We start from the raw sequence: 55,740 nt of genomic DNA on the forward strand, positions 1-55,740 counted from the left end.
TCGACGTGACGAGGAACGTGCCCATCGGCATCGCCGTCCAGCCCGACATGATGGTGATGACCTTGTAGGGAAAGGGCGTAACCCCCGCGATCAGCACCGCCCAGAACCCCACGCCGTTGAACTTGACGTTGAACGCCTCCATCGCCTCGGCCTTGCCGAGCGCGCTCAGGATCGGTGCGCCGATGGTCTCGTAAAAGAAATACCCGATGCCGTAGCCCAGAACGCCGCCCAGCACGGACGCGGCTGTCGCCACCAGCGCGATGAGCCACGCCCGCGACGGGCGCGCGAGGATCATCGGGATCATCAGCACATCTGGCGGTATTGGAAAGACCGAGCTTTCAACGAACGCGACCGCCGCCAGCACCCAGAGCGCACGCGGATGATCCGCCAGCGCCATGGTCCAATCGTAGAGGTTTCTGAGCATCCGGTCCCCGCAAGAAGCAGCACGGCTAGAGCATGCAGGCCCCGATCGGTCAAGGCCAAGCGAAGATTTCGGGATTTTTTACGCTGGACGCGCCCGAAGCGCTTGGATAGGAAAAGCCCGTGGCCCAAGTGGCGGAATGGTAGACGCAGGGGATTCAAAATCCCCCGCCTTTACGGGCGTGTGAGTTCGAGTCTCACCTTGGGCACCACCTTCGCTTTCATCAGTATCTCATCCAGGTTGCGCGAAATTTCCGGCGGGAACTGCTCTTGCTCATCGTCGTTCTTCGAGCATGGCAGGGAGCGCAGGATGATCGAAGGTCAGGGGCAACATGCAAAACAGCCCGATAGCGGCGCAAATCACCCCTCCGCGTGCCGCGTCCGCATCGCGATTGTCGATCCTTGCAGCGCATCGGCGTATGATCTTCCCTCGCTGGGCCAAGGCGGTCTTGGTGGCACCGAGGCCACGATCCTGCGCATGGCCCGCGCGCTTGGCTCGCATTGCGACATCACCCATTTCCAAGGCGGGCGCGCGCAGCCCGGCCGGAGCGCTGCCGGGAGGTTGATGCCCCTGAAGGACGGGCTCGGGGTGCTGGGCTGCGATATCGCCATTGTCATCAATCGCTGGAAGGTTGCGCTGAGGCTGCGCAAACGCAATCCCTCTCTTCCAATCCTGCTTTGGCTGCATGTCTATCCGGGCCGGCACAATCGCAAGATGGGCGCTGCACTGAAGGCGGCGGGTGTTCCTGTGATCTGCGTCTCGCACACCCATGCGCGCACTCTCTCGGCGTTTCTGGGGCGTCGGGACACACCGCCGCTGCGTGTGATCTACAACCCGATCGACGACGATCTGGCGCCCGACGAAACGCCCCGCGACTGCAATCGGCTGCTGTTCGCAAGTTCTCCCCACAAGGGGCTTGCCGAGGTGTTCGCGCAGTTCGAAACGCTGCGCAGCGCGCTGCCCGATCTTGAATTGGCGGTCGCCGATCCCGGTTACCTCGCATGGAGGACCGGGGCGGTGCCGAAGGGCGTCCGCTTTCTGGGCGAGCTGCCTCATCCCGACCTGATCGCCGAGATGCGTCGGTCACTATGTCTGTTCTACCCTCAGACCAGCTTCGCAGAAACCTTCGGGCTGGTGCTCGCCGAAGCGAATGCGGTCGGCATACCCGCGCTCGTTCACGCGGGTCTTGGCGCGAATTCCGAAATTTTGGATGATCCCAAGCAATGTGTGAACGGACACGAGCCTGCGCAGCTTCTGGACAGGGTGCGCGAATGGAGGGAAACACCGCCGCGCATCACCGGGCGGGACGAGTTCCGCCTAAGCCGCGTCGCCGAAAAGTGGCTCGACATGCTTTGCGCGTCGGTGCCAGCGCGAGCGCGTGAGCCCTGAACCCGGCGGAGGTTTACGATTTCCTCACGAATTGGCGGCACTTTAGCGGCATGGCTATGTTTCTTCTCTCCCTGCTCGCTGCGGCGCTTTGTTTGTCTTCGGGCCTTTTTCCCGCCGGGGCCTTTCCATCGCCCGCGGGCGTGATAGCTCACGCGCATGGTTCTGGACGTTCGCGATCTCCAAAAATCCTTCCCGGGCGCCGAGGGCGATGTTCCGGTGCTGCGCGGCATCGATCTGTCGATGCGCGAGGGCGAGACCCTTGCGCTTACCGGAGAATCGGGATCGGGGAAAAGCACTCTGTTGCATCTGATCGGCGGGTTGGACACGCCCGATGCGGGGCGGATCCGCCTAGCCGGTCAGGATATCACCGGCATGAACGATGCCGCGCGTGCCGCGTTGCGCCGCTCGGTCGTCAGCGTGATCTTCCAGCAATTCAATCTCATTCCGTCGCTCACGGTGGGCGCGAATATCGCGTTTCAGGCGCGACTGGCCGGCAGGCTGGACCCTGCGCATGCGGATCGGCTGGCGAACGTTCTCGGTCTCTCGGCGCATCTGGACAAATATCCCGAGGCGCTGTCGGGCGGGCAGCAACAGCGCGTTGCCATCGCGAGGACACTGGCTGCGCGGCCGCAGCTCGTTCTGGCCGATGAGCCGACCGGCAATCTCGATGAGGCGACGGCGGCGAATGTGCTGGATCAGATGCTGGCGCTCGTCACGGAAACCGGGGCCGCGCTTCTTGTCGTGACCCATTCGGAAACGCTGGCATCCCGGATGGAGCGGCGCGCGCACCTCAGCCGGGGGCGGCTTGCATGAGGCGCGCGGCGATGACGGCGCTCCTGTCGCATTGGCGGCGCGCCAAGCTGCAGTTCTTTGCGCTGGTCAGCGGGCTCGCGCTCGCCACCGCGCTCTGGTCTGGCGTTCAGGCGATCAACGCCGAAGCGCGCGCAAGCTACGATGCGGCCGCCGCAAGCGTTGGCGAAGCGCAGTTCGATCAGCTCGTTCCGCGTGCGGGCGACACGGTCGGGCAGGATGTCTTTCTGGCGCTGCGCCTTTCGGGATGGCAGGTGTCACCGGTTCTGGAGGGGCGCATCGGAACGCCGGCGGGTGCGGTGCGCATCCTCGGCCTCGAGCCATTGACGGCGCCCGGCGCGCTTGCGCCGGTGGGCATGACGGATGGAAGCGGGTTGCAAGATTTCCTGACGCCCGGCGTGTTCTTTGCCAGCGCCGAAGTTGCAAATCGCCTTGCGGGCGCGGTCGAGCAGCGTGTCGTCATCGATACCGATATCGCGCCCGGCCTCGCGATCACCGATATCGGAATTGCACAACGGGCGCTGGACCAGCCGGATCGGATAAGCCGTCTGATCGTTGCGCGCGATCAGCCTATGGGCCTTCCACCGATCGATACCATCGCGCCCGATCTGGTCCGGCAAACGGCGCGCGATGCCGGGGCGGGCCGGCTGACCGACAGTTTCCACCTCAACCTGACGGCGTTCGGACTGCTCAGCTTCGCGGTCGGAATTTTCATCGTTCACGGCGCAATCGGCCTCGCCTTCGAGCAACGCCGGAGCCTCGTTCGCACGCTGCGCGCGCTGGGCGTGCCGCTTCGGACACTGGTCGGGCTGATGATCGCTGAACTTGTCGTTCTCGCTCTTGTCGCTGGAGGTATCGGGATCGGACTGGGGTATCTTGTCGCCGCGTTGCTCCTGCCGAACGTCGCGGCGACGCTTCAAGGGCTATACGGCGCGTCGGTGCCGGGTGCCTTGCAGCTGCGCGCGGAATGGGTGCTGTCGGGACTCGCGATCGCGCTCGCCGGCTCCGGGATCGCGGCCTTCGCCGCGCTTTGGAAAATCGCGAGGATGCCGCTTCTCGCGGCCGCGCGGCCGCGGGCTTGGTCTGTCGCCACCGGGCAGGCGGCGTGGCGGTTGGCGGCGCTCTCTGCCGTCCTTCTGGTCACGGCCGGGGGGATCGCCATCTGGGGGCAGGGGCTGATTCTCGGTTTCGCGCTTCTGGCCTGCCTGCTGATCGGTGCGGCGCTCTTCCTGCCGCTCCTGCTGCACGGTGCCGCCCGGACAGGTTCGGCCCTGTCGCGCAGCGCGCTTTGGCAGTGGTTCTGGGCCGACACGCGTCAACAGGTGCCGGGGCTGAGCCTCGCGCTCATGGCGCTGCTTCTGGCGACGGCGGCCAATGTCGGCGTGTCGACCATGGTTTCCAGCTTTCGGCTCACCTTCGTCGAATTTCTCGATCAACGCCTCGCGCCGGAGCTTTATGTCGAGACCGAAGCGGATCGAAGCGCCGAGCTCGAGGCGTTCCTGCAAAGCAGGGCGCGGGAGACACTGCCGCTTCTTTCTATCGAAACCGACATCGCGGGTGTGCCGTCGGAGCTATACGGCGTGCGTGTCGGGCCGACCTATCGCGAGGACTGGCGCCTTCTGGACGGGGGAGCGCAGGCGTGGGACCGTGTCGCGGACGGTTCGGCCGCCGTGGTGAGCGAACAATTCGCGCGGCGCGCCGGATTATGGCTTGGCGATCCCGTGCCGATCGCGCCGGGACAAAGCCCCGTGATCGCAGGGATCGTGGCCGATTACGGCAACCCGCTCGGCCAGATCGTCCTATCCGAGCCGCTGTTCGAAACGCTCTTCCCCGGCGAGGTGCCGACCCGCTTCGGTATCCGCACGAGCACCCCCGAAACCCTGCGACAAGCGCTGATCGACGAGTTCGGCCTGCCGCCGGGCGCGATCACGGACCAGACCCGGATCAAGGCGTTTTCGCTCGATGTGTTCGAGCGGACCTTCGCGGTCACCGGGGCGCTCAACGTGCTGACCCTCGCGGTCGCGGCCTTTGCGATCCTGATGAGCCTGCTTACACTGGCCGCGCTGCGCGTGCCGCAGCTGGCGCCGGCCTGGGCGCTGGGCGTGACGCGCACGGCGCTGGGGCAGCTTGAGTTGCTGCGCGCGGTCGCGCTGGCTTTGGTGACGGTGCTTCTGGCGATCCCGCTGGGGCTGGTTCTGGCCTGGGTGCTTTTGTCCTTCGTCAATGTGGAAGCGTTCGGCTGGAAACTTCCGCTCTTCTTCTTTCCGGCGCAATATGCGCTTCTGGCCGGCTTTGCGCTGGGCGCGGCGGCGCTCGCGGCGCTTTGGCCGGCGCGCAGGCTCGCGCGTATGCCGCCCTCCGAGTTGCTCAAGGTGTTTGCCAATGATCGCTAGGATATGCGCGCTCCTGCTATGGCTTCCCTGCACGGTCGCGGCGCAGGGATTTGCCGGGCTCGGCACGGACGCGGAGGGTTTTGCCGTCCCGCAGCCGGATCCGCAGTTCACCTTTCCCGAAGACCACGGTGCCCATCCCGCCTACCGGATCGAATGGTGGTATCTGACGGCAAATCTGCAAAGCGCGGATGGCACGGAATACGGTGTGCAATGGACGCTCTTCCGTTCGGCGCTCGCGCCTGAAACCCGCGAGGGGTGGCAGGACCCGCAGGTCTGGTTCGCCCATGCGGCCGTGACAACGCCCGAGCGCCATCTGGTCGCGGAACGCATCGCACGCGGGGGGATCGGCCAGGCGGGTGTGACCGCGCAGCCCTTTCGCGCGTGGATCGACGATTGGCACATGGCCGGTCCCGATCTCGACGAACTGACGCTGACGGCGAGCGGCGACGGCTTTCGCTACCGGCTCGACCTCGTCGCGCAAGGACCGCTCGTCTTTCACGGGCAGGAGGGCTATTCGGTGAAATCGGCGCTCGGGCAGGCGAGCTATTACTACTCGCAGCCGTTTTTCGAGGTTCAGGGCACGTTGCTCCTCCCAGAGGGGGAGGTCGAGGTGGCGGGCTCGGCCTGGCTTGATCGGGAATGGTCTTCGCAGCCCTTGGCGGAGACACAATCGGGATGGGACTGGTTTTCGCTCTCCTTCGAAAGCGGCGACAAGCTGATGGGGTTCCTGCTGCGCGACGAGGCCGGTACGAGCTATGGATCGGCCAGCTGGATCACCGCCGCGGGGCAACTCACCGCCTATCCCGATGGCGCCTTCGAAGCGGAGCCATTGAGGCTGCATCGCGTGGCAGGTCGCGATGTGCCGGTCGCGTGGTCAGTCCGCTTGCCGGACCGAGGCGTCGATCTGACGGTTGAGGCGCTCAATCCCGATGCCTGGATGGCGGTTGGGATTCCCTATTGGGAAGGCCCGGTGCAGGTGCGCGGCAGTCATCAGGGGCGCGGATATCTGGAAATGACGGGGTATGAGAGCCGTGACTGAACTGAGCGACTTTCTGGATTTCGGGTGGCGGCATCTCGAAAGGGGCGAGGCCGAGCCGGATGCGGCGGCGCGCTATCCCGTTCTGGCAACGGTGTCGCCGGATGGCGCGCCCGAAGCGCGCACCGTTGTGCTGCGCCGGGCCGAGCGCGATTTGGGAGTTGCCGAAATCTATACCGATATCGCGTCGCACAAGATCGCCTCGCTCAGGGCCGAACCGCGCGCGCAACTGCATGTCTGGGACGCAGACAGCCAGTTGCAACTCAGGTTATCCACAAGGGTCACGCTACTGGATGGAGCGGGGCTTGAGGAACGGTGGTCGCAGCTCGGCGGCGAATCGCGTCTGTCCTATGGAGCCGTGCCGGATCCGGGAGTAACCATCCCGAAAGCGGACGCCTATGACAAGCGCGGCCTGTTCGCACATTTCGCCGTTCTGCAATGCCGGATCCTGTCGATTGAGCTTGTTCATCTCGTAACCCCTCACAAACGCGCGGTATTCTGCGAAACGGATGGCTGGCGCGGCGAATGGTGGGTTCCGTAACGGCATGATTTTTCACAATTCCGTCATTTTCGATCTTGCGCAGGGAGCGGCGTTCAGTATCTTTCGCTCAATCGGCGAGCGGCCGGTTGAAAGACAAAGCCGGTTGCGCCCGGTTTCCGGTGGCAGCAACCGATGAAGATGGGACGGCAGGGGAGAGCCGTCCCGTTTTTTATCCGCAATCTTATCCACACCGCGCGGCGGAGTTTCCATCGATGGAAACTCCAAAATGCCTGGAGGCATTTTGGCGCTAGTCCTGACGCAGCGGCCGGATCTTGAGTGCGGTGATGCGGTTGTGATCGCGCGCCATCACCTCGAAGCGAAAGCCGTGGAAGCTGAACACCTGGCCGACCGTCGGGATCATCTGTGCCTCGTGAATGACCAGCCCGGCGACGGTGTTGGCCTCGTCATCCGGCAGGTTCCAGTCCATCGCACGGTTCAGATCACGAATGGTCATCGCACCGTCGATCCAGAAATTACCGTCCTCGGCACGCTCCACGGGATGTTCGGCGTCCGGGTCGAATTCGTCGGTGATCTCGCCGACGATTTCCTCTAGGATATCCTCCAGCGTGATCAGCCCCTGCAAAGCGCCGTATTCGTCCACCACCAGCGCGAAATGTGTGCGGCGGCGCAGGAACTGGCGCATCTGGTCGTCGAGCGAGGTGCTTTCGGGGATGAAATAGGGCTTCATCGCGACATCGGCGAAACGGAACTTCCGCATTTCTTCCATCGGGCGGTCGCTTTCCTGCATGAACTGATACATCGAACGGAAAAGATCCTTGGCGTGCACGACGCCGATGATGTTCTCCGGCTCACCGCGATAGACGGGCAGGCGGGTGTGGTTCGATTGCAGGCATTGCTGCAGGATGTCCTGCGGCTCGTGATCGGCATTGATCATCTCGATCCCCGAACGGTGCAGCATGACCTCCTCGACCGTGCGGTCGCTCAGATCGAGCGCGCCCAGGATGCGGTCGCGATCCTCCTTTTCGACCACGCCCTCGGAATGGCCCAGATGCAGCGCGCCGGCGATTTCTTCGCGCACGGCGAGGATCTGACTGTCTGGATCGGTCTTGACGCCGAAGACGCGCAGCACACCGCGAACCAGAACGCGCACCGCGCCGACGACCGGCGAGAACACCTTCACCACCACCGCGATCACCGGCGAAACGGTGCTGGCGGCAGTTTCGGGATTGGTGATCGCATAAGTCTTCGGCAGCACCTCGGCGAAGATCAGCACCAGCATCGTCATCACCAGAGTCGCGAGAGCCACGCCGGATTCGCCGAACAGTTTGGTAAAAAGTGCCGTCGCCAGCGATGTGGCAAGGATGTTGACGAGATTGTTGCCGAGCAGGACCGAACCGATCAGCCTCTCGTTGTCTTCGGTGATGGCAAGCGCCCGCGCCGCGCCTTTCGAACCCTTGTCCGTCATCGAACGCAGTTTGCCGCGCGATGCGGCCGTCAGCGCGGTTTCCGAGCCGGAAAAGAAGGCCGAGAGGAACAGAAGGCACAAGATTGCGGCGGCGGTGATCCAGAGTGCGGCATCGGCCGCCGATGATGCGGGTTCCATTGGGTCCAACTTATTGACAGGTTTCACACGTTATGGGGCCGAGCGCCGCCGCGTTCAAGATGCCGGGATCAGCCCTTTGCCAACGGGTGATGATCCAGCACCAGCTCGCGCAGCCGTTCTTCGAGCACATGGGTATAAATCTCGGTGGTGGACACATCGGCATGGCCCAGAAAGGTCTGGATCGCGCGCAGATCGGCACCATTGGCCAGCAAATGTGTCGCAAAGGCGTGACGGAGCGTGTGCGGCGTGACCTTGTCCGGCGAGACGCCAGCTCGCACGGCCAAATCCTTGATCAGGATATAGAAGGCATGTCGGGTGAGATGCCCCGATTTGCCACGCGAGGGAAAGAGGAAACCCGATTCCGGCTTGCCCGCCATCCGTGCCGCATCCTCGTCGGCCATCCGCTGCGCAAGCCACTCGCGCAGCGCCATACGCGCCGGCGGAGACAGGGGCACCATGCGTTCCTTGCCGCCCTTGCCCCGGATCAGCAGCATCCTCGGATCGCCCTTGGCCGCGCTCAACGGCAGCGAGACCAACTCGCTCACCCGCATCCCGGTGGCGTAGAGCAGCTCCATCAGACAGGCGTTGCGCAAGCGGTCCGCTGCGCTGCGCCCGTGGGCCCGCGCTGCGTCCAAAAGCCGGTCCACCTCTTCAGTCGACACGGTCTTGGGCAGACGCTTGTCGCGTCCCGGACCGCTGATCTGAACCGCCGGATTGTCGGCGCGCAAGCCTTCCTCGAAACAGAAGCGGTAAAGCTGCTTGATCGCCGAAAGTCGCCGCGCGCGCGTCGATTTCGCCAATCCCTGCGCGTCGCAATGGACGAGATATGCTTCGACATCCGCTTTCTGCGCGGTTGCAAGGTCGGACTTGCTATGCGCAAGCCAAGCGCTGAAATCGGACAGATCGCGCGCGTAGGCAAGCTGAGTGTTGTTCGCCGCGCCCCGCTCAGCGGCTTGAGCTTCAAGAAAGCCCGAGACCAGATGCGCGTCCTTCATCGCCTTGCGCTTTCCATATCGAGGATCACGAGCTGAAGCGCGGCGCGCCGGGCCACGTCCTCCAATCCGAAACTGCGCAGGATGCGAATGGACTCGGTCAAATCGTCATGATTGCCCTCCGCGCCGCTGTCGAACCGTTCGAGCGCAATCAGAAGCGCTTCCCCGATCCGGTCCTGCGCAGCCATGCTGGCAATATCTGAGGGCAGGTCCGCGGCTCTCGTCCAGCCCTGTGCAAGCGCGGTCGCGTAGGGCAAATCCGGCAAATATCCATCCGGTGCGCCGCGGGCGATGCCCGCCAGAAAGGCGAGCGTTGCATCGTCGCTTTGCGCCAATCCGTGCGCCGCGGCTTCATACCCATCCGACAGAAGACCGGCGAAACCGGCAATCCGCGCGGCACGCCCGGCAAGCGGCATATCCTGCAACCGGTCCGCGAAGAGGTTGGAGAAGGGCACCAGCAACCCGGCGCTGCGCATCTGCGGCCAGACCTTTTCCAGAGCGACGGAAATCTTGCCCGCATCTTGCGTCTCCAGCGCAGCCTCGAAACGCTGTAGCGCCTCGACACGGTCCCAGATGCCACCAGACGCCGCGCGCATCTGGTCGGTATAGACGCCAAGAAGCTGGTTGCCGTCGATGGCACCGGCCCGCGCCAGCCGCTCCGCCGCTTGCAACTGCGCCCGCCAGCCCGAATCGCCGCTCAGCTCGACCACGGCGAAGGGCAGGGGCAGCGGTGCGGTCGGCAGCGCCTCTCCGATCGCCTCGAACAGCCGGAACTGCAGCGGGCTCGGACGCACGGGCGGTCGCAAAGGACGCGCTTCTTCGGCATATTCGGGATCGAGGAACCGCAGCAGCAATTCACTGTCGCGCCCGTTCAGATGGCCCAGCGCATGGCCGGTCTGGTAAATCGTCATCGCGCGCGGATAATCGCCGCCGCGCGTCGCGCACCAGATGCGCGCCGCCAGATCGCGGCTCAGGCGCGGGCGCGCGTTGAGCATCCGGCAAAGCGCGTCGTCGGAACCCGTCAGCAGGGCCAGATCGAAGGCGAGCGAGAAAAGCTCCGGCGTCAGCGGTCCGACCCGGTCCAGCAGCGCCTCGGCCGGTGCGACAAGCCCATGATCGTAAAGCGCGGCAACCCGGGCCCGAAGCAGCGCCGTTCCGTCACCGCCCGCAGGCGGCACGGCCTCGGCCAGCAGCAGCGTATGATAGAGCGAATCGAGCGCCGGCACCGAGGGCGCGCGCCCTTGCAGCCGTTCGATCAGATCGATCAGCCGCGCCTCCGAACTGCCCCGCCAGAGCGTTTGCGGCAATCCGGTGACAGAGGTCGGCAAAAGCCCCGCGCCGCCGATCTCGGGCGCGCCGAGCGGGCGCGAATCGACCTTCGGCACCGCCGCGCTCTGCGCCACCGGAGGCTCGAAGGCGCGCGGCGCGATGGTCACGGCGGGTGTGACATCCCGCTGCATCGTCAACCAGTCGATCGCCGAAAGCGGCGCGTCCTGCGCGCTGGCAGCCGAGGTCATCCCGGCCGCGATCAAGAAAGCTCTAATCCGCATCCAACGTCACAGGCTGCCTGATTTCGGTCTGCGGAGGCGAGAAATCCGCGCCGAAAAACGGCCCGACATACGCATAGGCCACCAGCGCCACCGCACCGATGATCGCCAGGTAAATCAACCACTTCAGAATCCGCCCCACGAAACCCTCGCCTGCCTTGTCTGTTTTTTTGCAACTTATAACTGGCAATTCCAACAATATCACGTCATTCAACCGATCACGCCGGAAAATTGGCGGCACTTGGCCGACACTGCGGAACATCACGGGCGCGAATGCAGTCGAGACTGAAAAAAACGGTTGTCTTGGTGGGCATGATGGGGGCGGGGAAAACCGCCGTCGGCAAGGCGCTGGCGGCAGCATTGCATGCGCCATTTATCGATTCGGATGCCGAGATCGAAAAAGCCGCCAACATGACGATCCCCGAGATCTTCGCCCGCGACGGAGAGCCGTTCTTTCGGCGCAAGGAACGTCAGGTGATCTCCCGCCTGCTGAGCTCGGAAAGCTGCATCCTCTCCACCGGAGGCGGTGCGTTTCTCGCGCCCGAGAACCGCACCATCATTTCCGCCAAGGGCGTGTCGGTCTGGCTCGATGCCGATCTCGACCTGCTCTGGAGCCGCGTGAAGCACAAGGATACCCGGCCGTTGCTGCGCGTGCCCGATCCATATGCCGCGCTTGACCGAATCTTTAAGGAGCGCGTTCCGATCTACGCCAAGGCCGATATAAGCGTCCGGTCCGAACCCGGCCTGTCGATCGACGATATGGCTGGCCGCGTCATCGCCGCGCTGCGCAGCCGCCCCGATGTGCTCAAGGAGCCCGCATGATCCAGACCGTCCACGTCCCGCTTCCGGGCCGCGCCTATGACGTCCGCATTGGTCCCGATCTCCTCGCCCGTGCCGGCGCGGAAATCGCCCCCCATCTCGCGCGCCCCCGGGTCGCCGTCGTCACCGATGCCCATGTCGCCGATTTGCATCTGCCGGCGCTCGAACGGGCGCTTTCGGCCGAGGGGATCGCGTCGGTCAGCCTGACCCTGCCGGCGGGAGAGGCGACGAAATCCTGGCCCCATTTCACGCGCTGCGTCGAATGGCTGCTCGATCAGCAGGTCGAACGCCGTGACGTGGTCATCGCACTGGGCGGCGGCGTGATCGGCGATCTCGTCGGCTTCGCCGCCGCCGTCCTGCGCCGCGGCGTGCGTTTCGTGCAGGTGCCGACCTCGCTGCTTGCCCAGGTGGACAGCTCCGTCGGCGGCAAGACGGGGATCAACGCACCGCAGGGCAAGAACCTGATCGGCGCGTTCCACCAGCCCGCTCTGGTGCTGGCCGATATCTCTGTCCTGCAAAGCCTGACCGACCGCGATTTCCTCGCCGGCATGGGCGAGGTGGTGAAATACGGCCTTCTGGGCGATGAGCGCTTTTTCGAATGGCAGGAACGTCATGCCGAGGATCTCAAGACCCGCGATCCGGGTGCGCTCGGTCACGCCGTGCGCCGGTCGGTCGAGATGAAAGCGGATATCGTGCTGCGCGATGAAACTGAACAGGGCGACCGCGCGCTTCTCAATCTCGGCCACACTTTCTGTCATGCTCTCGAAGCCGCGACCGGCTATTCGAACCGCCTGCTGCATGGCGAGGGCGTTGCCATCGGCTGCACACTGGCCTTCGATCTTTCCGCGCAACTCGGCCTCTGCGCGCAGGAAGACCCCAGCCGCCTGCGCGCGCTGTTGGCGCAGACGGGCATGGCCGCGAGCGTCGGCGATATCGACGGCGATCTGCCGGATGCACAAACCCTGCTCGACTTGATGAAACAGGACAAGAAGGTCGTGGATGGCAAGCTGACCTTCATCCTCGCCCGCGCCATCGGAGAGGCCTTCATGACCTCAGATGTCCCGCAGGACGCCGTCGAACAGCTCCTGGAGGATGCGCTCGCCGCGCGCTCCCTTTCTTCTTGCTGAAAATATCCCGGGGGGTCCGGGGGGCTGGCCCCCCGGTGCCGGCGAAATCATCTCGGTCTGCTGCAGGCTGAGCGACTAGAACGGAATCTCGTCATCGATGTCACGCGCTGGCGCGCGCGCCGGTCCGCCGCCACCGCCCGAGCCGCCATAGTCGCCGCCGCCATAATCCCCGCCGTAGTCGCTGCCCGAGCCGCCCCCGCCATAGGTGCTGCCGCCACCGCCATCGCGGCTGTCGAGGAAGGTCAACTCGCCGGCATAGGGCCGCAGCACGACTTCCGTGCTGTAACGATCCTGGCCCGACTGATCCTGCCATTTGCGCGTCTCGAGCTTGCCCTCGATATAGACCTTGGAGCCCTTGCGCAGATATTGCTCGGCCAGGCGCGCGAGATTTTCGTTGAAAATCGCCACACTATGCCATTCGGTGCGCTCGCGCCGCTCCCCGGTATTGCGGTCCTTCCACGTCTCGGACGTGGCGACGCGCAAGTTGCACACCTTGCCGCCATTCTGAAACGTGCGCACCTCGGGGTCGCGCCCGAGATTGCCGATGATAATGACCTTGTTGACTGAACCGGCCATGCTGCCCCCGTTATTATCCAAATCCAAGCCGCCGGCGCGCCGCTTCCCGGCACGCCCGAACCTATGCCTTCGCGTTATATCAACAGCTATAGCTGAAGAAAGCCTTTAAGACGGCGCGGCGGTCCAGCGCCGTTCCAGCTTCTCCAGCGCCGCGACCCGCTCGTCGGTCTTGGGGTGCGACATGAGCCAGGCCGGAACCGCGCCGGAGCGGGCCTGCGTCAGCTTATCCAGCTTAGTGAACAGCGATTTCTGCGCATCGATCCCGATCCCGGCCTTGTGCAGAAGCGCCGCGGCATAGGCATCTGCCTCATATTCGTCCCCGCGCGACAGGCGCGCCGCGAGTAGCGTCGCCAGACCGTTCGCGATCCATACGCCGATTCCGGGCAGGAACCGCGAGAGCACCAGCGCCAGTGCCGTGCGCAGCGCGTTCTGACCGGAGAAATCGATCATCCGCCGCCGTGAATGACCCAGCGCGACATGCCCGAGCTCATGCGCGATCACGCTGGCAAGCTCCTCGCCAGTCACCTCGCCATTCTGATACTTTCGATAGAACCCGCGCGTGATGAAGATGCGCCCATCCGGCGCCGCCAGTCCGTTCACCGGATCGATCTCGTAGATATGCACCCGGATCCGCTCCAGATCGAGCGCCCGCGCCAGACGGTCCGTCAGCGCCTTGAGCCGTGGGTCGGCCAGCTCGGTCGATCGCGCATCGAGCTCGCGCTTCGTGCGCCAGACCGAGAAGTGATACATCGCCAGCGCGTACAGGATCGCCAGCAGGATCGGCGTGAATTTCAGCATGGTCCAGATATGGGGTGTGCCGCGCCGCAGGGCAAGCGCGCCGCCTGCCGGCGGCGCGCTTTTCGATGGAGATCAGCTTTCGAGCGTCGCATCCATCGTGATCTTCGCAGCCTTGAGCAGCTTCGAGACCGGACAATTTTCCTTGGCTGTGTTCGCCGCCTCGTGAAAATCCTCATCGCTGATACCGGGAATTTTCGCTCTCAGGTCGAGGTGAACCGCCGTTATCGCAAATCCCTCGCCCTGTTCTTCCAGCGAAACCGTGGCCTTCGTATCGATATCTTCGGCCACCGCCTCATAATTGTTCAGGATCATCGACAGCGCCATCGAAAAGCACCCGGCATGCGCCGCGCCGATCAATTCCTCGGGATTGGTCCCCGGCTGATCCTCGAAACGGGTGTTGAACCCGTAAGGCTGGTTCTCGAGCGCGCCCGATTGCGTCGAGATCTTGCCCCTGCCGTCCTTCAGCCCGCCGGACCAATGCGCGGATGCGGTTTTCTTGATCATAGCCCCGTCCTTTCCTTGGGTGAACTCGCAAGGGAAACCGGCGCCGGAGCGATGCGGTTCCACGCGGCCCGCCCTTTTCGCCGCATCGGCACTACCGCGCCAGCGCCGCGATCCCGCGCGCGAGGCCATCCAGCGTCATCGGCACCATCGCATCCTCGAAAATCTCGCGAATCATCCCGATGGATTGCGTGTAGGGCCATTGCGCCTCGGGCACCGGATTGATCCACAGATGCGACGGCCATTGCAGCCGCGCACGCTCCAGCCAGACCTGTCCGGGCTCCGGATTCCAATGCTCGTTCGCACCTCCGGCAAAGGCGATCTCGTAGGGCGACATGCTGGCATCGCCGACAAAGATGCACCTGTAATCGGCGCCATAGGTGTTCAGCACCTCGCGCGTGGGCACCTGCGCGTCCCAGCGCCGGCGATTATCGCGCCAGACGCCTTCGTAAAGACAGTTGTGGAAATAGAAATGCTCCAGATGCTTGAACTCGGCCCGCGCGGCCGAAAACAGCTCCTCGACGATCCTGACATGGGCATCCATCGATCCGCCCACGTCCAGAAACAGGATGACCTTGACCGCGTTGCGACGCTCCGGCCGGGTTTTAACGTCGAGATAGCCGTGCTCCGCCGTCGCGCGGATCGTGCCTTGAAGATCAAGCTCGTCCGCGGCCCCGTCACGCGCCCAGCGGCGCAAACGCTTCAGCGCGATCTTGATGTTGCGCGTACCAAGCTCCCGACTGTCGTCGAGATTGCGGAACTCCCGCCTGTCCCAGACCTTGACCGCCCGGCGATGCCGGCTCTCCTGCTGCCCGATCCGCACACCCTCGGGATTATAGCCATACGCCCCGAAAGGCGAGGTACCGGCCGTTCCGATCCACTTGCTCCCGCCCTGATGACGCCCCTGCTGCTCCCTGAGCCGGTCTTTCAGCGTCTCCATCAGCTTGTCGAACCCGCCAAGCGCCTCGACCTCGGCCTGTTCCTCCGCGCTCAGATGCGTCTCGGCCAGCTTGCGCAACCATTCTTCCGGCAGATCGAGCGCCTCCAGAACCTGCTCGCTGCCGATCCGGTCCAGCCCTTCGAAGCTCTCGGCGAAGGCGCGGTCGAAGCGGTCGATATGCCGCTCGTCCTTCACCATGGCGCTGCGCGCAAGGTAATAGAACGCCTCCGGATCATAGGTCACCAGCCCCGCGCGCATCGCGGCGAGAAACTCCAGATACTCGCGCAGGGAGACCGGAACACCCGTCCTGCGCAACGCCTCGAAAAACGGAACGAACATGCGCGATACCTAGCAACGCCAAACCGCCGGGGCCAGCGGTCCTGCCTTCTTCGTTTCATAAATATCTCGGGAGTTTGAGGGCAGAGCCCTCAAGTTCTCAAAGAACGAGTTTCTCGATCGCGATGGTCAGGATGAGACCCAGCAGCGAAAAGAGGATCGCGTAGACCGCCCCGTATTGCAGCATATCGGCGCGGTTGCCCTTGCGCCGCCGCGCGGTCAGCGCGCCGAAGATGGCTCCGAAGATGGCCCCGGCGATGACGATCATGACCTGTCCCTGTTCCTGCTCAGCGGATTGAGCGCGCCGATCTCGCGCAGCTTCGCGCGGACGGCCCAACCCGGGCCGAACCCGTAGCGCGCCCAACCAAGACTGTCCAGACGCACATCCGCCCCTTCCGACGCGCGCCCCGACAAATCGAGCGCTTCGGCCCGAAGCATCAGCAGCGTCGACAGCAGCGCCGCATTCTCATGCCGGGCCGCCAGATCGATCGCGCCGCTCGTCAGGTGCAAGGCCCGCTCCGGCGCGTTGTCCGCCAATGCGAACGCCGCCAGCTGCGCCGCGACATAGGCGCGATGCAGCCGCGTCTCGGGTGTGAGCGCGAAATAATGATCGGCCCTGAGGAACTGCTCGCGCGCCGCCTCGGGACGGTTTGCCTGCAGGATACGGCCCATCGCGTAATGCGAAAACCCGCGCCGGTGGTCCTGCCATCCCATCGCCGAGGCGATGCCGAGCGCTTCGGTTGCCGCCCGTCGCCGCGCCCCGGCAGATGCGCCCGGACCGAGCGCGGTCTGCACCGCCTCGATCCAGGGCCGGGGCGTGCGCACCGCCCGCCGTGCGGCCAGCCCCTCGCCGGCGGGATTGAGCCGCGCCAGGATGCCCGGAATCCGCGCGCGCACTTCGCCCGGGCGCATCCCGTTGCGCAGCGCCGGATCGTAATAGGCGCGCAGGATGAGCATGTCATAGCCCGTCAACACTGTATGGACATTGTCGTCATTGAAGACCGACGACGGCAGCCGATAAAGATCGTTGAGCGGCCCCAGCGCCTGTGCGAGCTCTTCATGCAGGCAATCGCGCGCCTCCTGCGGGCTGGCATCGTTGGGAAGGAAAATCGCCAGCCGCGTGCGGGCCTCGATATGGCTCCAGCTGACCTGCCGACTGCGCCTCGCGCGGCGGTATTCGCGCAGGTTTGTCACGTTCGGCACAACGAAACAGGCCGCCTGCGGCAGAACGCGCCGGATCTCGGCCCGGCTGACAGCATTGATCGTGATATTCGCCGCGTTGCCGCCGGTCGCGCGAATGTCGATCCCCGCTTCGCTGCGCAGCCGGTGCAGCAACCGGTCCAGATCGCGCGGCACCGATGCCGGCGCCTCGCCGACAAGCCGCACCGTGATCGGCCCCTCGAACCTTGTGAAAAGATCGAGCGGACGCCCGGATTCGAGGCTCAGCGCAAGATCCATGAAATCGCGCGCCAGATCGGCGTTGGACAGCCGCACCGGCTCTGTGCGCGGCACCGAAAAGAGTTTCATCGGCGGCAATCCCGGATCCATGACGGCGGCGCGCGTGGCCGGCGCGGACGGTGTGATCGGCATACAGGCATTGAGCACCAGCGCGAGCGGCAACAGCGCGCGGCGCCATCGCATGCGGGCGGGCGCAGAGTAGGATGGCCTGCCGGTGCTGCACAGGGAAAGATCGGTTCGGGACATGGGTAACGCTTGCCTGCTCCGTGCGGTCGGTTCTTGTGATCCGCGATTTATGTGTCCTCTGCCGGGCGAGCTTAGGGCGAAATCATGCTTTATGGCCAGCGCGATCGGCCCCGCCGCCGCATGTATGCCGGATCTTGCGAAAACCGGCTGAAAACACGAGCGAAAACAGGCGGAAAAGGCGGTGCAAATCGGCAACATTCCCCTCGCCTTGCGGCATCAAACCGGATAACCCGCTGTCCATGAGCCATGCCGCCCCCCTCGAGCTTTTCGCCTCGGCCCCGCCGGGGCTTGAACATCTCCTGCGCGAGGAAATTCACGAGCTGGGATTCACGAACCCCCGCAGCGTTCCCGGCGGGGTCACCTTCGACGGCGATTGGCCGGACGCCTGGCGCGCCAACCTGATGCTGCGCGGTGCCGGTCGCATCCTCGCGCGGATCGCCCGATTTCGCGCGATGCATCTTGCGCAGCTCGACAAACGCGCGCGCAAACTGGATTGGGCGGCACTGCTGCGCCCGGGCATCCCCTACCGGATCGAGGCGACCTGCCGCAAATCCCGGATCTACCACCAGGGTGCCGCAAGCCAGCGCATCGCCGGCGCCATCACGGACGCACTGGGGCAGGGGCCGAACGACACCGCGGCGCTCGTGGTGCGCCTGCGCATCGAGGACGATCTCTGCGAGATCAGCCTCGACACCTCCGGCGAGCCGCTGCACAAACGCGGCCACAAACAGGCCATCGGCAAGGCGCCCATGCGCGAGACGCTCGCCGCGCTTTTTCTGCGCGCCTGCGGCTATGACGGCTCCGAGCCGGTGCTTGACCCGATGTGCGGCTCGGGCACGTTCGTGATCGAGGCTGCGGAAACCGCGCTCGGCCTCGCTCCGGGCCGTTCTCGCAGCTTCGCCTTCGAGCATCTGGCGAGCTTCGATCCGCACACCTGGCGCGAGATGAAACAGGCACTTCCGACCCCGGCGAAACCCGCCGCGCAGTTCCACGGCTCGGACCGCGATGCCGGCGCCATCGCCTCGGCAGCCGCCAATGCCGAACGCGCAGGCACGGCCCAGGTTACGGGCTTCACGCAACGCCCCATCGCCGATCTCCCGCGCCCCGGCGGCCCGCCGGGCCTCGTGATCGTCAACCCGCCCTACGGTGCCCGCATCGGCAATCGCAAACTGCTCTTCGCGCTTTACGGCAGTTTCGGCGCGGTGATGAAGGAACGCTTCCAGGGCTGGCGCGTGGGCATCGTCACCTCCGACAAGGGGCTCGCCCGTGCAACCGGCCTGAGCTTCGCGAATGTCAGCGCGCCGATTCCGCATGGCGGCCTCAAGGTCCAACTCTTCCAGACCGGACCGCTGAGATAGCCCCACACCCGTCTTCTCTGTTTCACAAATATCTCGGGGGGATTGGGGGGCTGGCCCCCCGATCGTTTCCGCACGGAAACGCTCAGATGCGTCAACGCATCTGCCGCCTATCGACGCTCCCGCCGCGCCATGAAGGCCAGCCGCTCGAAAAGATGCACATCCTGCTCGTTCTTGAGCAGCGCACCATGCAGCTTCGGCAGCGCACTCGTCCCATCGCGCTTGAGATCGTCGGCCGTCAGGTCCTCGGCCAGCAGCAGCTTTAACCAATCGAGCACTTCCGAGGTGGACGGTTTCTTCTTCAGCCCTGGCGTTTCGCGCAGCTCGTAGAATTGCGTGAGCGCCGTGGTCAGGAGCGCCTCCTTGATGCCGGGGTGATGCACCTCCACGATACGGCGCAGCGTGTCCGGCTCCGGGAAGCGGATATAGTGGAAAAAGCAACGTCGCAGGAACGCGTCGGGCAGTTCCTTTTCGTTGTTCGAGGTGATGATGACGATGGGCCGGTGCCGCGCGCGCACCGTCTCGCCGGTCTCGTAGACGTGAAATTCCATCCGGTCGAGCTCTTGCAGAAGATCGTTCGGAAACTCGATATCCGCCTTGTCGATCTCGTCGATCAGCAGCACGACCTTCTCATCGGCGTCGAAGGCCTGCCACAGCTTGCCGCGCCGGATATAGTTAGACACATCGTTCACCCGGGGATCGCCAAGCTGGCTATCGCGAAGTCGGCTGACGGCGTCGTATTCGTAAAGCCCCTGCTGCGCGCGGGTCGTCGATTTGATCGACCATTCGATCATCTTCAGCCCCAGCCCGTCCGCCACCTGCCGCGCAAGTTCGGTCTTGCCGGTGCCGGGCTCGCCCTTGACCAGAAGCGGTCGCTCCAAAGTCACCGCCGCGTTGACCGCGATCATCAGGTCGGGGGTGGCAACATAGGTATTGGTGCCTTCAAATCTCATCTTTTCAATGCCTCATCCGTCATTGTTCAAGCGCGGGATTTCGCGCTTTTATGGGGGTTTTCGCTAGTGACAACCCCCGGGCCTTCCGTTAAGTGCTGCGCGCAGGGGTGCCAGATTTCGAAAGGATAATCCATGTCGGATACTGGTGTAGGCAAGGGGACGAAAATGAAAGCCGAGAGTTTTCTGCCAGACGATTACATGCCCGCCGAGGACGAGCCGTTCATGAATGAGCGCCAGGTGGAATGGTTCCGCCGCGAGCTTCTGGAGCAGCGGGCAGAGCTTTTGAACGAAAGCAAATCCACCATCGCCGGTTTGCAGGACGGAACGCGCAATATTCCTGACGTGGCAGACCGCGCGTCGGAGGAAACGGATCGCGCGCTCGAATTGCGCATCCGCGACCGTCAGCGCAAGCTGGTCGCCAAGATCGACGCGGCCTTGCGCCGGATCGATGAGGGCGAGTTCGGCTACTGCCAGGCGACCGGGGAGCCGATTTCACTCAAGCGGCTGGTCGCGCGTCCCACGACGACGCTCAGCCTCGAGGCGCAGGAGCGGCACGAACGGCGCGAGAAAGTGCATCGGGACGATTGATCCCGGAGCCATCGACACACATACGCGCCGGGGTCTGATCGCCCCGGCGCGTCCTGTTTGAGGGGACGACATTGGATCTGAAGGGCATGGGTATCGGCGTGATCGGCGGCGGGATCGGCGGGCTCGCCGCCGCGCTGGCCTTCGCGCAGCGCGGCGCATCGGTCACGGTGCTCGAACAGGCCGACGCGATCACCGAGGTCGGCGCCGGGATTCAGGTCTCGCCCAATGGGCTGCGCGTGATCGAGGCGCTTGGCCTGTCCGATATGCTGCAGGCTTGCTCGGTGCGCGGCAGGGCGGTTTCACTGCGCGAGGGGCAAAGCGGTTCCCAAGTGGCGCGGCTCGATCTGCTGCGTTTGCCGGAAGATCAGGCGTATTTCTTCGTTCACCGCGCCGATATCGTCGATCTGCTGGCATCTGCGGCGCGGGCGCATGGGGTGACGATCCGGCTGTTGCAAAAGGCCGATACCGTGCGCCCCGGTCCGCGCCCCGAGATCACGCTTGCCAACGGGGATCGCTTCGGCGCCGATCTGGTCGTCGGCGCCGACGGGATACATTCCGCACTGCGTCCGGTGCTGAACGGGCCGCAAAAGCCGTTTTTCACCGGGCAGGTGGCGTGGCGCTGCATCGTGCCGAACACGGTGGGCCACCCCGATCACGCTCGCGTTCACATGGGCGCGGGGCGCCATGTCGTGACCTATCCGCTGCGTGATCGCACGGTCCTCAATATCGTCGCGGTCGAGGAACGCGCCGGATGGGCGGCGGAAAGCTGGTCGCAATTGGACGATCCGGAGAACCTGCGCCGTGCCTTCTCGGGCTTCGGCGATACGGTCCGCGATCTTCTGGCGCAGGCCGAAGCGCCGGGGATCTGGGGGCTTTTCCGGCACCCCGTCGCCGCCCATTGGCACGGCAAGGGCTGCGCGATAATTGGTGATGCGGCGCATCCGACGCTGCCGTTTCTGGCGCAGGGGGCCAATATGGCACTGGAGGATGCGTGGGTTCTGGCAGACGCCATCGCACGGGCGAGCGATCTGCAAAGTGGCCTGGCCGCCTTTGAGGCGCGGCGCAAGCCGCGCGCCACGCGCGTCATAGACGCGGCGAGCAGGAACGCGCGCAACTACCATCTCTCGCCCGGACCCGTCCGTTTCGCCGCGCATACCGCGCTGCGTCTGGCGAGCCGTGCGGCACCGATGCAATTGCTCGGGCGGTTCGACTGGCTCTATGGCCATGACGTGACCGCGGACTGAGGCACAGCGGATACGAAAAAAGCGGCCCGAAAGCCGCTTTCCGTTTCAGACGATCGAGGCCGCGCTCATTTCGGGAGCGGGCCGATCATCATGACCATCTGACGACCTTCCATCTTGGGCATGTTCTCGACCTTGCCATGCTCCTTGGTGTCTTCCTTGATCCGCTCCAGCAGCTCGCGGCCAAGGTTCTGATGCGCCATTTCCCGGCCGCGGAACCGCAGCGTGACCTTCACCTTGTCACCCGCATCGAGGAACTTGTACACGTTTCGCATCTTCACGTCATAGTCGTGGGTGTCGGTTCCCGGGCGGAACTTCACTTCCTTGACGTCGATGATCTTCTGCTTCTTGCGCGCCTCGGATTCGCGCTTTTGCTGCTCGTACTTATACTTGCCGAAATCCATGATCTTGACGACCGGCGGCTTGGCGTTCGGCGAGATCTCGACAAGGTCGAGCCCGGCTTCAACGGCCATCTCCAGCCCACGCTCGGGCGAGACGACGCCGATATTCTCACCGTCCGCGCCGATCAGGCGGATTTCCGGGGCGCGGATGCGTTCATTGACGCGGGGTCCGGTGTCGCGCGTCGGCGGCGCGTTATGTGGTCTGCGGGCTATGGTGATGCTCCTTCGATGCAATTCCGATCAAGGCTGCAAATTAGACGCGATACCGCGGGCTTTCAACCGCAATTTGAGCGGAACCCGGCGCATCCGGGTGGCGTTGAACAGGTGATGCTGCTCCCGCGGGGCAGTTGATGTTCAATTGGTGAACGCGCCGTGGATTGGCCCGGCGGGACAACAGCAAAAGGGGGTCATTGATCCGATGAGAAACCTGTTAATCCTGATCGTCGTGATTGCCGTCGCTTTCGGCATCTATGCCGTCATGCAAGACGATCTTGACGGACCCGCGCCGGAAGTGGTCGCTCCGACCAACGAGCCTATCGGTGACGAGGTGGTAGGCGACGTGTCAACCGTGGTGGATGAGCCGGGCGCGGAGGCCGATATCGAGATCGACGCCTCCGAGGCGCTGGACGACACGGCCGAAGCGACCGAGGACATGCTCGACAACGCGGCCGATGGAGCGGCCGAGATGGCTGACGATGCCGAAGCGGCTACGGAAGACGCCATGCAGGACGTCTCCGAAGCAGCGGACGATGCGGCTGCCGCTACCGACGAGGCTCTGGACGATGCCGCCGCCGCAACTGAAGACGCGGCAGAGGCGACGGAAGAAGCTGCGGAAGATGCAGCGGCCGCTACAGAGCAGACGCTCGACAACGCTGCGGACGCGACCGAAGAGGCGGTTGAGGACACGGCGGCCGCCACCGAAGATGCAGCCGCCGCGACCGAAGATGCTGCGAACGCCACTGCAGATGCGGTTTCGGACGCGCCGGAATTTCTGACGGCAGAGAATTTCGACTACGATCGCGCGGTTGAATATATCGACAATTCGGATCTTTCGATGACGGCGAAAACAACCGCCAAGGCCGGTCTTGCCGAAATGCGCGATAGCCCGGAGCAACTCGAAAAACTGCTTACCGCGCTGCGCGACGAATTGGGCTTCTGATCGCAGGTCATAAAACAAGCAAAAGCCGCACCGAGAAAGTTCGGCGCGGCTTTTTCGTTGCGCGGCTCAACCGCGTCAGTCCAGAAACGCCTTCTCCACGACATAATGCTTGGGGTCGGAATTGGCGCCTTCCTCCAGCCCGTAACCTTCAAGCATTTCCTTGATCTCCAGATTGAATGCCAGGTTGCCGCACACCATCGCCCGATCCGTTTCGGGGGAAAGCTCCGGCACATCCAGATCGCGGAACACATCGCCCGAACGCATCAAATCGGTGATCCGGCCCATCTTCGTGCTCTGCTCGCGGGTGGTCGTGGGATAATAGCGCAGCTTTTCGTGAAAGCCCTTGCCCATCAGTTCGGCAAGCAATTCGTCACTGCGAATGGTCTCGATCAACTCCTTGCCATAGGCAAGCTCGCCTACCTCGCGGCAGGTATGGGTCAGGATGACCTCGTCGTAATCCTCGTATGTTTGCGGCTCGCGCAGCAGCGAGGCAAAGGGCGCGATGCCGGTGCCGGTGGCAAAAAGCCAAAGCCGCTTGCCCGGCAGCAGCGCGTCATGCACCAACGTGCCGACAGGCTTGGGGCGCAGGATGATCTGGTCGCCCGGCTGAATATGCTGGAGCCGACTGGTCAACGGGCCGTCCTGCACCTTGATCGAGTAGAACTCCAGTTCATCATCCCATGACGGCGACGCGATGGAATAGGCGCGCAGAAGCGGCTTTTCCTTGCCCGTCTTCGGATCGGTCTGCATCAGCCCGATCATGACGAATTCGCCGGACCGGAAGCGCAGCGAAGCCGGCCGCGTCACGCGGAAGGAAAAAAGCTTATCCGTCCAGTGCTTAACGAAAGTGACGGTTTCCGCGTCCGGAACGGCGAGCGTTTTCGTAGCGGGGGCAGCGGTGGCTGAGGCTTGGGTCACGGGCGTCAACTCTGTCATAATGTCCAATCCCGGCCCTTTTAGACCGGTCCTTTCTGTCTAACCTTGATTTGCATCAGACGAAACCCGCGCGGGCAAGCGTCTCAGGCGGCGCGACCGCGCAGGCGGGATTGGTAATCATGCGATTTCCAATCCGCGCGGGCGAGCCATTGCGCCTCTGGCTGGCGCGCTGCCAGATCGGCGTCGATTTCCACGTCATCGAAGCCCGAGCGCCGCGCCATGGTGTATTGATCTGCGATCACATGGCCCTGCGCACGCAGATGGCCGCGATAGCCGCTTTGCCGGACCAGCCGCGCGAGGGTGAAGCCGCGCCCGTCGGCGAAGGAGGGAAAGGAAATGCGCACCAGTTCCATGCCTTGCAGCAGATCGGGCAGCGCGCGCGGATCGGTATCCGGCGCCAGATCGCGCCGCTGCTCCGGCGCAATCCAGGCCGCCGGGTCGGTGCCGCGCAGAAATCCCGTGTCGGTGACGATGATGCTCATGCCGTTGCGCCTTTCGCTTGAGTTGTCTCGGCCCGGTGCAGGCCACATTCGGTTTTCTCCAGTCCGCGCCAGCGCCCGGCGCGGGGGTCTTCCTCCGCGCCCGCGCGGCTGGTGCAGGGTTTGCAGCCGATAGACGGATAGCCGCGCGCCACGAGCGGATGCCGGGGCAGCTCGTGCGCGGCGAGATGCGCCGCGATGCGCGACGGGGTCCAATCGATCAGCGGGTTGATCTTGATCCGCGCCGTTCCGGGATCGAGATCGAAGTAATCCAGCCCCGAGCGCGTGCGCGACTGATGCCGCTTGCGCCCGGTGATCCAGGCGTCATATGGCTCAAGCGCCGCGTCCAGAACGCGGGTCTTGCGCAGATCGCAGCAGGCATCCGGATCGCGCAGATGCAGCGCGCCATAAGGATCCCGGGCCGCAAGCGTTGCCTCCGGCGCGCGGATCACCTGCACATCCGTCAACCCCAGATGCGCCACAAGCTCCGTCTGATATTCGAGCGTTTCGGCGAAAAGCAACCGCGTGTCGATGAACAGCACGGGCAGGCTCCGGTCGATCTGCGCGATGAGGTGCAGCAAAACGGCCGAGTCCGCACCGAAGCTCGACACCATCGCGACACGCTCGAAGATCCCGCGCGTCAGCACCGCTTCGAGGAAATAGGACGTGCCGAAATGCCGGAACCGCGCGTTGAGAGTGCGCACATGGTCCTGCGCTTCGCCCAGCTCCGCCGGCGATGCGGAGCCGATATGGCCGTCGAAATCCGCCATCACGCCGCCTTCGCCCGGCCTGCCTCGCCATAGAGCGCGGTCTTGAACGGCTCCATGCCGACGCGGCGGAACGTGTCCAGAAATGCCTCCTCGCGACTGCTGCGTTGTGCCAGGTAGGTGTCGACGATCCGCTCGATGGCCGGCACGATCTCATCTGCCGAAAAGCCCGGCCCGGTGCGCTGCCCGAGCGCGGCGGTTTCGGTGTGATCGCCGCCCAGCGTGATCTGGTAATTCTCCACCCCCGCGCGGTCGAGCCCGAGAATGCCGATATGCGCGACATGGTGATGCCCGCAGGCATTGATGCAGCCCGAGATCTTGATCTTCAGATCGCCGATCTCGTGCTCCAGCTTCAGCTCGTCGAACCTCGTCGCGATCTCCTGCGCGACCGGGATCGATCGGGCGGTGGCCAGCGCGCAGTAATCCATGCCGGGGCAAGCGATGATATCGGAGATCTTGCCGATATTTGAAGTTGCTAGGCCGGCTTCTTTCAGTGCCGCGTGAATGGCGGGAAGGTCGGATTTATGCACGTGGGGCAGCACGATATTCTGCTCATGGCTCACCCGAAGCTCGTCATGGCCGTAGCGTTCGGCCAGATCGGCCATGACGCGCATCTGGTGCGCGCTCGCATCGCCGGGTGTCGCGCCATGCGCCTTGAGGCTGATTTGCGCGATGGCATAGCCGGGCGCGCGGTGTTCGGCGAGATTGCTGTCGGCCCAGGCGCGGAACACCGGATCGCTATGATAGGAGGTATCGAAGACCTCGGAACCTCGCTCCGCAAAGGCGGGCGCCGCGAAATCGGCGGCGATGCGCGCGAGATGCTGCTGATCGACGCCGGAAAAGCCTGGTGCGATCCGCGCAAACCGCTCCTCGACGCGCGAACGAATCTCATCGATTCCATGCTCATGCACGGTGATCTTGATGCGCGACTTGAACTTGTTGTCGCGTCGGCCCAGCAGGTTCCAGACCGACACGACTGCTTCGATATAGGGCAGCAGATCGGCTTGCGGCAGGAACTCGCGCAGCACCTTGCCGATCATCGGCGTCCGGCCCAGACCGCCACCGACGATCACGCGAAAGCCGATCTCGCCCGTATCGGTCTGCACCATCTGAAGGCCGATATCATGCGCCCGCGTCACCGCGCGGTCGTTCGGGCTGCCGGTGACGGCGACCTTGAACTTGCGCGGCAGGAACTGGAATTCCGGGTGATCGGTGGACCATTGCCGGATCAACTCGGCCACCGGGCGCGGATCGGCGATCTCGTCGGCGGCAGCGCCCGCGAAATGGTCGGCGGTCACGTTTCGAATGGTGTTTCCGCTGGTCTGGATCGCGTGCATCTGCACCTCGGCCAGCGCATCCAGCATATCCGGCACGTCGCGCAGGCGCGGCCAGTTGAACTGGACGTTCTGCCGCGTGGTGAAATGGCCATAGCCCTTGTCCCAGCGCTCCGCGATCATCGCCAACTGCCGCATTTGGCGGCTCGACAGGGTGCCATAGGGCACCGCGACCCGCAGCATGTAGGCATGCAGTTGCAGGTAGAGCCCGTTCATCAGCCGCAGCGGCTTGAACTCGTCCTCGGTCAAGCTGCCGTCGATGCGGCGCTCGACCTGCGCGCGGAACTGCGCGTTGCGGGCGGCCACGAACTCGGCGTCGAAATCGGTGTAGCGATACATTTCAAAGGCTCCCGGCTTGCTTGCCATGCTTGTAGTTTGACGGCCCGCGCGACCGGAACGCCTCGCGGAAATGCACGGGCGCAGGGCCGTTCTCCGTCTGCGTGACCTCGGCGAGGTAAACCCCGACCACTTCGTTGTGCCGTCGGCTTCCGTCGATCAGGCGCAACTGGGCATGCGCCTCGTCGGTCAGTATCTCGGCCTCCGCATGATCGCGCGTCCAGCTGTCATCTTCGGTCAGATAGACGACATCCCCTTCGAGCAGAGCATTCGCGGTGACGATTTTCGGTGTGAACGGTTTGGTCATCGGATCAACTCCTCGAGCAGCGGAAGAATGGGGCGGGCCGCCTCGCGCGGGGCTAGCCCGTAGATCAGCAGTGCAGGCCCGCTGAGCGACGCGGCATCGAGATCGCCGGCAAGCGCGCCGAGCGTGCTGGCGAGTATGCGTTCATCGGGGCGAGAGGCGTTTTCAACGATGCTGACGGGTGTGCCGGGCGCTGCGCCATGCATCAGCAAGCGCCCCTGGATGAACCGTGCCGCACGCTTGCCCATGTAGATCGCCGCAACCTCTCCGGGCGCGGCGAGCGCGCGCCAGTCGTGATCGGCATAGCCTTTCATGTCATGGCCGGTGACAAAGCGCACAGCGGCATTGCGCCCGCGTTTGGTCAGCGATTGGCCGAGCGCGGCCGCGGCGGCGGATGCGGATGTCAGGCCTGGGACGATGGTGAACCCGATCCCGGCATCGCTCAGCGCGTCCAATTCCTCGTCAAGCCGCCCGAACACGGTCGGATCGCCCGATTTCAGCCGCACGACCCGTGCACCGGATCGCGCCTCGGAAACCATCAGTGCATTAATCGCGTTCTGGGCGATGGAGGGGCCGAACCCTTCCTTGCCGACATCGTGCACCCGCGCATCGGGCCCGGCCAATGCGACGATTTCCGCGCTCACGAGCCGATCATGCAAAATGACGTCGGCCTCTTGCAACATGCGCAGCGCCTTGACGGTCAGAAGTTCGGGATCGCCCGGACCGGCACCGATAAAGGCGACCGGGTGCGGGTCTGTCTGGGGCACGGGCTTGGGCATGGCGGGGCCTTTCGGTGACGTTCTCTGGGTTATAGAAGTAGAATTTTATTCCACCCAGATGCTAGTGCCTTGCCAAAATAAGGAATTTCGTTCTAGATGCGCGTCATGCGAGAACGGACGGTTCTGCAAACCGGCAAAAGGTGGAACAATGGCGAAGATCGACGGAACAGACCGGAAAATCCTCATCGAGCTGCAACGCGATGCGGCGCAATCGCTCGACGAGATCGCCCGCGCTGTCGGCTCTTCGAAAACGCCGGTCTGGAACCGGATTCGCAAGATGCGCGAGGCCGGGATCATTGGTGCGCAGACCGTGCGGCTCGACGCGGATGCGCTGGGGTTCGAGGCGTGTTTCTTCGTCCTCATCCGCACCAGCGAGCATGAGGCCGACTGGCAGCGGCGCTTCCTCAAAGCTTTGCAGGACCGGCCCGAAGTGCAGGAGGCACACCGGCTGGCGGGCGATATCGACTATATCCTGAAGGTCCGCGTAAAGAATGCGCGGGCTTATGACGCGTTCTATCAGGCGCTCATCGCCGAGGTGCGGGTGCATAACGTCACCGCGTTGCTGTCGATGGAGGAGATCAAATCGACAAGCGCCTTGCCTCTGTAACGCGCCTTCCACCGAACGGCGGGTTGCGCGGCTGGCGGCGGCGATCGAGTATTTATGACGAGAAGAAGCGCAATACGCGTCTTTCCCGACCGGGCGATTCGACCTTGAGCGGGTTTCGCGGGGTTGAGTGGGCAGGACGCGAAGGTATCGGCTTACGTTTCGTAAAGCGGGTCAAAACGGAGTTTCTGACGCGATTGATAAAGGTGCCGCTTGTCAGAGCGCCGCATTCAAGGTTTCTTGGGGCCACAAGCGCGCCGATGGGGGAACGGCACGCATTCGTTTGACCGAATAAACCCCCGGGAGGAAAACATGAAACAGTTTCTGATGTCCGCAACCGCCATCGCGGCCCTGAGCCTTGGGGCAAGCGCCGCCTCTGCCGCTTGTGACGATGGCGAGATTGTCATCAAGTTCAGCCACGTCACCAATTCGGACAAGCACCCCAAGGGCATTGCTGCTTCGCTTTTGCAGGAGCGCGTCAACGAGGAGATGGACGGCACCGCCTGCATGGAGGTGTTCCCGAATTCCACGCTCTACAATGACGACCAGGTGCTTGAGGCGATGCTGCAGGGCGATGTGCAGATGGCCGCGCCCTCGCTGTCCAAGTTCGAGCAGTTCACCAAGAAGTTCCGCATTTTCGATCTGCCTTTCATGTTCAAGAACATCGAGGCCGTCGACGCGTTCCAGAGTTCCGAGACCGGCGAGGCGATGAAGGAGACGATGACGCGGCGCGGCCTGCTTGGCCTTGCCTTCTGGCATAACGGGATGAAGCAGATGTCGGCGAACAAACCGCTGATGACCCCGGACGATGCCAAGGGGCTGAAATTCCGGGTGCAGAATTCCGATGTACTCAAGGCGCAGATGGCGGCGATGGGCGCAAGCCCGCAGCCGATGGCCTTTTCCGAGGTTTACGGCGCGCTGCAGACCGGCGTCGTGGATGGGCAGGAGAACACCTGGTCCAACATCTATGGTCAGAAATTCTTCGAGGTGCAGGACGGTATCACCGAAACCAATCACGGCATCATCGATTACCTCGTCGTGACGGGCACGGATTGGTGGGACAGCCTCGATGAGGAGGTGCGCAACCAGCTTGCCACGATCATTCAGGAAGTGACCGAAACCCGCAACGCGGAAAGCTACAAGGTGAACCAGGAGGCCAAGCAGGCGATCATCGATGCCGGCGGCACGGTGCGCGAGCTCAGCCCCGAGCAGCGCGAGCAGTGGGTTGCGGTGTTCAAGCCGGTCTGGGATCAGTTCATCGACGATGTCGGTCAGGAGAACATCGACGCGGCGCAGCAGATCAACCAGAACTTCTGAACGCGGCGCAGGGGCGCGCCCGGCCGTCAGACCGGCCGGGCGGCCCGATCCGAGGGGAGGGGACCATCATGACAGCGCAACCGGAAACGCGCAGCGCGCTGGGCCGTGCCGTCGACGAGATCGAGGAGACGGGCATCGCAATCATTCTCGGGCTGATGTGCCTCATCACCTTCATCAACGTGGTGCTGCGCTACGGGTTCAACACCGGCCTGATCTGGGGGCTGGAGGCGACGTCGTTCCTGTTCGCCTGGCTGGTGCTTTTCGGGATCAGCTACGCGGTCAAGGTCACGGCGCATCTGGGGGTCGATGCGATCATCAACATCGTGCCGCGCCCCATGCGGCGGGCGCTCGGGCTTGTCGCGGCGCTGATCTGCGTTGCATACGCGGCACTGCTGATGAAAGGCGCCTGGGATTACTGGGCCAATTTCGCCAATTTGCCGCAGACCACCGGGCGCTGGTTTCCGACCGGGATCGAGGAGATGACGCGAACGTCCTATCGCGGCTGGTACGAAGTGGTGGACATTCCCTTTCCCGAATGGCTCCGCTGGATCGAGCCGATCATGAACGAGGGCGAGCATTACGAGAAACTGCCGCGTTTCATTCCTTACGTCATTCTTCCCTTCGGCATTGCCCTGCTGCTTTTTCGCTTCATTCAGGCGGCGTGGCGCATCTGGACGGGGCGGGCGGAGTCGCTCATCGTCAGCCATGAGGCCGAGGATGCCGTCGACGAGGTTTCTGACATGAACAAGGGGGACTGAGCGCGTGGAAGTCGCCATTCTCTTCGCGATGGTCATCGGCCTGATGCTCATCGGCGTGCCGATCGCGGTCAGCCTGGGGTTTTCGTCGATCCTGTTCCTGCTGGTGCTGAGCGACACCTCGCTCTCGTCCATCGCGCAGACGCTGTTCCAGGCGATGGCGGGGCACTACACGCTGCTTGCCATTCCGTTCTTCATCCTGGCCTCGTCTTTCATGTCCACTGGAGGCGTTGCGCGGCGGATCATCCGGTTCTCCATCGCCATCGTCGGGCATTTTCCCGGCGGGCTGGCGATCGCGGGGGTTTTTGCCTGCATGCTCTTCGCGGCGCTGTCGGGCTCGTCTCCGGCGACGGTGGTGGCCATCGGCTCCATCGTGATCGCCGGAATGCGGCAGGTGGGCTATTCCAAGGATTTTGCGGCCGGGGTGATCGCCAATGCCGGCACGCTCGGCATCCTCATCCCGCCTTCCATCGTGATGGTGGTCTATGCCTCGGCGACCGACGTGTCGGTCGGGCGGATGTTTCTTGCGGGGGTGATCCCGGGGCTGCTGGCCGGCACGATGCTGATGCTTGCGATCTACATCATCGCCCGCATCCGCGATTTGCCGAAGGGCGACTGGAAGGGCTGGGGCGAGGTTTGGGAGGCCGGGCGCGATGCCGGATGGGGGCTGTTCCTGATCGTCATCATCCTGGGCGGAATCTATGGCGGCATCTTCACCCCGACAGAGGCCGCCGCGGTCGCCGCCGTCTATGCCTTCCTGATCGCCAGTTTCGTCTATCGCGACATGGGACCGCTTGCCGGCAAGGACGGGGCGCCGAACCTGAACCTGCTGCAAAAGCCCATCGCGCTCGTCACCGTGTTTTTCCACCGCGACACGAAAGACACGCTGTTCGAGGCGGGCAAGCTTACCGTGACGCTGATGTTCATCATCGCGAACGCGCTGATCCTCAAGCATGTTTTGACGGATGAGCAGATCCCCCAATCCATCGCCGCGGCGATGCTGGATGCCGGGTTCGGGCCTGTGGTGTTCCTGATCATCGTCAACGTGATCCTGCTCATCGGCGGGCAGTTCATGGAGCCGTCGGGGCTCATCGTGATCGTCGCGCCGCTGGTCTTTCCCATCGCCATCGAGCTTGGCATCGATCCCATTCACCTCGGGATCATCATGGTGGTCAACATGGAGATCGGGATGATCACGCCGCCAGTGGGGCTCAACCTCTTCGTCACCTCTGGGGTGGCGGGGATGCCGATGATGCGCGTCGTGCGCGCGGCCTTGCCGTTCCTGGGCGTGATGTTCGTGTTTCTTATCATGGTGACCTATATCCCCTGGCTCTCGACCTTCCTGCCGACCACTTTCATGGGCCCGGAGATCATCACCAACTAGCCGGGCGGCTGGCGCAGCTTTTGCAGGATGCCTGCATCCCAGGCGTCCTTATGCAGCACGCCAAGCTGCGCCGGGATCTTTTCCAGATCGAGCAGATGGGCTATCGCGAACCGGTGCATTCCGCCGCCGTTGCGCAGCGGCGTTCCATCGCGCGCGATATGCACGAGGATGCCGCCATGTTCGCGGCGCGTGTTATTGACGCTGCCATGCGGGCGCAGGGTGCCGCTGCGTTGTGCCTCCTCGTAGATCCGGTCCAGCCGCTCATAGCGCGCAACGAGTTCTTCGCGCGAATGGCAGGAATCGACGCGGCCCTTTTCGGCAAGCTGTTCCAGCATGAAGGCGAAAAGCGGCGTTTCCTGCCATGGCACGCCTTCCTCAAAATGCAGGCGGATGCTGTCGAGCTTGATATGGCTGCCATAGGGCCGGCGCGAAAGATCCCAGTCGCCGCTCGCGATCAAGCCGGAATGGCGCCGGCGGAATACCGGTGCGCCGTTTTCGGGATCGGCCTTATACCAGGCGGGCACGTCGCGCGGGCGGATCCAGATCAACTCGTCGCTCCTCGGCGCCTCCGGCCCGTAGCGCAGGCGGTTCGCGATATCGCGCGCGACCTTGACGGGCACGCCTGCGCTGATGGATTGACGTAGCGCGTTCATGCCGCACCGTCCCGGTAGCGGGCCAGCGCGCCTGCGGCGAATGCCTCGGGGTGCACCACGCCAAGCTGCGCCGGGATCCGCGTCAGGCCGAGCGCGCGGGCGATGCCCATGCGGTGATTGCCGATGGCGCCGAAAATCGGAGCGCCGTTGCGGTCGATATGCACGAACACGCCTTCGGGCAGGCGCGGGGCGCCGAAACGCCAGACGGTTTCGTCGCGATAGCCGTTGCGTTCGATATCCGCAAAAAGCGTGTCGATCCGGGCATAGCGGTCGCGAATGTCCTGGTCCGTGCGGCAGGAATCGAAGCTGCCGCGCAGCGCGATCATTGCCTGCATCTTGGGAAAGGCCTTGGTTTGCGCCCACGGAACGCCATTGCGGAAATGCGCAAGGCAGGCTGCGATCTTCCACGAGCGGTCGAGCGGTTCGATATGCCGGTCCCAATCGCCGCCGATCACCATGCCGGAATGGCGGCGGCGGAAATCGGGCGTGGTGGCCGGGTTGCGCGTATAGATGCGGCTCAGGCGGGAGGGGTCGATCCAGATCCGTTCCTGCGCGCGGGGGGCATCGCTGCCAAGTTGAACCCGGTTCGCCAGATCGCGCAAAGGCCCGCGCAGAAGCGCGTGCGGGGCTTGGGGAACTTTGACGGCAGCTTTGGGCATGGCCGTCAGATGGACGAGACGCGCCATCGTTTCAAGCCCGCGCGGCGGCGGCCTGTCCGGCAGCGACGCCCGAACTCCAGGCCCATTGGAAATTGTAGCCGCCGAGCCAACCCGTGACATCCACAGCCTCGCCGATCACGAAGAGCCCCGGCACATCGCGGGACATCATCGTGCGGCTGTCGATCCGGTCGGATGCGATCCCGCCCAGCGTCACTTCGGCGGTGCGGTAGCCTTCGCTGCCGGTGGGTGTCAGCGTCCAGTCCTTGATCCGTGCGGCGATGGCGTCTATGCGCCGGTCCGCCAGATCGCCGAGATTGCCGTGCAGCGGCAGCTCTTCCGCAAGATGATCGACGAGCCGCTCGGGGAGCATCTCGGCCAGCCCGGTGGTCACGTTGCGTTTGCCGTGCGTCTTGCGCAGTCCGCGCAGGCGGTCGCCCAGATCGATGCCGGGCAGCAGATCGACGCTGATCGGATCGCCTTCGCGCCAGTAGCTCGATACCTGAAGGATCGCCGGGCCGCTGAGCCCGCGATGGGTGAAAAGCATCGCCTCTTCGAACCGCGCACCGCCCGCGCTGGCCGCGACCGGCGTGGCCACGCCTGAGAGCGGTGCGAAACGCTTGTCGGTGAAGGTCAGCGGCACGAGCGCCGGGCGCGTGTCCGTGACGGCATGGCCGAAACGGCGCGCGATATCATAAGCAAGCCCCGTCGCGCCCATCTTGGGAATGGATTTGCCGCCTGTCGCCAGCACCAGATTGCGCGCCGTCACGATGCGGCGCTGTCCGTCCCGGTCCAGCATCATGGTGAACCGCGCCCCGTCATGGTCAAGCGCGGCCAGCGACGTCTGCAACCAAAGCTGGGCGCCCGCGCGGGCCATTTCGCCGCGCAGCATGTCGACGATCTGGGTTGCCTTGCCGTCGCAGAAGAGCTGGCCCAGCGTCTTTTCGTGCCACGCGATCCGGTGACGGTCCACGAGATCGAGAAAATCCCATTGCGTATAGCGGCTGAGGGCGGATTTGTGGAAATGCGGGTTGGTGCCGAGAAAGCAGCCGGGTTCGGTGTGCATGTTGGTGAAATTGCATCGCCCGCCGCCCGAGATGCGGATCTTCTCGCCCGGCGATCCGGCGTGATCGATCACCAGCGTTCCCGGCCCGGCATGGGCCGCGCACATCATGCCGGCGGCTCCGGCTCCGAGGATCAGCGTCTGGAGTTCCATCCGCCGCACCGATCACGGATAGAGTCATTTTGCAAGGCGGCGGATCATTCCACTGGCTTGCATGCAGAAAATCGGCTAGCCTTCCGGCAAGACCCGGAAAACACGGGCGTTCGAGGCAGACAAAGCGGTGATACCATGACGGAAATGGTCTATGGCGCGGTTCCCGCGCGGGTTGGCGAACCTGTTTTGCCGAAATGGTGGCGGACGGTCGACAAATGGTCGCTGTCCTGCATCCTGATCCTGTTCGGCATCGGCATCCTTCTGGGCCTCGCGGCATCGCCCCCGCTGGCAGAGCGCAACGGCTTCGCGCCCTTCCATTACGTGCAGCGGCAAGCGGTCTTCGGCGGCATGGCGATCGCCGCGATGTTCTTCGTCTCGATGCTCGGTCCCGTGCTGGTGCGCCGCATGGCGGTGCTCGGCTTTCTCGCCGCCTTCGTGGCGCTGGCGCTGCTGCCGTTCTTCGGCACCGATTTCGGCAAGGGCGCGGTGCGCTGGTATTCGCTGGGTTTCGCCTCGGTCCAGCCATCGGAATTTCTCAAACCGGCCTTCGTGATCGTCGCGGCGTGGCTTCTCGCCGCAAGCCAGGATCTGGGCGGCCCGCCGGGCAAGACGCTGTCTTTTGCGTTGACGGTGAGCATCGTGCTCATGCTGGCGCTGCAGCCCGATTTCGGACAGGCCTGCCTCGTGCTCTTTGGCTGGGGCGTGATGTATTTCGTCGCCGGCGCGCCGATGCTGCTCCTTCTCGGCATGGCCGGGGCGGTCGTGTTCTTCGGAACCGTGGCCTATCAGAACTCCGAGCATTTCGCGCGCCGGATCGACGGCTTCCTCAGCCCCGAGGTCGATCCCACGACGCAGCTCGGATACGCAACGAACGCCATCCGCGAAGGGGGCTTTCTGGGTGTCGGCGTGGGCGAGGGTCAGGTGAAATGGTCGCTGCCCGACGCGCATACGGATTTCATCATCGCCGTCGCCGCTGAGGAATACGGACTGGCACTGGTGCTGATGGTGATCGCGCTCTACACGGTGATCGTCGTGCGCTCGCTCCTGCGGCTGATGCGCGAGCGGGATCCGTTCATCCGGCTGGCCGGCACCGGGCTTGCCGCGATGTTCGGCGTGCAGGCGATGATCAACATGGGCGTTGCGGTCCGGCTTCTGCCAGCCAAGGGCATGACGCTGCCCTTCGTGAGCTATGGCGGCTCCTCGCTGATCGCGGGAGGCATCGCGGTGGGCATGCTGCTGGCCTTTACCCGCACGCGCCCGCAGGGCGAGATCGGCGATATCTTGCGCGGCCGCTTGCGCTAGGGCCGTTTGCCGGGTGCATCGGGGCGAATGTGTTGACACATTCGGCCCGGTTGCCGCATGTGCGGCGCAAGGAAGGATCGGGCAGGCATGACACAACCCTATCTGGTGATCGCCGCCGGGGGCACCGGCGGGCATATGTTTCCCGCGCAGGCGCTTGCCGAGGTGCTGCTTCGGCGGGGCTGGCGGGTGAAACTATCGACCGACGCGCGTGGCGCGCGCTATACCGGCGGTTTTCCCCATTCCATCGAGATCGAAGAGGTCTCCAGCGCCACCTTCGCGCGCGGCAACGTGCTCGCCAGAGCGGCGGTGCCCTTTCGCGTGGCGGGGGGCGTCGCGGCGATGGCGTCGCGGATGATGCGCGACAAGCCGGATGTGGTGGTCGGGTTCGGCGGCTATCCCTCGATCCCGGCGCTGGGCGCGGCGACGCTGCTCAAGATACCGCGCATGATCCATGAACAGAACGGCGTTCTGGGCCGGGTCAACGCGATCTTCGCCAAGCGGGTCGATTGCGTGGCCTGTGGCACCTGGCCGACCGATCTTCCCGAAGGAGTGGAGGCGGTGCATGTCGGCAACCCTGTCCGCCGCGCCGTCCATGATCGCGCCGGTGCGGCCTATATCTCGCCGGGCGAGTACCCGATGTCGGTGCTGGTGATCGGCGGCAGCCAGGGCGCGCGGATCCTGTCGGATGTGGTGCCGCCCGCGATCGCCGCGCTGCCGCTCGAGATCGTGCGCCATCTGCGCGTCAGCCAACAGGCGCGCGAGGAGGATGCAGAGCGCGTCGCGGGTTTCTACGCCGAACATGACGTGAATGCCGAGGTGCTACCCTTCTTCAACGATATCCCCGCGCGCATGTCCGAAGCGCAGCTTGTCATCTCTCGTTCGGGCGCATCGAGCGTGGCCGATATTTCCGTCATCGGTCGGCCCTCGATCCTGATCCCATACGCCGCTGCAACCGGGGATCACCAGAGCGCCAACGCGCGCGCGCTGGTGGAGGCCGGCGCGGCCATCCGCGTTCCTGAATCCATGCTTAATGTCGAAAGCCTCACCGAGCAAATCCTCGCCGTCCTGCAAAATCCCGAAGGCGCGCTCCAGATGAGCCTCGCCGCGCTGCGCGCCTCAAGGCCGGATGCGGCGCTCGATCTGGCGGGGCTCGTCGAGACGCTGGCCGGACAGACACAGATCTCCCAGACCCATGAAGGAGGGGCCGAATGAACGCCGCCACCAAACTTCCCGTCGATATCGGCGCGATCCATTTCGTCGGCATCGGGGGCATCGGCATGTCCGGCATTGCCGAGGTTCTGGTGACGCTCGGTTACACGGTGCAGGGCTCGGACCTGAAGGCCAGCAAGATCACCGACCGGCTGGCAGGTCTCGGCGTGCAGGTTTTCGAAGGCCAGCGGGCCGAAAACCTCGATGGCGCGGAAGTCGTTGTCGTGTCCACCGCGATCAAGCCGGGCAACCCGGAACTCGATGAGGCGCGCAGGCGCGGCCTGCCGGTCGTGCGCCGTGCCGACATGCTGGCCGAGCTGATGCGGCTCAAATCGAACATCGCAGTGGCCGGAACGCATGGCAAGACGACGACAACGACGATGATGGCGGAACTCATGGTCGCGGGCGGCTTCGATCCGACGGTCATCAACGGTGGCATCATCCATGCCTACGGCTCCAACGCGCGGATGGGGCAGGGCGAATGGATGGTGGTCGAGGCCGATGAGAGCGACGGCTCCTTCAACCGCTTGCCCGCGACCATCGGGATCGTGACCAATATCGATCCCGAGCACATGGAGCATTGGGGCGATTTCGAACGGCTGCGCGACGGATTCCAGGATTTCGTCTCGAACATCCCGTTCTACGGCATCGCGGTCTGCTGCACCGATCACGAGGAAGTGCAGCGTCTGGTCGGCCGTGTGACCGACCGGCGCATCGTCACCTACGGATTCAACGCGCAGGCCGATCTACGCGCGGTGAACCTGCGCTATGAAAAGGGCGTGGCGCGGTTCGATATCGCGCTGCAGGCCGAAGATGACATGATCGAGGGCTGCTCGCTGCCGATGCCGGGCGATCACAACGTATCGAACGCGCTCGCCGCCGTGGCCGTGGCGCGGCATCTGGGGATGAAGAAATCCGAGATCCGCACCGCGCTCGCGCAGTTCGGCGGCGTCAACCGGCGATTCACGCATGTCGGCGATTGGAATGGCGTTACCATCATCGACGATTACGGCCATCACCCGGTTGAAATCGCCGCTGTCCTCAAGGCCGCGCGGCAGGCGTCCGAAGGGCGGGTGATTGCGGTGCATCAGCCGCACCGCTACTCGCGGCTGGCCAGCCTGTTCGACGATTTCTGCGCCTGTTTCAACGAGGCGGATGTGGTTGCCATAGCCGAGGTCTTCGCCGCCGGCGAAGCGCCCATCGAGGGAGCCTCGCGCGACGATCTGGTTGCGGGGCTGGTCCGCCACGGCCATCGTCACGCGCGCGCGCTGCTGTCCGAGGACGATCTGGAACGGCTGGTGCGCGATGAGGCGGTGCCGGGCGATATGGTGGTCTGCCTTGGCGCCGGCACGATTTCGACCTGGGCGAACGCGCTTCCCGAACGGTTGAACGCGCGGAAGGTTGCTGCGCGGGCGCATCGACTTGCTACAATAGACGAAAACGTGTCCTGAGCGGCGGACGACGGGTCTCGATGCGTTGACGCATCGAGATGTTTCCGTGGACGGAAACATGCCACGAGACTTCCCCGATCGCGTCCTTTTTTCGTCGGAAAGGTAGGGTTGTCTCGGGCATGCCGGAACCAGACGGAACATTCAGGATATGAGCCATTCGCTGAGCGCCGCCTTCTGCTGGATCGTCCTTGCCGCGATCCTCGCCGCGATCCCGTCGCGCGACAACCACTGGCGCCGCGCCTATCTGCTGATGATGCTCGGCGCGCCGATCCTGGTCTGGGTCTATCTCAGCGACGGGATCTGGATCGGCCTGCTGCTCACTGCGGCGATCTGTTCCGTGTTCCGATGGCCACTGCGTTATCTTCTGGCCTGGGTCCTGCGCCGCTCGGTGCGATAGGGGGCTTTACCCGCGCGCGGGCTTTCGGCACAAGCGCCGCATGACACAGCTTCCCCAACCGCGCGGTCGCCTTACCGCCGACAAACCGCTCGCCGATCTGACATGGCTGCGTGTCGGCGGCCCGGCGGACCGGCTGTTCCAACCGGCGGATCTCGATGATCTGCGCGCCTTCCTGCGCGAGTTGCCCGCCGGGATCGAGGTCTTCCCCATGGGTGTCGGATCGAACCTGATCGTGCGTGATGGCGGCTTGCGGGCCGTGGTGATCCGGCTGGGGCGCGGGTTCAACGGGATCGGAATCGACGGCGCGCGCGTCACCGCGGGCGCGGCGGCGCTCGATGCGCATGTGGCCCGCAAGGCGGCGGATGTGGGGCGCGATCTGACCTTCCTGCGCACCATTCCCGGCGCCATCGGCGGCGCGGTCGCGATGAATGCGGGGTGCTACGGAACCTATGTTGCGGACCGCCTTGTCGAAATCCGCGCCATCACGCGGACCGGCGATCTCGTGACGATCCCGGCGGCGGATCTTCACCTGTCCTACCGCTCGAGCCGCCTGCCCGAAGGCGCCGTGATCGTAGAGGCCGTGTTCAACGCGCCCGCCGGCGATCCGGACACGCTTGACGCACGGATGGCGGAGCAATTGGCCAAGCGCGATGCGACGCAACCCACCAACGACCGCACGGCCGGCAGCACATTCCGCAACCCGGCCGGGTTCTCCTCGACCGGGGCGCCGGATGATGTGCATGATCTCAAGGCGTGGAAAGTGATCGACGAGGCCGGGCTGCGCGGCGCGCGGCGGGGCGGGGCGCAGATGTCGCCGAAACATCCGAATTTCCTGGTCAATACCGGCGATGCCAGCGCGGCCGATCTCGAAGGTTTGGGCGAAGAGGTGAGAAAAAAGGTTTTCTTGCACTCTGGAATAGAGTTAGAGTGGGAAATCAAGCGCATCGGCGAACCGGGCGCTCCGGACGAGGGATGAACCCTCGCGGATTTGAGGCGTGCAGCGGGCAGCTTGCACATATTAGAACAAGGGGCATGGCCCCGGGGCAGAAGCGGGGAAAATCCCCGTGATTTGAGGCGTTTTGGGTATGTCTGGCACGGCAGGCCCCAAAGTGGCAGTGTTGATGGGGGGGCTCTCGGCGGAGCGCGAGGTGTCCCTGTCCTCCGGGCGCGAATGCGCGGCCGCTTTGCGGGACGAAGGCTTTGAGGTTCACACCGTCGATGCGGGCCGTGATCTTGCGCAGGTGCTATGCGCTCTTTCCCCCGATGTCGTGTTCAACGCGCTGCATGGCCGCTGGGGCGAGGATGGCTGCGTTCAGGGTCTGCTCGAATGGATGGGCCTGCCCTATACCCATTCGGGCGTTCTGGCCTCGGCCCTTGCGATGGACAAGGAGCGCACGAAAGCCGTCTACCGCGAGCGCGGATTGCCCGTTGTGGACAGCCTTCTGGCCCCGCGCGACGAGGTTCGGGCGCGGCATGTGATGGCCCCGCCCTATGTCGTCAAGCCGTTCGACGAAGGCTCTTCGGTCGGGGTGTATCTGGTGCATGAGAGCGCGAACGCGCCGCCGGCGCTCGGTGCGGAAATGCCGCAAACCGTCATGGTCGAAGCCTTCGCGCCGGGGCGGGAACTGACGACGACGGTGGTGGGCGACCGGGCATTGGGCGTGACCGATATCCTGACCGACGGCTGGTATGATTACGACGCGAAATACGCACCCGGCGGCTCGCGCCATGTCGTGCCCGCCGATATCCCGGACGAGATCACGGTTGCCTGCCTAGATTACGCGCTGCGCGCGCATGAGGCGCTTGGCTGCCGGGGCGTCACGCGCACCGATTTCCGATGGGACGAGTCGCGCGGGCTGGACGGTTTGATCCTGCTGGAGACCAACACGCAGCCGGGCATGACGCCGACATCGCTGACGCCCGAACAGGCGGCGCATGCGGGTATGAGCTTCGGCGCATTGTGCCGCTGGATGATCGAGGATGCGTCATGCCGCAGATGAGCCCGCGCCCCGATCCCGCGCCCTCGCGGCTGAAATACCGGATGGAGCGGCTGATGCTGACGCCGCTCTTCCGCCTCGCGCTGCGCTTCGGGTTGCCTTGCCTTCTGACCTTCGCGGCAGCGAGCTGGTGGCTCTCGGTCGATGAGAACAGGCGCATGGTGATCGACGGTTTCGCCGATCTGCGCGCGCAGGTCGAAAGCCGCCCCGAATTCATGGTCAACATGATGGTCGTCGATGGCGCGAGCGAATTGGTGGCGCAGGGCATTCGCGAGATCCTGCCGCTCGAATTTCCGATCAGCTCCTTCGATCTCGATCTGGAGCGGATGCGCGAGGAAGTGGTGGCGCTCGATCCGGTGAAATCGGCGCGGCTTTATGTGCGGCAGGGCAATGTGCTGCAGATCGATGTGACCGAACGCATCCCGGCGGTGCTGTGGCGCAATGACCGGGGTTTGCAGCTTCTCGATGAAGAGGGTGTGCTGGTCGGCCCGGCCTTCCTGCGCGCCGACTGGCCGGATTTGCCGCTCATCGTCGGCGATGGCGCGCAGGCACGGGTCGAGGAAGCGCTGGGTCTGGCCGCCGCCGCCGGCCCTCTGGCGCCGCGTTTGCGCGGTTTCGTGCGGATGGGCGAGCGGCGTTGGGACGTGGTGCTGGATCGCGACCAGCGCATCCTTCTGCCCGAAACGGACGCGGCCCGCGCGCTGGAGCGCGTGATCGCGATGGATCAGGCGGTCGATCTTCTGGAACGCGACTTGCTGGCCGTCGATCTACGGCTGGCGGAGCGTCCGACACTCAGAATGACAGACGGCGCGGTGCAGGAATTGCTGCGCATCCGCGCGATAGAGGCAGGGGAGCCATTGGAATGATCGAGCTTTACGAGTCTCAACGGGCGATGCGCAACATGCGCCGCGCGGCGATGCAGCGGGGGGTGATCGCAATCCTCGACATTGGCAGCTCGAAGATCGGCTGCCTTGTCCTGCGCTTCGACGGCACCGACCGGGGGCTCGAAAGCGAAGGGATCGGTTCTCTGGCCGGACAATCGGGCTTCCGCGTGATCGGCGCGGCGACCACCCGCTCGCGCGGCGTGCGCTTTGGCGAGATCGAGGCGATGACGGAAACCGAACGCGCCATCCGCACGGCGGTGCAGGCGGCGCAGAAGATGGCGCAGATTCGGGTCGATCACGTCATCGCCTGTTTCGCGGGCGCCGACCCGCGCAGCTATGGGCTGGCCGGCAAGGTCGAGGTTGCGGGCACCACGGTGGATGAGCAGGACGTGGCGCGGGTGCTGTCGGCCTGCGACGTGCCCGATTTCGGCCACGGGCGCGAGGTGCTTCACGCCCAGCCTGTGAATTTTGCGCTCGATCACCGCTCGGGGCTGATCGATCCGCGCGGTCAGATCGGGCAGGAACTGGCCACCGACATGCATATGCTGACGGTCGATGCGATGGCGGTGCAGAACCTGGCCCATTGCATGAAGCGCTGCGATCTCGAACTTGCCGGCATCGCAAGCTCGGCCTATGTATCCGGCGTTTCGGCACTGGTCGAGGACGAGCAGGAACTGGGCGCGGCCTGTATCGACATGGGCGGCGGGGCGACCGGCATTTCGATCTTCATGAAGAAACACATGATCTTTGCAGATGCGGTGCGCATGGGCGGCGATCATGTGACGGGCGATATTTCCATGGGTCTGCAAGTGCCGATGGCGGTCGCCGAACGGATCAAGACATTCCACGGCGGCGTTGTCGCCACCGGCATGGACGATCGCGACATGATCGAGATCGGCGGCGATACCGGCGATTGGCACCACGACCGCCGCACCGTCAGCCGCGCCGAACTGATCGGTATCATGCGCCCGCGCGTCGAGGAAATCCTCGAAGAGGTGCGCGCGCGGCTCGACGTGGCGGGGTTCGAACATCTGCCGAGCCAGCAGATCGTGCTGACCGGCGGCGCGAGCCAGATCCCCGGTCTTGACGGGTTGGCGAGCAAGATCCTCGGCCAGCAGGTGCGGCTCGGCCGACCCATGCGGGTGCACGGCTTGCCGCAGGCCGCCACCGGGCCGGGCTTTGCCAGCGCGGTGGGGCTTTGCCTCTTCGCGGCGCATCCGCAGGATGAATGGTGGGATTTCGAGATCCCGGTGGATCGTTATCCGGCCCGTTCGCTCAAACGCGCGGTCAAATGGTTCCGCGACAACTGGTGATAGCAGCAGTCGACGCATGACAAATCCCCGCCGGACTGGCGGGGATTTGCGGTTTTGCGGAGACCCGGAGGATCAGTCGAGATCGACCGGACGGCCGAGGAAGGCACCACCTGCCGCAGCCGCGAGACCGATCAGCGAGGCGAGCGCGGCAAGAAGCGCAGCGGTCGCGATACTGTCGGCCGCCTCATCGGCGGCATCGACGGCAGCGGCCTGAGCGTCTTCGAAAGCCTGTTGCGCCATGTCGAGCGAGGCCTGCATTTCGCCGCGCAGGCGTTCGAGTTCCGCTTCAACCTGATCGACATAATTCGATGCTTCCTGCGGCGTCAGATCGAGACGGCGCTGCATCACGCGTATGGCTTCCTCGCGGTCTTGGTCGTTCAGCACGGCGTTCTCGCCGCCGACCAGAGCGTCGCCGAGCTGTTGCAGCCGATCCTGTGCGTTGGCGGGGTTCTGCAGAATATCGGTCGCCGCGTTGCGCACGAGGTTGCGCGCACGCGCCTGTTCGGAGCGGCTGATCACGTTGCGGAACGCCTCCTGCGCTTCATCCTGGAAGTTCTGCGGCGTGATGCCCGCTTCGCGCAAGCGCGCGGCGACGGGATCGGGCAGGTCTTCAAGACCGATTTCGCTGACCGCGAGGTCGGGCAGATTTACATCGTCGGGAATTGCGGCATCGACGGCATCCGCTGTTGCCGATGCAGTCGTCGAGACGGCGGAGCCCGCCATGCTGATCGCCGAGCCGGCCATGTTGAAGAGCCCCACGCTCGCGCTCACGGCGAGCCACGCGGCGAGCAGGGTAGACAGCCCCCAGACAACGGCGCCGTGCAGGATCGCGCCGATCCCGTGCAGCACACCGGCGAGCCGCCCGGCAACATAACCGCCCGCACCAAGTGCGACGAGTTGACTGAGGAACATCCAGATCGGCGAGGCTGTCGGCACCGCGCCCAGCGGATCGGTCGAATCCACCTCGATCGCCGCGAACCCCAGCCCTGCGCCCAGAAGGGCCAGCATCGCGAAGACGGCAAGTCCGACCACCGTCCCGGCCAGGATCGCACCCCATGAGGCACGCCCCCCGAGATCGAGCCGCGCCTCGGGCGTGTAGGCCGTTGTTGTTCTGACATCCGGCATGATGAAATCCTTTCACGTAAATTTGAGATCGATGGAGAAACGCCTCTGCGATTAATCGGTTCCGCGCCACTGCGCGTCGAAGGCGAGGGCTTGGAAACGCCGATCACGCACGGGGTGGAACCGTCGCGCGGGCTGTGGTAGCATTCATCAAAAGATCGGCCGCAGCGCCGGCATGGCAGAGCAGAGTCAAATTGACCGTGAATCACCCAAAGCGCCTACGGGCGGCCTGTCGGTGTTTCTAGTGCTATGCGGGCCGCGCGCCGCAACATCTCGGTGTTTTGGCGAAATTCCGCGAAAAATCGCGCGAAACGGCCTATATTTGGTGGTCAAACCGCGTTTTTTTCGTGACGTTGCTGTGTCAGATCGGTAATACTGGCCGAAATTGGCGCAGGAAATGCCTCGAACGGGGCGAAAACAGCAGGCGGATTGGAAAATGACTTTGAACCTTTCGGTGCCCGGACACGAAGAACTGAAACCCCGTATCACCGTGTTCGGTGTCGGCGGGGCCGGTGGCAACGCGGTGAACAACATGATCGAAAAGGCGCTGGATGGTGTCGATTTCGTCGTAGCGAATACCGATGCGCAGGCGCTCCAGCAAAGCCAGTCGCAAAGCCGGATCCAGCTTGGCGTGAAGGTGACCGAAGGGTTGGGCGCAGGTGCGCGCGCCTCCGTGGGGGCAGCGGCGGCCGAGGAGAGCATCGAACAGATCGTCGATCACCTGGCGGGCGCGCATATGTGCTTTATCACCGCAGGCATGGGCGGCGGCACCGGCACCGGCGCGGCGCCGATCATCGCGCAGGCGGCGCGGGAATTGGGCGTGCTGACGGTCGGCGTGGTCACCAAGCCGTTCCAGTTCGAAGGCGGCAAGCGGATGCAGCAGGCCGAAGACGGCGTGGAGGCGCTGCAGAAAGTCGTCGATACGCTTATCATCATCCCCAACCAGAACCTCTTCCGTCTGGCGAATGAAAAAACCACATTCACCGAAGCCTTCTCGATGGCCGATGACGTGCTCTATCAGGGCGTGAAGGGCGTGACCGACCTGATGGTGCGTCCCGGTCTTATCAACCTCGATTTCGCCGATGTGCGCGCCGTCATGGACGAGATGGGCAAGGCGATGATGGGCACCGGCGAGGCCGATGGCGAGGATCGCGCGATCCAGGCCGCCGAGAAGGCCATCGCCAACCCGCTGCTCGACGAGATCAGCCTGCGCGGCGCGAAGGGCGTTCTCATCAACATCACCGGCGGGCACGATCTGACCCTGTTCGAGCTGGACGAGGCTGCGAACCGCATCCGCGAGGAAGTGGATAGCGACGCCAACATCATCGTCGGCTCGACGCTTGACGACGGCATGGAAGGCCGGATGCGCGTCAGCGTCGTAGCCACCGGCATCGATGCGACCGATGTGAACACCGAAATCCCGGTGCCGCGCCGTTCGCTGGCAACCCCGCTGACCCAAACCGTCAAGGTCGAGGAGCAGGCGCGGACCGAGCGCGAGGAGCCGATGCCGCAGCCCGCCACCGCGCGGGTCGCCGAGGCGGCGGAAGAGCCGTCGCTCTTCGAGCGAGCCGAGACCGAGCGCGCTGCCGCTGAAGAGCAGATGGAGACCATCTTCGACCGCGACGAGCCGCAATATCAACAGCAGGACGCCGTTGACGACGATGGTCTGCCAATGCCGGCTTATCAGCCGCAGGTCGCCGAGTTCAGCCCGCGCCAGGACAGCATCGAGGCCGATCCCGAACAGTTCGTCGCCCCGCGCGCACCGGCCCCCGGCACACCGAGCGCCGAAACGCTGGCGCGTCTGCAGGCGGCAGCTTCCCGTGCGCGCCCTGCGCCCGGCGCAGCCCGTGCGCCGCAGGTCGAGCCCGAGCCGGCCGACAGCGAGCGGCCGCGCTTCGGAATCAATTCGCTCATCAACCGGATGACCGGCCATCAGCACGGCGCCGAAGGCCAGGTGCGCCGGACCGCGCAGCCTCCAATGCAATCGCGCGCGGCACCTGCTCCGGCGCCGGAACCCGAGGCGGACGAGGATCAGGAACGGATCGAAATCCCGGCCTTCCTGCGGCGACAAGCCAACTGAAACAGCGTTTAATCGCTTGCAAGACGCCCTCGGTTTCGGGGGCGTTTTCTTTTTGGGAACAACAGCTTGATAGGATAGGCAGGATTCCGCTCATGGCGTGCCGAGCCGTGTTTCAGCCCGTTACAATCTTTGATTTGAGGCCGCTCCGGGCGGTTTGATACACCCTCTGCGAAACGGGTCCGACAAAAGCGATCCCGTAACCGCAGAGGGTCTTTTGCAGACAACCGTTCAATCCGCCGTCCAGTTTCAAGGCACCGGTCTGCACACCGGGCGCCCGGTGACGATGACCATATGCCCGGCCCCGGCCGATCATGGCATCGTCTTCGAACGCAGCGACATTCGCCTTGGCAACGCGCGGATTCCGGCGCTTTGGGATCGGGCCCATCATTCGCCGCTCTGCACGATGATCGTGAACGAGGCCGGCCTTTCGGTATCGACCATCGAGCATGTGATGGCAGCGCTCGCGGGCTGCGGGGTCCACAACGCGCTGGTTCGGGTCGATGGCCCGGAAGTGCCGGTGCTCGATGGCAGCGCCGCGCCTTTCGTGCGCCGGATCATGGCCGCCGGTGTGACGCGCCTTTCCGCCCCGATCCGGGTGATCGAGATCCTGAGCACGGTCGAGGTGCATACTGCACAAGGCTGGGCGCGGCTTGCGCCGGGGCCGGGGCTGACGATGGAGTTCCACATCGATTTCGAAGCCCGAGCGATCGGACGGCAAAGCAAGTCGCTCGATCTGCGCAATGGCACTTTCGTGCGCGAGCTGTGCGACAGCCGCACCTTCTGCCGCGCCTCGGATGTGGACGCGATGCGCGCCGCCGGAAAGGCGCTTGGCGGGACGATGGAAAACGCCGTCGTCGTCGATGACGACCGGGTGCTGACGCCCGGCGGTCTGCGCCACGCGGATGAGGCCGTTCGGCACAAGATGCTCGACGCGCTCGGCGATCTGGCACTGGCGGGGGCGCCGATCCTCGGCCATTACGAAGGCCACAAGGCAGGACATACCCTGACGAACATGCTCCTGCGCGAGGTTTTTGCGACGAAGGGCGCCTACCGCGTCCGCGATTGCGATCTGGCGCTCGCGGCGCGCTTGCCGGGTGCCGGTGTCGATATGGCAGAGGTGCCTGCCGCCGTCGCATGAACCGTGCGGCGGGATCGGGGCGGGTTTGCTGTGCAAAGGCGTTTTGCCTCCCGATTTTCTGTGCTAGGACCGGAGCGAACAAGTGGCATCAATAGCCGCGGCGGTTTTGGATAGGTGACGGGCATGGCAGCGGGCAGATACGCGAAAGCTGTGATCGGAGCGGCGCTTCTGGCGGCAACGCTTGCGGCGTGCGGCGACGGGGAGCGTCCGGGCTTCGGCCCCGGCGGCGTGCCGATCGAGAATTTCACCGCCGAACAGATCTACGAACGCGGCGAATTCGAGCTGGAGCGCAAGGATCCCAAGGATGCGGCCTTCTACTTTTCCGAGGTCGAACGGCTCTATCCCTATTCGGAATGGGCCAAGCGCGCGCTCATCATGCAGGCCTATGCCTATCACCAGCATGAAGACTACGAGAGCAGCCGGGGCGCGGCGCAGCGCTACATCGATTTCTACCCGGCGGATGAGGATGCGGCCTATGCGCAATATCTTCTCGCGCTCAGCTACTATGATCAGATCGAGGAAGTGGGCCGCGATCAGGGGCTGACCTTCCAGGCGCTGCAAGCCTTGCGCACGGTGATCGAACGCTACCCGGACAGCGAATATGCGCGCTCCGCCGTGCTGAAATTCGATCTGGCTTACGATCATCTGGCTGCCAAGGAAATGGAGATCGGACGCTATTACCTGCGCCGCGATCATTACCCGGCGGCGATCAACCGTTTTCGCGTTGTGGTGGAGGATTTCCAGACCACGACCCATACCGCGGAGGCGCTGCACCGTCTCGTCGAAGCCTACCTATCGCTCGGCCTGACGGCAGAGGCGCAGACCGCAGGCGCGATCCTCGGCTATAACTACCGCTCGACTGAATGGTATCAGGACAGCTACGCGCTGCTGACGGGGCAGGGGCTGGAGCTTCGGGCGACGGGCGACAACTGGCTGGCGCAGGTCTATCGTCAGATGGTCCGGGGCGAGTGGTTGTAAGGGGGGCGGGCGCCGCCGCCCGTCCTGCGTTCTATGCTGCGCACGCTTGATATCAGGGACATGCTTATCATCGACCGGCTGGAGCTCGAATTCCAGCCGGGCCTCAACGTGCTGACCGGGGAAACCGGCGCAGGTAAGTCGATCCTGCTCGATTCTCTCGGCTTCGTGCTGGGCTGGCGCGGGCGGGCCGAACTGGTGCGCAGCGGCGCGGCGCAGGGTGAGGTGACGGCCGTGTTCGATCTGCCCGCCGGCCACGCGGCCCGCCGCGTTCTGACCGAGGGCGGCTTCCCCGATAGCGATGAATTGATCCTGCGACGCGTCAACTCCGCCGAGGGGCGCAAGACCGGCTGGATCAATGACCGCCGGGCAAGTGGCGAGATGCTGCGCGCGCTGTCCGAAACGCTGGTTGAGCTGCACGGCCAGCATGACGATCGCGGCCTGCTCGATCCCAAGGGCCATCGCGCGCTTCTGGATGAATTCGCCGGCCATGACGGGTTGCTTGCCGAGACACGTTCGGCTTGGCGCGCCCTGTCGAGCGGTCGCAAGGCCGTGCAGGACGCCGAAGCGGCCTACACCGCCGCGCAGGCGGAAGAGGAATTCCTGCGCCACGCCGTCGCCGAATTGGACAAGCTTTCCCCCGAGCCGGGCGAGGATGCCGAACTCGACGCGCGCCGCCGCATGATGCAAGGGGCGGAGCGAATTCGCGAGGATATCGCCCGCGCGGCGCAGGCAATGGGACTCGACGGCGCGGAAGGCGCGATGGGCGATGCGTTGCGCTGGCTCGAAGGGGCGAGCGATGGCGCGGACGGGCGGCTCGACGCGCCGCTGGGCGCGCTCGCGCGCGCGATGGCGGAGCTTGACGAGGCAACGCGCGGCGTTGCCGATTGTCTCGATGCGCTGGAATTCGATCCGTCAGAGCTGGAAGCGACCGAAGAGCGGCTTTTTGCGCTGCGCGGTCTGGCGCGCAAGCACAGTGTCGCGCCCGACGATCTTGCCGGTCTGGCCGATGAGTTGCGCGGCAGGCTCGATGCGCTCGATCAGGGGGCGGACCGGATGAGCGATCTGCAAGCCACGCTGCGTGCGCTCGAGGCGACCTATGACGAGGCGGCCGAGGCGCTGCATCAAAGCCGAGTTGAAGCCGCCGGGCGGCTCGACAAGGCGGTCTGTGCGGAACTGGCGCCGCTCAAGATGGAACGCGCCGTGTTCGTCACCGAGATCGCGGATGGCCAACCCGGCCCGGACGGGCGCGACAGCGTGGCCTTCGCCGTCGCTCCGAATCCCGGCGCACCGGCTGGCCCCATCGGCAAGATCGCCTCGGGCGGTGAACTCAGCCGCTTCCTGCTGGCGCTCAAGGTTTGCCTGTCGGAACGCCGCGACGCCGGGATCACCATGATCTTCGACGAGATCGACCGCGGCGTCGGCGGCGCGACCGCCGATGCGGTGGGCCGGCGGCTCGCCGCGCTGGCGCGGGACGGGCAGGTGCTCGTCGTCACCCACTCGCCGCAGGTCGCGGCGCTCGGCGCGCATCACTGGCGCGTGGAAAAACGCATCGCGCAGGACCAGACCCTGTCGACCGTCGTGCCGCTCGATGCGCCCGCCCGCGAGGGCGAGATCGCGCGGATGCTCTCGGGCGACACCATCACCGAGGAAGCCCGCGCAGCCGCGCGCGCACTGCTCGCGGGGTAGATCCTCCTTGGAGCCATAGGGCGCTTCGGGTAAGCCTTGAGAAACGATTGGTTTTTCGAAGGACCGCCCGGCATGTCGCAGATCTTGCGGGACCAGTGGCTTTCCCTGCGCCGCCAGGCCGCGCGCGGTTGGGACGTTCTGCGCCGCAAGGGGCCGTCGCAATTCCAGTTCTGGCTCATCGCGCTGATGATCGGCATCGCCGCAGGCGCCGCGGCCACGCTCTTCCGCCTCGCGATCACCGCGTTGCAGACCATCGCATATGGCACGCCAAGCGTGACGACGATCCACAGCTATGCCGAAAACCTGCCTTGGTGGATGTTGCTCGCGATCCCCACACTGGGCGGGCTGGCGGTGGGGATCATCATCCATTACTTCACCCCCGACGGTCGGGTGCGCGCGGTTGCCGACGTCATCGAGGGTGCCGCGCTCAATGATGGGCGCGTCGAAAGCAAGGCGGGGATCGCCTCCGCCATTTGCTCCTGGATCACGCTGTCTACGGGCGGCAGTTCGGGGCGCGAAGGCCCCGTGGTGCATATCGCGGCGCTGATTTCCTCGTGGGTGTCCGACACGATCCGCGCCGATGGCGTGACCGGGCGCGACTTGCTGGGCTGCGCGGTCGCCGCCGCGGTCTCGGCCAGTTTCAACGCCCCCATCGCCGGGGCGCTTTTCGCGCTGGAAGTCATCTTGCGCCACTTCTCGGTGCATGCTTTCGCGCCCATTGTGGTTGCCAGCGCGGCCGGCACTGTCATCAATCGCCTGATGTTCGGCGATGTCACCGAGTTTTCGCTCGCCGGCACGACGACGGTCGAGTTCTATCTCGAATTGCCGGCCTTTTTCCTCCTGGGGCTGGTTTGCGGCCTCGTTGCCGTGGCGATGATGCGCGCGGTGTTTGTCGCCGAGGATTTCGGCACGGACATGCAGCGGCGTCTGTCCTTGCCGCTTCTGCTGCGCCCGGCCTTGGCGGGGGTGCTTCTGGGCGCGCTGGCGGTCTGGTTTCCGCATATCATCGGCGTGGGCTATGAGACGACCTCGCGTGCCCTGACCGGCGCGCTGCTTTGGCACGAAGCCGTGGTCTTCGCCATGCTCAAGGTCGCCGCCGTGGCGATCACGCTCGGCGGGCGGATGGGCGGCGGGGTATTCTCGCCCTCGCTCATGGTCGGCGCGCTGACCGGGCTCGCTTTCGGCCTCGTCGCGACAGGGCTATTCCCGGAGAATTCCGGCAGCGCCACGCTTTACGCGCTCGCCGGCATGGGCGCGGTCGCTGCCGCCGTTCTGGGGGCGCCGATCTCCACGACGCTGATCGTCTTCGAACTGACAGGGGACTGGCAGACCGGGCTGGCGGTGATGGTGTCGGTCTCCATGTCGACGACCGTTTCGGCGCGCCTTGTGGATCGGTCCTTCTTCCTGACGCAACTCGAACGCCGCCGCGTGCGTCTGTCGGCCGGCCCGCAAGCCTATCTGCTGGCCATGTTCCGCGTTCAGGGCGTGATGCGCAAACCCGATGCGCCCAACGCCGCCGACGAGGAAACCTGTCTGACGATGATCGAGCAGGGGCTTTACGTCCAGGCGCAAGCCACGCTGGAAACCGCGCTGCCGCTGCTCGACAAATCGGGTGTGGCCTTCCTGCCGGTGGTTCGGCTCGACGAAGAGGCGGAAAAGCCGGTCCTGCTCGGCGCGCTCTTTCATGTCGATGCGCTCAAGGCCTACAACTGCGCGCTGGCCGCGACTGCGGAGGAAGAGCACCGCTGATCGCGCGCCCGTTTGCGCCCCCGCAAACGGTTTGATGCGTCAGCGCATCAAGCGCCTCAGACCTGCTCCACCGCTACGCCATCGGCATCGAAAGCCAGCATCCCGGCAATGCCGGCCGCCTCGGGCTTCGGCGCCTCGTAACTCCAGACAGCGTTTTGCAGCACCGTGCTTTTCGACACGATATCGTAATACCGCGCCTCCCCCTTGAGCGGGCAGGTCGTCCGATGCTCCGACGCATCGAGAAACGCCATGGCCACATCGGCCTTCGGAAAATAGACAACCGGTTTCAGATCGCCCTCGCTCAGTTTCACCGCGTTCCGGCTTTCCGCGATCACAGCGCCGCCAGCGCGCACGACCCAAGTTCCCGCGGCTTGCGTGATCTCGATCCTGTCATTCATCCTTCGTTCCCCTCGATGATGTTTCTGTCCGGCCCGCTCCGTTCAGATCGCCGCACAGACCCGGCGCAGCCACGTCGCCTCATCACCCCCGACCAGCGGGCCGATCCGGTCCAGAACCTGCGTATGATACGCGTTGAGCCAGTCGCGCTCCGCCGCGCTCAACAGCGCGACATCGATTAACCTCGTGTCGATGGGAGTATAGGTCAGAGTTTCGAAAGACAACATCTCGGGCACCGTTTGCTCCGGCAGGCGCGGGGCAGGGCGCACCGCCACGAGATTCTCGATCCGCACCCCGAAAGCGCCCGGCTTGTAGAACCCCGGCTCGACCGACAGGATCATCCCCGGATCGAGCGCAACCTCGCCCGTCCGGGCAAGCCGCTGCGGTCCTTCATGCACGCTCAGGAACGACCCGACACCATGGCCCGTGCCATGGGCGTAATCCATCCCGTGTTCCCAAAGCGCGGCCCGCGCCAGCGCATCGAGATCACGCCCGGCCAGACCTTTCGGCCAGCGAAGCCGCGACAGGGCGATCAGACCCTTGAGCACGAGCGTGAAGGCGCGCCGCTCCTCCGCACCGGCATCGCCGATCTGCACCGTGCGAGTGATATCGGTCGTGCCATCGACATATTGCCCGCCGCTATCGACAAGCAGCAGCCCAGTGTCCACCTTTCGGTCAGTGCGTTGCGTCACCCGGTAATGCACGATGGCGCCATGTGGCCCGGCGCCCGCGATGGTATCGAAACTGATATCGCGCAACTCCCCGGTTGCCGCGCGCTCGGCCTCGAGCCGCCGGACCACGTCGATCTCGGTCACGCTGCCGAGCGGTTGCGCGTCGAGCCAGCACAGAAACCGCACCATCGCCGCCCCGTCGCGCAGATGCGCGGCCCGCGCGCCGGCAAGCTCCGCCTCGGTCTTGCGCGCCTTCGGCAAGGCGCAGGGATCGCGCCCTTCCACCGTTTCGATCCCCTCTGCGGTCAATGTATCGACCACAAACAGCGGACAGCCCGCCGGATCGACCCGCACCGGCCCCGTCAATGTCGTCAAACCGGCGCGGAACCCCTCTACCGGCAACACCCGCACCTTTGGGCCAAGGTGATCTCGAATCCCCTCGATTTTCGCTTCATCGACGAAAAGATCGACCTCCCCCGAGGCGTAGAGCAGGGCGAAACTCTGAACGAAAGGCGTGCGCGGCAGGTCACCGCCGCGAATGTTGAGCAGCCAGCAAATACTGTCCGGCGCCGTCAGGACCGCGCAGGTGGCCTGACCCAACTCCCCGGCGAGCCGGGCGATCTTTTCCTCGTGCCGCTCACCGGTCAATTCCGGCGGCTGCACGAATGCCGGCTCCGCGGGGCGCGCGGGCCGATCCTGCCAGATGCGATCGACAAGGTTGTCCACGCGCCGCAAACCGATCGTGCCGACCTCCTCCTGCAACGTGCGATATTGCGACAGCGTCACCAGCGCCGGATCGAACCCGATGCTGCTTCCGTCCGGGGCATGCTCGGCAATCCAGGCCCCAAGCGAGACCTCCGGCCAATCGACCGGCGTGAACAGGTCGGCCACCTGATCGCGCACCTGCGTGCGATAGCGCCCGTCAACGAAAACCCCGGCCTCGTCCCGAAGCACGACGCAATGGCCCGCAGACCCGGTGAACCCGGTCAACCAAGCGAGCCGCTCGTCGCGCGCGGCGACATATTCGCCCTGATGCACATCCGCGCGCGGGATGATATAACCGTCCAGCCCTTCACGCTCCATCTCCTCGCGCAGAGCCGCAAGGCGCGGCGGCCCCTGCTCGGGCCGGGCGGTTTCGCTGAAACTCTGAAACATGGCAAGCCTCACTGCAAGGCACCGCGGAAACCGGGTTCCCGTGCCTTCTTCTCTTTATAAATACTCAAACCCCCGCAGGGGCCGGGCGCTCACATCGCCCGCTTGATCCCCATCACCCGCGCGCGCGCCCTCGGATCGCTGTCGAAGAGCGACGCAAGCTGCTCGGTCATCGCACCGGCCAGCTGCTCCACATCGGTGATCGTCACCGCCCGGTCGTAGTACCGGGTCACGTCATGCCCGATCCCGATGGCGAGCAATTCGACCTGCCGGCGCCGTTCGATCATCGCGATCACGTCGCGCAGGTGCTTTTCCAGATAATTCGCGGGGTTGACCGACAAAGTGCTGTCATCCACCGGCGCACCGTCCGAAATCACCATCAGGATCTTGCGCGCCTCTGCGCGATGCGCCATCCGCCGATGCGCCCATTCCAGCGCCTCGCCGTCGATATTCTCCTTGAGCAGCCCCTCTTTCATCATGAGGCCCAGATTGTCGCGCGTGCGCCGCCAGGGCGCGTCGGCGCTCTTGTAGATGATATGCCGCAGATCGTTGAGTCGGCCGGGCTGTTGAGGTCGCCCCTCGTTCAGCCACTTCTCCCGCGCCTGGCCGCCCTTCCACGCCTTGGTGGTAAAGCCGAGGATCTCGACCTTGACCGAGCAGCGCTCCAGCGTGCGCGCGAGAATATCGGCGCAGATCGCGGCGATCGAGATCGGCCGGCCGCGCATCGATCCCGAATTGTCGAGCAGCAGCGTCACCACCGTATCGCGGAACTCGGTATCCTTCTCGACCTTGAAGCTCAGCGGTGTGGTCGGGTTCGCCACCACGCGCGCCAAGCGCCCGGCATCGAGGATCCCCTCCTCCAGATCGAACTCCCAAGACCGGTTCTGCTGCGCCTGAAGCCGGCGTTGAAGCTTGTTGGCCAGACGGCTCACCGCGCCCTTCAGCGGCTCCAACTGCTGGTCGAGATAGGCGCGCAATCGCTCCAGCTCGACCGGCTCGGCCAGCTCCTCGGCGCGGATCTCCTCGTCATGGCTCGAATCGAAGACGGTGTAATCGGGATCGGCCTCCGACACGGCAGGCGGGGGCGGCGGCTCGAGCGGCGCCTCGCCCTCGGGCACCTCGGTCTCCTCGCCCATCTCCTGATCGTCCATCTCGTCCATGGAGACCTGGGCCTGGCTGGGATCCTGCGTCTGTTCCTGGCTGCTTTCGGGGCTGGCCTCGGCGTCCTGATCGTCCTCCTCGTCCTGTCCGGTGCTGTCGGGCTCCTGCGGATCCTCGCCGCCATCCTCCGCCTCGTCCTCGGCCTCGTCATCCAGATCATCCGGATCGTCGCCAAGCTGATCGCCATAGCCCAGATCGGTGATGACCGAGCGGGCAAACCGTGCAAAGGCCGCCTGGTCGGACAGAACGTCCTGAACATCCTCCAGCTTGCCGCCGGCCTGATCCTCGATGAACCCGCGCCAGAGGTTCATGACGTTCTTCGCGCCTTCGGGCAGATCGCGCC

General features: G+C 64.7%; 54 protein-coding genes and 1 tRNA gene (2 of these 55 running past the window's edge). 29 read left to right on the top strand and 26 right to left on the bottom strand.

From position 1 onward, the window contains the following. On the bottom strand, positions 1-424 hold the 5' portion of the coding sequence (locus M3465_RS09850) for a YqaA family protein (protein ID WP_249501548.1). It extends 155 nt beyond the left edge of the window; 424 of the gene's 579 nt are visible here — the first part of the coding sequence; the start codon lies at positions 422-424; its stop codon lies off the left edge, out of view. Positions 425-546: 122 nt separating this feature from the next. On the opposite strand from M3465_RS09850, the gene M3465_RS09855 reads away from it, so the two are divergent. From M3465_RS09855 to M3465_RS09880, 6 genes are all read left to right on the top strand, one after another. Beyond that, positions 547-632 (top strand) — tRNA-Leu (locus M3465_RS09855). Between the two features lie 98 nt (positions 633-730). Continuing rightward, the gene (locus M3465_RS09860; protein WP_249501549.1) at positions 731-1,810 is read left to right on the top strand and encodes a glycosyltransferase family 4 protein; all 1,080 of its coding nucleotides are present in this window, start codon (positions 731-733) and stop codon (positions 1,808-1,810) included. A gap of 156 nt (positions 1,811-1,966) precedes the next feature. After that, positions 1,967-2,623, top strand: a complete 657-nt coding sequence (locus M3465_RS09865) for an ABC transporter ATP-binding protein (protein WP_249501550.1) — start codon at positions 1,967-1,969, stop codon at positions 2,621-2,623. Beyond that, a complete protein-coding gene (locus M3465_RS09870; RefSeq protein ID WP_249501551.1) occupies positions 2,620-5,013 on the top strand; it encodes an ABC transporter permease in 2,394 nt (797 codons plus the stop codon). The genes M3465_RS09865 and M3465_RS09870 overlap by 4 nt, the downstream gene beginning before the upstream one ends. Then, positions 5,003-6,052 carry a lipocalin-like domain-containing protein gene (locus tag M3465_RS09875; RefSeq protein ID WP_249501552.1) on the top strand — a complete coding sequence of 350 codons (1,050 nt, stop codon included), beginning with the start codon at positions 5,003-5,005 and terminating at the stop codon, positions 6,050-6,052. Before M3465_RS09870 ends, M3465_RS09875 begins: the two co-directional genes overlap by 11 nt. Continuing rightward, entirely contained in the window at positions 6,045-6,590 is a 546-nt protein-coding gene (locus M3465_RS09880) for a pyridoxamine 5'-phosphate oxidase family protein (RefSeq protein ID WP_249501553.1), read from the top strand. The genes M3465_RS09875 and M3465_RS09880 overlap by 8 nt, the downstream gene beginning before the upstream one ends. 247 nt (positions 6,591-6,837) lie before the next feature. Here the strand turns inward: M3465_RS09880 and M3465_RS09885 are convergent, their stop codons facing one another. The 4 genes from M3465_RS09885 to M3465_RS09900 all read right to left on the bottom strand — a co-directional run bounded on the left by M3465_RS09885 (position 6,838) and on the right by M3465_RS09900 (position 10,955). Next, positions 6,838-8,154, bottom strand: coding sequence for an HlyC/CorC family transporter (locus M3465_RS09885; RefSeq protein ID WP_249501554.1), 1,317 nt, complete (start codon positions 8,152-8,154; stop codon positions 6,838-6,840). Positions 8,155-8,222: 68 nt separating this feature from the next. Continuing rightward, complete coding sequence (locus tag M3465_RS09890; protein WP_249501555.1) at positions 8,223-9,149, bottom strand: site-specific tyrosine recombinase XerD; 927 nt, start codon at positions 9,147-9,149, stop codon at positions 8,223-8,225. Next, entirely contained in the window at positions 9,146-10,663 is a 1,518-nt protein-coding gene (locus tag M3465_RS09895; protein ID WP_249501556.1) for a hypothetical protein, read from the bottom strand. The genes M3465_RS09890 and M3465_RS09895 overlap by 4 nt, the downstream gene beginning before the upstream one ends. Positions 10,664-10,685: 22 nt before the next feature. Continuing rightward, positions 10,686-10,955 (bottom strand): hypothetical protein, encoded by a 270-nt coding sequence (locus M3465_RS09900; protein ID WP_249501634.1) that lies wholly within the window; start codon positions 10,953-10,955, stop codon positions 10,686-10,688. An 11-nt stretch (positions 10,956-10,966) separates the two neighbouring features. On the opposite strand from M3465_RS09900, the gene M3465_RS09905 reads away from it, so the two are divergent. Both M3465_RS09905 and aroB read left to right on the top strand, forming a co-directional pair. After that, entirely contained in the window at positions 10,967-11,515 is a 549-nt protein-coding gene (locus M3465_RS09905) for a shikimate kinase (protein ID WP_249501557.1), read from the top strand. Beyond that, the gene (aroB, locus tag M3465_RS09910) at positions 11,512-12,639 is read left to right on the top strand and encodes a 3-dehydroquinate synthase (protein WP_249501558.1); all 1,128 of its coding nucleotides are present in this window, start codon (positions 11,512-11,514) and stop codon (positions 12,637-12,639) included. Before M3465_RS09905 ends, aroB begins: the two co-directional genes overlap by 4 nt. A 75-nt stretch (positions 12,640-12,714) precedes the next feature. Here the strand turns inward: aroB and ssb are convergent, their stop codons facing one another. The 6 genes from ssb to M3465_RS09940 form a co-directional block, all read right to left on the bottom strand. Continuing rightward, positions 12,715-13,215: a single-stranded DNA-binding protein gene (ssb, locus tag M3465_RS09915; protein ID WP_249501559.1), complete on the bottom strand. Its 501-nt coding sequence runs from the start codon at positions 13,213-13,215 to the stop codon at positions 12,715-12,717. A 105-nt stretch (positions 13,216-13,320) separates the two neighbouring features. Continuing rightward, positions 13,321-14,013 carry a M48 family metalloprotease gene (locus M3465_RS09920; protein ID WP_249501560.1) on the bottom strand — a complete coding sequence of 231 codons (693 nt, stop codon included), beginning with the start codon at positions 14,011-14,013 and terminating at the stop codon, positions 13,321-13,323. A 72-nt stretch (positions 14,014-14,085) separates the two neighbouring features. After that, entirely contained in the window at positions 14,086-14,517 is a 432-nt protein-coding gene (locus M3465_RS09925; RefSeq protein ID WP_249501561.1) for an OsmC family protein, read from the bottom strand. Between the two features lie 91 nt (positions 14,518-14,608). Further along, complete coding sequence (locus M3465_RS09930; protein ID WP_249501562.1) at positions 14,609-15,793, bottom strand: vWA domain-containing protein; 1,185 nt, start codon at positions 15,791-15,793, stop codon at positions 14,609-14,611. A gap of 97 nt (positions 15,794-15,890) precedes the next feature. After that, complete coding sequence (locus M3465_RS09935) at positions 15,891-16,058, bottom strand: apolipoprotein acyltransferase (protein ID WP_249501563.1); 168 nt, start codon at positions 16,056-16,058, stop codon at positions 15,891-15,893. After that, positions 16,055-17,431, bottom strand: a complete 1,377-nt coding sequence (locus tag M3465_RS09940; RefSeq protein ID WP_249501632.1) for a DUF2927 domain-containing protein — start codon at positions 17,429-17,431, stop codon at positions 16,055-16,057. The genes M3465_RS09935 and M3465_RS09940 overlap by 4 nt, the downstream gene beginning before the upstream one ends. Positions 17,432-17,733: 302 nt before the next feature. On the opposite strand from M3465_RS09940, the gene M3465_RS09945 reads away from it, so the two are divergent. Beyond that, on the top strand, positions 17,734-18,852 hold the full coding sequence (locus M3465_RS09945) for a THUMP domain-containing class I SAM-dependent RNA methyltransferase (protein WP_249501564.1): 1,119 nt from the start codon (positions 17,734-17,736) through the stop codon (positions 18,850-18,852). 107 nt (positions 18,853-18,959) lie between these two features. Here the strand turns inward: M3465_RS09945 and M3465_RS09950 are convergent, their stop codons facing one another. Beyond that, a complete protein-coding gene (locus M3465_RS09950) occupies positions 18,960-19,802 on the bottom strand; it encodes an AAA family ATPase (protein WP_249501565.1) in 843 nt (280 codons plus the stop codon). A 165-nt stretch (positions 19,803-19,967) separates the two neighbouring features. Here M3465_RS09950 and dksA point away from each other — a divergent pair, with 165 nt between their 5' ends. Continuing rightward, positions 19,968-20,390 carry an RNA polymerase-binding protein DksA gene (gene dksA, locus M3465_RS09955; protein ID WP_249501566.1) on the top strand — a complete coding sequence of 141 codons (423 nt, stop codon included), beginning with the start codon at positions 19,968-19,970 and terminating at the stop codon, positions 20,388-20,390. A 71-nt stretch (positions 20,391-20,461) separates the two neighbouring features. After that, on the top strand, positions 20,462-21,634 hold the full coding sequence (locus M3465_RS09960; protein ID WP_249501567.1) for an FAD-dependent oxidoreductase: 1,173 nt from the start codon (positions 20,462-20,464) through the stop codon (positions 21,632-21,634). 65 nt (positions 21,635-21,699) lie between these two features. Here M3465_RS09960 and infC read toward each other — a convergent pair whose 3' ends face one another. After that, on the bottom strand, positions 21,700-22,266 hold the full coding sequence (gene infC / locus M3465_RS09965) for a translation initiation factor IF-3 (protein WP_249501568.1): 567 nt from the start codon (positions 22,264-22,266) through the stop codon (positions 21,700-21,702). Positions 22,267-22,450: 184 nt separating this feature from the next. On the opposite strand from infC, the gene M3465_RS09970 reads away from it, so the two are divergent. After that, on the top strand, positions 22,451-23,191 hold the full coding sequence (locus M3465_RS09970; protein ID WP_249501569.1) for a hypothetical protein: 741 nt from the start codon (positions 22,451-22,453) through the stop codon (positions 23,189-23,191). Positions 23,192-23,266: 75 nt separating this feature from the next. Here M3465_RS09970 and M3465_RS09975 read toward each other — a convergent pair whose 3' ends face one another. From M3465_RS09975 to cobA, 6 genes are all read right to left on the bottom strand, one after another. After that, a complete protein-coding gene (locus M3465_RS09975) occupies positions 23,267-24,127 on the bottom strand; it encodes a ferredoxin--NADP reductase (protein WP_249501570.1) in 861 nt (286 codons plus the stop codon). An 83-nt stretch (positions 24,128-24,210) separates the two neighbouring features. Continuing rightward, positions 24,211-24,609 carry a DUF934 domain-containing protein gene (locus M3465_RS09980; protein WP_249501571.1) on the bottom strand — a complete coding sequence of 133 codons (399 nt, stop codon included), beginning with the start codon at positions 24,607-24,609 and terminating at the stop codon, positions 24,211-24,213. After that, complete coding sequence (locus tag M3465_RS09985; RefSeq protein WP_249501572.1) at positions 24,606-25,376, bottom strand: phosphoadenylyl-sulfate reductase; 771 nt, start codon at positions 25,374-25,376, stop codon at positions 24,606-24,608. The genes M3465_RS09980 and M3465_RS09985 overlap by 4 nt, the downstream gene beginning before the upstream one ends. Then, positions 25,376-27,046, bottom strand: a complete 1,671-nt coding sequence (locus tag M3465_RS09990; protein ID WP_249501573.1) for a nitrite/sulfite reductase — start codon at positions 27,044-27,046, stop codon at positions 25,376-25,378. The genes M3465_RS09985 and M3465_RS09990 overlap by 1 nt, the downstream gene beginning before the upstream one ends. A gap of 1 nt (position 27,047) precedes the next feature. Then, on the bottom strand, positions 27,048-27,350 hold the full coding sequence (locus tag M3465_RS09995; protein WP_249501574.1) for a DUF2849 domain-containing protein: 303 nt from the start codon (positions 27,348-27,350) through the stop codon (positions 27,048-27,050). Beyond that, positions 27,347-28,126 carry a uroporphyrinogen-III C-methyltransferase gene (gene cobA / locus M3465_RS10000; protein WP_249501575.1) on the bottom strand — a complete coding sequence of 260 codons (780 nt, stop codon included), beginning with the start codon at positions 28,124-28,126 and terminating at the stop codon, positions 27,347-27,349. Before cobA ends, M3465_RS09995 begins: the two co-directional genes overlap by 4 nt. Before the next feature lie 148 nt (positions 28,127-28,274). Between cobA and M3465_RS10005 the strand changes: the two genes are divergently transcribed. The 4 genes from M3465_RS10005 to M3465_RS10020 all read left to right on the top strand — a co-directional run bounded on the left by M3465_RS10005 (position 28,275) and on the right by M3465_RS10020 (position 32,186). After that, positions 28,275-28,733 carry an Lrp/AsnC family transcriptional regulator gene (locus tag M3465_RS10005; protein ID WP_249501576.1) on the top strand — a complete coding sequence of 153 codons (459 nt, stop codon included), beginning with the start codon at positions 28,275-28,277 and terminating at the stop codon, positions 28,731-28,733. Positions 28,734-29,042: 309 nt separating this feature from the next. After that, entirely contained in the window at positions 29,043-30,047 is a 1,005-nt protein-coding gene (locus M3465_RS10010; RefSeq protein WP_249501577.1) for a DctP family TRAP transporter solute-binding subunit, read from the top strand. A 68-nt stretch (positions 30,048-30,115) separates the two neighbouring features. Beyond that, positions 30,116-30,805 carry a TRAP transporter small permease gene (locus M3465_RS10015; RefSeq protein ID WP_249501578.1) on the top strand — a complete coding sequence of 230 codons (690 nt, stop codon included), beginning with the start codon at positions 30,116-30,118 and terminating at the stop codon, positions 30,803-30,805. 4 nt (positions 30,806-30,809) lie between these two features. Next, positions 30,810-32,186 carry a TRAP transporter large permease gene (locus tag M3465_RS10020; RefSeq protein ID WP_249501579.1) on the top strand — a complete coding sequence of 459 codons (1,377 nt, stop codon included), beginning with the start codon at positions 30,810-30,812 and terminating at the stop codon, positions 32,184-32,186. Here the strand turns inward: M3465_RS10020 and M3465_RS10025 are convergent. Genes M3465_RS10025 through M3465_RS10035 form a run of 3 tightly spaced genes read right to left on the bottom strand, consistent with a single transcriptional unit; the run spans position 32,183 to position 34,711 of the window. Continuing rightward, positions 32,183-32,839, bottom strand: coding sequence for a hypothetical protein (locus M3465_RS10025; RefSeq protein WP_249501580.1), 657 nt, complete (start codon positions 32,837-32,839; stop codon positions 32,183-32,185). The two genes, M3465_RS10020 and M3465_RS10025, sit on opposite strands and share 4 nt — an antisense overlap. Continuing rightward, the gene (locus M3465_RS10030; RefSeq protein ID WP_249501581.1) at positions 32,836-33,525 is read right to left on the bottom strand and encodes a hypothetical protein; all 690 of its coding nucleotides are present in this window, start codon (positions 33,523-33,525) and stop codon (positions 32,836-32,838) included. The genes M3465_RS10025 and M3465_RS10030 overlap by 4 nt, the downstream gene beginning before the upstream one ends. 4 nt (positions 33,526-33,529) lie before the next feature. Further along, complete coding sequence (locus M3465_RS10035) at positions 33,530-34,711, bottom strand: BaiN/RdsA family NAD(P)/FAD-dependent oxidoreductase (protein ID WP_249501582.1); 1,182 nt, start codon at positions 34,709-34,711, stop codon at positions 33,530-33,532. A 135-nt stretch (positions 34,712-34,846) separates the two neighbouring features. Between M3465_RS10035 and ftsW the strand changes: the two genes are divergently transcribed. The 8 genes from ftsW (at position 34,847) to ftsA (ending at position 43,264) form a co-directional block, all read left to right on the top strand. Further along, positions 34,847-36,013: a putative lipid II flippase FtsW gene (ftsW, locus tag M3465_RS10040; RefSeq protein ID WP_249501583.1), complete on the top strand. Its 1,167-nt coding sequence runs from the start codon at positions 34,847-34,849 to the stop codon at positions 36,011-36,013. A gap of 87 nt (positions 36,014-36,100) precedes the next feature. After that, the gene (locus tag M3465_RS10045; protein WP_249501584.1) at positions 36,101-37,225 is read left to right on the top strand and encodes a UDP-N-acetylglucosamine--N-acetylmuramyl-(pentapeptide) pyrophosphoryl-undecaprenol N-acetylglucosamine transferase; all 1,125 of its coding nucleotides are present in this window, start codon (positions 36,101-36,103) and stop codon (positions 37,223-37,225) included. Further along, positions 37,222-38,673, top strand: a complete 1,452-nt coding sequence (gene murC, locus M3465_RS10050) for a UDP-N-acetylmuramate--L-alanine ligase (protein WP_249501585.1) — start codon at positions 37,222-37,224, stop codon at positions 38,671-38,673. Before M3465_RS10045 ends, murC begins: the two co-directional genes overlap by 4 nt. A gap of 148 nt (positions 38,674-38,821) precedes the next feature. Then, on the top strand, positions 38,822-39,070 hold the full coding sequence (locus M3465_RS10055) for a DUF2484 family protein (RefSeq protein WP_249501586.1): 249 nt from the start codon (positions 38,822-38,824) through the stop codon (positions 39,068-39,070). A 40-nt stretch (positions 39,071-39,110) separates the two neighbouring features. Then, a complete protein-coding gene (murB, locus tag M3465_RS10060; RefSeq protein ID WP_249501587.1) occupies positions 39,111-40,046 on the top strand; it encodes a UDP-N-acetylmuramate dehydrogenase in 936 nt (311 codons plus the stop codon). Between the two features lie 109 nt (positions 40,047-40,155). Next, on the top strand, positions 40,156-41,070 hold the full coding sequence (locus tag M3465_RS10065) for a D-alanine--D-alanine ligase (RefSeq protein WP_249501588.1): 915 nt from the start codon (positions 40,156-40,158) through the stop codon (positions 41,068-41,070). Beyond that, positions 41,058-41,933, top strand: a complete 876-nt coding sequence (locus tag M3465_RS10070; protein WP_249501589.1) for a cell division protein FtsQ/DivIB — start codon at positions 41,058-41,060, stop codon at positions 41,931-41,933. The genes M3465_RS10065 and M3465_RS10070 overlap by 13 nt, the downstream gene beginning before the upstream one ends. Further along, complete coding sequence (ftsA, locus tag M3465_RS10075) at positions 41,930-43,264, top strand: cell division protein FtsA (RefSeq protein ID WP_249501590.1); 1,335 nt, start codon at positions 41,930-41,932, stop codon at positions 43,262-43,264. The genes M3465_RS10070 and ftsA overlap by 4 nt, the downstream gene beginning before the upstream one ends. A gap of 72 nt (positions 43,265-43,336) precedes the next feature. Here ftsA and M3465_RS10080 read toward each other — a convergent pair whose 3' ends face one another. After that, complete coding sequence (locus M3465_RS10080) at positions 43,337-44,389, bottom strand: hypothetical protein (RefSeq protein ID WP_249501591.1); 1,053 nt, start codon at positions 44,387-44,389, stop codon at positions 43,337-43,339. A gap of 433 nt (positions 44,390-44,822) precedes the next feature. Between M3465_RS10080 and ftsZ the strand changes: the two genes are divergently transcribed. From ftsZ to M3465_RS10105, 5 genes are all read left to right on the top strand, one after another. After that, positions 44,823-46,466, top strand: coding sequence for a cell division protein FtsZ (ftsZ, locus tag M3465_RS10085; RefSeq protein ID WP_249501592.1), 1,644 nt, complete (start codon positions 44,823-44,825; stop codon positions 46,464-46,466). A 214-nt stretch (positions 46,467-46,680) separates the two neighbouring features. Further along, the gene (gene lpxC, locus M3465_RS10090; RefSeq protein ID WP_249501593.1) at positions 46,681-47,604 is read left to right on the top strand and encodes a UDP-3-O-acyl-N-acetylglucosamine deacetylase; all 924 of its coding nucleotides are present in this window, start codon (positions 46,681-46,683) and stop codon (positions 47,602-47,604) included. Positions 47,605-47,727: 123 nt separating this feature from the next. Then, positions 47,728-48,582: an outer membrane protein assembly factor BamD gene (locus M3465_RS10095; protein ID WP_249501594.1), complete on the top strand. Its 855-nt coding sequence runs from the start codon at positions 47,728-47,730 to the stop codon at positions 48,580-48,582. 33 nt (positions 48,583-48,615) lie between these two features. Beyond that, positions 48,616-50,268 carry a DNA repair protein RecN gene (recN, locus tag M3465_RS10100; RefSeq protein WP_249501595.1) on the top strand — a complete coding sequence of 551 codons (1,653 nt, stop codon included), beginning with the start codon at positions 48,616-48,618 and terminating at the stop codon, positions 50,266-50,268. A 72-nt stretch (positions 50,269-50,340) separates the two neighbouring features. Beyond that, a complete protein-coding gene (locus M3465_RS10105) occupies positions 50,341-52,017 on the top strand; it encodes a chloride channel protein (RefSeq protein WP_249501596.1) in 1,677 nt (558 codons plus the stop codon). Positions 52,018-52,073: 56 nt separating this feature from the next. Here M3465_RS10105 and M3465_RS10110 read toward each other — a convergent pair whose 3' ends face one another. The 3 genes from M3465_RS10110 to cobT form a co-directional block, all read right to left on the bottom strand. Then, the gene (locus tag M3465_RS10110) at positions 52,074-52,415 is read right to left on the bottom strand and encodes a DUF427 domain-containing protein (RefSeq protein ID WP_249501597.1); all 342 of its coding nucleotides are present in this window, start codon (positions 52,413-52,415) and stop codon (positions 52,074-52,076) included. A 42-nt stretch (positions 52,416-52,457) separates the two neighbouring features. Beyond that, on the bottom strand, positions 52,458-54,239 hold the full coding sequence (locus tag M3465_RS10115) for an aminopeptidase P family protein (RefSeq protein ID WP_249501598.1): 1,782 nt from the start codon (positions 54,237-54,239) through the stop codon (positions 52,458-52,460). Between the two features lie 89 nt (positions 54,240-54,328). Continuing rightward, on the bottom strand, positions 54,329-55,740 hold the 3' portion of the coding sequence (cobT, locus tag M3465_RS10120; protein ID WP_249501599.1) for a cobaltochelatase subunit CobT. 466 nt of this gene lie beyond the right edge of the window; 1,412 of the gene's 1,878 nt are visible here — the last part of the coding sequence; its start codon lies beyond the right edge, outside the window; its stop codon occupies positions 54,329-54,331.

Origin of the sequence: Marivita sp. GX14005 (assembly GCF_023370775.1) — a bacterium.
Taxonomy (GTDB): Bacteria; Pseudomonadota; Alphaproteobacteria; order Rhodobacterales; family Rhodobacteraceae; genus Marivita.

What these genes read in the sequence shown, in the direction of transcription:
- ftsA (WP_249501590.1), top strand. Translation starts at nt 41,930, where the DNA reads ATGATCGAGCTTTACGAGTCTCAACGGGCGATGCGCAACATGCGCCGC.
- cobA (WP_249501575.1), bottom strand. Translation starts at nt 28,126, where the DNA reads ATGCCCAAGCCCGTGCCCCAGACAGACCCGCACCCGGTCGCCTTTATC.
- M3465_RS09950 (WP_249501565.1), bottom strand. Translation starts at nt 19,802, where the DNA reads ATGAGATTTGAAGGCACCAATACCTATGTTGCCACCCCCGACCTGATG.
- M3465_RS10095 (WP_249501594.1), top strand. Translation starts at nt 47,728, where the DNA reads ATGGCAGCGGGCAGATACGCGAAAGCTGTGATCGGAGCGGCGCTTCTG.
- M3465_RS09995 (WP_249501574.1), bottom strand. Translation starts at nt 27,350, where the DNA reads ATGACCAAACCGTTCACACCGAAAATCGTCACCGCGAATGCTCTGCTC.
- M3465_RS09925 (WP_249501561.1), bottom strand. Translation starts at nt 14,517, where the DNA reads ATGATCAAGAAAACCGCATCCGCGCATTGGTCCGGCGGGCTGAAGGAC.
- M3465_RS10065 (WP_249501588.1), top strand. Translation starts at nt 40,156, where the DNA reads ATGTCTGGCACGGCAGGCCCCAAAGTGGCAGTGTTGATGGGGGGGCTC.
- M3465_RS09905 (WP_249501557.1), top strand. Translation starts at nt 10,967, where the DNA reads ATGCAGTCGAGACTGAAAAAAACGGTTGTCTTGGTGGGCATGATGGGG.
- M3465_RS10010 (WP_249501577.1), top strand. Translation starts at nt 29,043, where the DNA reads ATGAAACAGTTTCTGATGTCCGCAACCGCCATCGCGGCCCTGAGCCTT.
- M3465_RS10070 (WP_249501589.1), top strand. Translation starts at nt 41,058, where the DNA reads ATGCCGCAGATGAGCCCGCGCCCCGATCCCGCGCCCTCGCGGCTGAAA.
- murB (WP_249501587.1), top strand. Translation starts at nt 39,111, where the DNA reads ATGACACAGCTTCCCCAACCGCGCGGTCGCCTTACCGCCGACAAACCG.
- M3465_RS10005 (WP_249501576.1), top strand. Translation starts at nt 28,275, where the DNA reads ATGGCGAAGATCGACGGAACAGACCGGAAAATCCTCATCGAGCTGCAA.
- M3465_RS10035 (WP_249501582.1), bottom strand. Translation starts at nt 34,711, where the DNA reads ATGGAACTCCAGACGCTGATCCTCGGAGCCGGAGCCGCCGGCATGATG.
- M3465_RS09865 (WP_249501550.1), top strand. Translation starts at nt 1,967, where the DNA reads ATGGTTCTGGACGTTCGCGATCTCCAAAAATCCTTCCCGGGCGCCGAG.
- M3465_RS09935 (WP_249501563.1), bottom strand. Translation starts at nt 16,058, where the DNA reads ATGATCGTCATCGCCGGGGCCATCTTCGGAGCCATCTTCGGCGCGCTG.
- M3465_RS10045 (WP_249501584.1), top strand. Translation starts at nt 36,101, where the DNA reads ATGACACAACCCTATCTGGTGATCGCCGCCGGGGGCACCGGCGGGCAT.
- dksA (WP_249501566.1), top strand. Translation starts at nt 19,968, where the DNA reads ATGAAAGCCGAGAGTTTTCTGCCAGACGATTACATGCCCGCCGAGGAC.
- M3465_RS10025 (WP_249501580.1), bottom strand. Translation starts at nt 32,839, where the DNA reads ATGAACGCGCTACGTCAATCCATCAGCGCAGGCGTGCCCGTCAAGGTC.
- M3465_RS09895 (WP_249501556.1), bottom strand. Translation starts at nt 10,663, where the DNA reads ATGACCTCGGCTGCCAGCGCGCAGGACGCGCCGCTTTCGGCGATCGAC.
- ftsW (WP_249501583.1), top strand. Translation starts at nt 34,847, where the DNA reads ATGACGGAAATGGTCTATGGCGCGGTTCCCGCGCGGGTTGGCGAACCT.
- M3465_RS09945 (WP_249501564.1), top strand. Translation starts at nt 17,734, where the DNA reads ATGAGCCATGCCGCCCCCCTCGAGCTTTTCGCCTCGGCCCCGCCGGGG.
- M3465_RS09875 (WP_249501552.1), top strand. Translation starts at nt 5,003, where the DNA reads ATGATCGCTAGGATATGCGCGCTCCTGCTATGGCTTCCCTGCACGGTC.
- M3465_RS10110 (WP_249501597.1), bottom strand. Translation starts at nt 52,415, where the DNA reads ATGAATGACAGGATCGAGATCACGCAAGCCGCGGGAACTTGGGTCGTG.
- recN (WP_249501595.1), top strand. Translation starts at nt 48,616, where the DNA reads ATGCTGCGCACGCTTGATATCAGGGACATGCTTATCATCGACCGGCTG.
- M3465_RS09970 (WP_249501569.1), top strand. Translation starts at nt 22,451, where the DNA reads ATGAGAAACCTGTTAATCCTGATCGTCGTGATTGCCGTCGCTTTCGGC.
- M3465_RS10055 (WP_249501586.1), top strand. Translation starts at nt 38,822, where the DNA reads ATGAGCCATTCGCTGAGCGCCGCCTTCTGCTGGATCGTCCTTGCCGCG.
- aroB (WP_249501558.1), top strand. Translation starts at nt 11,512, where the DNA reads ATGATCCAGACCGTCCACGTCCCGCTTCCGGGCCGCGCCTATGACGTC.
- M3465_RS09890 (WP_249501555.1), bottom strand. Translation starts at nt 9,149, where the DNA reads ATGAAGGACGCGCATCTGGTCTCGGGCTTTCTTGAAGCTCAAGCCGCT.
- M3465_RS09940 (WP_249501632.1), bottom strand. Translation starts at nt 17,431, where the DNA reads ATGCGATGGCGCCGCGCGCTGTTGCCGCTCGCGCTGGTGCTCAATGCC.
- ftsZ (WP_249501592.1), top strand. Translation starts at nt 44,823, where the DNA reads ATGACTTTGAACCTTTCGGTGCCCGGACACGAAGAACTGAAACCCCGT.
- M3465_RS10080 (WP_249501591.1), bottom strand. Translation starts at nt 44,389, where the DNA reads ATGCCGGATGTCAGAACAACAACGGCCTACACGCCCGAGGCGCGGCTC.
- M3465_RS09930 (WP_249501562.1), bottom strand. Translation starts at nt 15,793, where the DNA reads ATGTTCGTTCCGTTTTTCGAGGCGTTGCGCAGGACGGGTGTTCCGGTC.
- M3465_RS10105 (WP_249501596.1), top strand. Translation starts at nt 50,341, where the DNA reads ATGTCGCAGATCTTGCGGGACCAGTGGCTTTCCCTGCGCCGCCAGGCC.
- M3465_RS09990 (WP_249501573.1), bottom strand. Translation starts at nt 27,046, where the DNA reads ATGTATCGCTACACCGATTTCGACGCCGAGTTCGTGGCCGCCCGCAAC.
- M3465_RS09900 (WP_249501634.1), bottom strand. Translation starts at nt 10,955, where the DNA reads ATGTTCCGCAGTGTCGGCCAAGTGCCGCCAATTTTCCGGCGTGATCGG.
- M3465_RS09870 (WP_249501551.1), top strand. Translation starts at nt 2,620, where the DNA reads ATGAGGCGCGCGGCGATGACGGCGCTCCTGTCGCATTGGCGGCGCGCC.
- M3465_RS09975 (WP_249501570.1), bottom strand. Translation starts at nt 24,127, where the DNA reads ATGACAGAGTTGACGCCCGTGACCCAAGCCTCAGCCACCGCTGCCCCC.
- M3465_RS09985 (WP_249501572.1), bottom strand. Translation starts at nt 25,376, where the DNA reads ATGGCGGATTTCGACGGCCATATCGGCTCCGCATCGCCGGCGGAGCTG.
- M3465_RS09885 (WP_249501554.1), bottom strand. Translation starts at nt 8,154, where the DNA reads ATGGAACCCGCATCATCGGCGGCCGATGCCGCACTCTGGATCACCGCC.
- M3465_RS09980 (WP_249501571.1), bottom strand. Translation starts at nt 24,609, where the DNA reads ATGAGCATCATCGTCACCGACACGGGATTTCTGCGCGGCACCGACCCG.
- M3465_RS09860 (WP_249501549.1), top strand. Translation starts at nt 731, where the DNA reads ATGATCGAAGGTCAGGGGCAACATGCAAAACAGCCCGATAGCGGCGCA.
- M3465_RS10115 (WP_249501598.1), bottom strand. Translation starts at nt 54,239, where the DNA reads ATGTTTCAGAGTTTCAGCGAAACCGCCCGGCCCGAGCAGGGGCCGCCG.
- M3465_RS10015 (WP_249501578.1), top strand. Translation starts at nt 30,116, where the DNA reads ATGACAGCGCAACCGGAAACGCGCAGCGCGCTGGGCCGTGCCGTCGAC.
- ssb (WP_249501559.1), bottom strand. Translation starts at nt 13,215, where the DNA reads ATGGCCGGTTCAGTCAACAAGGTCATTATCATCGGCAATCTCGGGCGC.
- murC (WP_249501585.1), top strand. Translation starts at nt 37,222, where the DNA reads ATGAACGCCGCCACCAAACTTCCCGTCGATATCGGCGCGATCCATTTC.
- M3465_RS09920 (WP_249501560.1), bottom strand. Translation starts at nt 14,013, where the DNA reads ATGCTGAAATTCACGCCGATCCTGCTGGCGATCCTGTACGCGCTGGCG.
- M3465_RS10030 (WP_249501581.1), bottom strand. Translation starts at nt 33,525, where the DNA reads ATGGCGCGTCTCGTCCATCTGACGGCCATGCCCAAAGCTGCCGTCAAA.